The organism is Vibrio sp. M250220 (genome assembly GCF_036533795.1).
Lineage (GTDB): Bacteria > Pseudomonadota > Gammaproteobacteria > Enterobacterales > Vibrionaceae > Vibrio.
This window is the reverse complement of sequence record NZ_JATABI010000027.1, coordinates 1-51,223: the sequence shown is the minus strand read 5'-3', so window position 1 is coordinate 51,223 and position 51,223 is coordinate 1. Positions and strand designations below refer to the sequence as shown.

The 51,223-nt window shown below is 45.3% G+C and carries 48 protein-coding genes and 5 pseudogenes; 30 read left to right on the top strand and 23 right to left on the bottom strand.

Features of this window, described 5'->3' with window-relative positions:
* Nucleotides 1–134: pseudogene (locus QTN94_RS11040) on the top strand (IS630 family transposase); the annotation flags it as partial.
* A gap of 2 nt (nucleotides 135–136) precedes the next feature.
* On the opposite strand, the gene QTN94_RS11035 reads toward QTN94_RS11040, so the two are convergent.
* Together QTN94_RS11035 and QTN94_RS11030 are read right to left on the bottom strand one after the other, a co-directional pair.
* Nucleotides 137–388, bottom strand: a complete 252-nt coding sequence (locus QTN94_RS11035; RefSeq protein WP_331427669.1) for a hypothetical protein — start codon at nucleotides 386–388, stop codon at nucleotides 137–139.
* A 264-nt stretch (nucleotides 389–652) separates the two neighbouring features.
* Nucleotides 653–1,657 (bottom strand): LacI family DNA-binding transcriptional regulator, encoded by a 1,005-nt coding sequence (locus QTN94_RS11030; RefSeq protein ID WP_331418295.1) that lies wholly within the window; start codon nucleotides 1,655–1,657, stop codon nucleotides 653–655.
* 242 nt (nucleotides 1,658–1,899) lie between these two features.
* Between QTN94_RS11030 and QTN94_RS11025 the strand changes: the two genes are divergently transcribed.
* From QTN94_RS11025 to QTN94_RS10995, 7 genes are all read left to right on the top strand, one after another.
* A complete protein-coding gene (locus QTN94_RS11025; protein WP_331418296.1) occupies nucleotides 1,900–3,660 on the top strand; it encodes a class I mannose-6-phosphate isomerase in 1,761 nt (586 codons plus the stop codon).
* Between the two features lie 2 nt (nucleotides 3,661–3,662).
* Complete coding sequence (locus QTN94_RS11020; protein ID WP_331418297.1) at nucleotides 3,663–4,091, top strand: PTS sugar transporter subunit IIA; 429 nt, start codon at nucleotides 3,663–3,665, stop codon at nucleotides 4,089–4,091.
* Between the two features lie 11 nt (nucleotides 4,092–4,102).
* A complete protein-coding gene (locus QTN94_RS11015; protein ID WP_331427668.1) occupies nucleotides 4,103–4,597 on the top strand; it encodes a PTS system mannose/fructose/N-acetylgalactosamine-transporter subunit IIB in 495 nt (164 codons plus the stop codon).
* Between the two features lie 80 nt (nucleotides 4,598–4,677).
* Nucleotides 4,678–5,481 carry a PTS mannose/fructose/sorbose/N-acetylgalactosamine transporter subunit IIC gene (locus QTN94_RS11010; RefSeq protein WP_331418299.1) on the top strand — a complete coding sequence of 268 codons (804 nt, stop codon included), beginning with the start codon at nucleotides 4,678–4,680 and terminating at the stop codon, nucleotides 5,479–5,481.
* A complete protein-coding gene (locus QTN94_RS11005) occupies nucleotides 5,481–6,329 on the top strand; it encodes a PTS system mannose/fructose/sorbose family transporter subunit IID (RefSeq protein WP_331418300.1) in 849 nt (282 codons plus the stop codon). The genes QTN94_RS11010 and QTN94_RS11005 overlap by 1 nt, the downstream gene beginning before the upstream one ends.
* Nucleotides 6,330–6,379: 50 nt before the next feature.
* The gene (locus tag QTN94_RS11000) at nucleotides 6,380–7,507 is read left to right on the top strand and encodes an AGE family epimerase/isomerase (RefSeq protein WP_331418301.1); all 1,128 of its coding nucleotides are present in this window, start codon (nucleotides 6,380–6,382) and stop codon (nucleotides 7,505–7,507) included.
* A 1-nt stretch (nucleotide 7,508) separates the two neighbouring features.
* Nucleotides 7,509–8,072: a glucose-6-phosphate isomerase family protein gene (locus QTN94_RS10995; RefSeq protein ID WP_331418303.1), complete on the top strand. Its 564-nt coding sequence runs from the start codon at nucleotides 7,509–7,511 to the stop codon at nucleotides 8,070–8,072.
* A gap of 183 nt (nucleotides 8,073–8,255) precedes the next feature.
* Here the strand turns inward: QTN94_RS10995 and ppiC are convergent, their stop codons facing one another.
* Nucleotides 8,256–8,534 carry a peptidylprolyl isomerase PpiC gene (gene ppiC / locus QTN94_RS10990; protein WP_331427667.1) on the bottom strand — a complete coding sequence of 93 codons (279 nt, stop codon included), beginning with the start codon at nucleotides 8,532–8,534 and terminating at the stop codon, nucleotides 8,256–8,258.
* Nucleotides 8,535–8,730: 196 nt separating this feature from the next.
* Here ppiC and QTN94_RS10985 point away from each other — a divergent pair, with 196 nt between their 5' ends.
* Complete coding sequence (locus QTN94_RS10985; protein WP_331427666.1) at nucleotides 8,731–9,666, top strand: chemotaxis protein; 936 nt, start codon at nucleotides 8,731–8,733, stop codon at nucleotides 9,664–9,666.
* 193 nt (nucleotides 9,667–9,859) lie between these two features.
* Nucleotides 9,860–10,876: a GGDEF domain-containing protein gene (locus QTN94_RS10980; protein WP_331427665.1), complete on the top strand. Its 1,017-nt coding sequence runs from the start codon at nucleotides 9,860–9,862 to the stop codon at nucleotides 10,874–10,876.
* 59 nt (nucleotides 10,877–10,935) lie between these two features.
* On the opposite strand, the gene QTN94_RS10975 is transcribed toward QTN94_RS10980, so the two are convergent.
* On the bottom strand, nucleotides 10,936–11,868 hold the full coding sequence (locus QTN94_RS10975; RefSeq protein WP_138972173.1) for an exopolyphosphatase: 933 nt from the start codon (nucleotides 11,866–11,868) through the stop codon (nucleotides 10,936–10,938).
* Nucleotides 11,869–12,063: 195 nt separating this feature from the next.
* Between QTN94_RS10975 and QTN94_RS10970 the strand changes: the two genes are divergently transcribed.
* Complete coding sequence (locus QTN94_RS10970; protein WP_331418307.1) at nucleotides 12,064–12,327, top strand: putative hemolysin; 264 nt, start codon at nucleotides 12,064–12,066, stop codon at nucleotides 12,325–12,327.
* Between the two features lie 192 nt (nucleotides 12,328–12,519).
* On the top strand, nucleotides 12,520–13,203 hold the full coding sequence (locus QTN94_RS10965) for a hypothetical protein (protein WP_331427664.1): 684 nt from the start codon (nucleotides 12,520–12,522) through the stop codon (nucleotides 13,201–13,203).
* Here QTN94_RS10965 and QTN94_RS10960 read toward each other — a convergent pair.
* Nucleotides 13,166–13,999: a YdcF family protein gene (locus QTN94_RS10960; RefSeq protein ID WP_331427663.1), complete on the bottom strand. Its 834-nt coding sequence runs from the start codon at nucleotides 13,997–13,999 to the stop codon at nucleotides 13,166–13,168. The genes QTN94_RS10965 and QTN94_RS10960 overlap by 38 nt on opposite strands.
* Nucleotides 14,000–14,187: 188 nt before the next feature.
* On the opposite strand from QTN94_RS10960, the gene QTN94_RS10955 reads away from it, so the two are divergent.
* Nucleotides 14,188–15,558 carry an L-serine ammonia-lyase gene (locus QTN94_RS10955; protein WP_331418310.1) on the top strand — a complete coding sequence of 457 codons (1,371 nt, stop codon included), beginning with the start codon at nucleotides 14,188–14,190 and terminating at the stop codon, nucleotides 15,556–15,558.
* Between the two features lie 63 nt (nucleotides 15,559–15,621).
* Here the strand turns inward: QTN94_RS10955 and QTN94_RS10950 are convergent, their stop codons facing one another.
* Nucleotides 15,622–16,746, bottom strand: a complete 1,125-nt coding sequence (locus QTN94_RS10950; protein ID WP_331418311.1) for a M14 family metallopeptidase — start codon at nucleotides 16,744–16,746, stop codon at nucleotides 15,622–15,624.
* Between the two features lie 279 nt (nucleotides 16,747–17,025).
* Here QTN94_RS10950 and QTN94_RS10945 point away from each other — a divergent pair, with 279 nt between their 5' ends.
* A complete protein-coding gene (locus QTN94_RS10945) occupies nucleotides 17,026–18,501 on the top strand; it encodes a peptide MFS transporter (RefSeq protein ID WP_331427662.1) in 1,476 nt (491 codons plus the stop codon).
* Between the two features lie 97 nt (nucleotides 18,502–18,598).
* On the opposite strand, the gene QTN94_RS10940 is transcribed toward QTN94_RS10945, so the two are convergent.
* The 3 genes and pseudogenes from QTN94_RS10940 to QTN94_RS10930 all read right to left on the bottom strand — a co-directional run.
* Nucleotides 18,599–19,501, bottom strand: coding sequence for an EamA family transporter (locus tag QTN94_RS10940; protein ID WP_331427661.1), 903 nt, complete (start codon nucleotides 19,499–19,501; stop codon nucleotides 18,599–18,601).
* 66 nt (nucleotides 19,502–19,567) lie between these two features.
* The gene (gene phnR, locus QTN94_RS10935; RefSeq protein WP_331427660.1) at nucleotides 19,568–20,272 is read right to left on the bottom strand and encodes a phosphonate utilization transcriptional regulator PhnR; all 705 of its coding nucleotides are present in this window, start codon (nucleotides 20,270–20,272) and stop codon (nucleotides 19,568–19,570) included.
* A 9-nt stretch (nucleotides 20,273–20,281) separates the two neighbouring features.
* Nucleotides 20,282–21,044 (bottom strand): annotated as a pseudogene (locus QTN94_RS10930) (ABC transporter permease subunit); the annotation flags it as partial.
* On the opposite strand from QTN94_RS10930, the pseudogene QTN94_RS10925 reads away from it, so the two are divergent.
* Nucleotides 21,028–21,249: pseudogene (locus QTN94_RS10925) on the top strand (aspartate aminotransferase family protein); the annotation flags it as partial. The pseudogenes QTN94_RS10930 and QTN94_RS10925 overlap by 17 nt on opposite strands.
* An 80-nt stretch (nucleotides 21,250–21,329) precedes the next feature.
* Nucleotides 21,330–22,145: a phosphonoacetaldehyde hydrolase gene (phnX, locus tag QTN94_RS10920; RefSeq protein WP_331427659.1), complete on the top strand. Its 816-nt coding sequence runs from the start codon at nucleotides 21,330–21,332 to the stop codon at nucleotides 22,143–22,145.
* Nucleotides 22,146–22,171: 26 nt separating this feature from the next.
* Here the strand turns inward: phnX and QTN94_RS10915 are convergent, their stop codons facing one another.
* From QTN94_RS10915 to QTN94_RS10870, 9 genes are all read right to left on the bottom strand, one after another.
* Entirely contained in the window at nucleotides 22,172–22,297 is a 126-nt protein-coding gene (locus QTN94_RS10915) for a hypothetical protein (protein WP_276608341.1), read from the bottom strand.
* A gap of 453 nt (nucleotides 22,298–22,750) precedes the next feature.
* Complete coding sequence (locus tag QTN94_RS10910; protein ID WP_331427658.1) at nucleotides 22,751–23,296, bottom strand: hypothetical protein; 546 nt, start codon at nucleotides 23,294–23,296, stop codon at nucleotides 22,751–22,753.
* A gap of 34 nt (nucleotides 23,297–23,330) precedes the next feature.
* A complete protein-coding gene (locus tag QTN94_RS10905; RefSeq protein WP_132937074.1) occupies nucleotides 23,331–23,873 on the bottom strand; it encodes a hypothetical protein in 543 nt (180 codons plus the stop codon).
* Between the two features lie 438 nt (nucleotides 23,874–24,311).
* On the bottom strand, nucleotides 24,312–24,677 hold the full coding sequence (locus QTN94_RS10900; protein WP_331427657.1) for a hypothetical protein: 366 nt from the start codon (nucleotides 24,675–24,677) through the stop codon (nucleotides 24,312–24,314).
* Nucleotide 24,678: 1 nt separating this feature from the next.
* Nucleotides 24,679–25,314 (bottom strand): hypothetical protein, encoded by a 636-nt coding sequence (locus QTN94_RS10895; RefSeq protein WP_331427656.1) that lies wholly within the window; start codon nucleotides 25,312–25,314, stop codon nucleotides 24,679–24,681.
* A 532-nt stretch (nucleotides 25,315–25,846) separates the two neighbouring features.
* Complete coding sequence (locus QTN94_RS10885) at nucleotides 25,847–26,893, bottom strand: GMP reductase (RefSeq protein ID WP_138971115.1); 1,047 nt, start codon at nucleotides 26,891–26,893, stop codon at nucleotides 25,847–25,849.
* Between the two features lie 426 nt (nucleotides 26,894–27,319).
* Nucleotides 27,320–28,948, bottom strand: a complete 1,629-nt coding sequence (locus QTN94_RS10880; protein ID WP_331427655.1) for a methyl-accepting chemotaxis protein — start codon at nucleotides 28,946–28,948, stop codon at nucleotides 27,320–27,322.
* A gap of 286 nt (nucleotides 28,949–29,234) precedes the next feature.
* Nucleotides 29,235–30,230 (bottom strand): porin, encoded by a 996-nt coding sequence (locus QTN94_RS10875; RefSeq protein ID WP_138971113.1) that lies wholly within the window; start codon nucleotides 30,228–30,230, stop codon nucleotides 29,235–29,237.
* Nucleotides 30,231–30,408: 178 nt separating this feature from the next.
* Complete coding sequence (locus QTN94_RS10870; RefSeq protein ID WP_138971112.1) at nucleotides 30,409–30,849, bottom strand: Lrp/AsnC family transcriptional regulator; 441 nt, start codon at nucleotides 30,847–30,849, stop codon at nucleotides 30,409–30,411.
* Nucleotides 30,850–30,993: 144 nt separating this feature from the next.
* Here QTN94_RS10870 and QTN94_RS10865 point away from each other — a divergent pair, with 144 nt between their 5' ends.
* The gene (locus QTN94_RS10865; protein ID WP_331427654.1) at nucleotides 30,994–31,578 is read left to right on the top strand and encodes a LysE family translocator; all 585 of its coding nucleotides are present in this window, start codon (nucleotides 30,994–30,996) and stop codon (nucleotides 31,576–31,578) included.
* 6 nt (nucleotides 31,579–31,584) lie between these two features.
* Here QTN94_RS10865 and QTN94_RS10860 read toward each other — a convergent pair.
* Nucleotides 31,585–32,238: pseudogene (locus tag QTN94_RS10860) on the bottom strand (LysR family transcriptional regulator); the annotation flags it as partial.
* Here QTN94_RS10860 and QTN94_RS10855 point away from each other — a divergent pair.
* From QTN94_RS10855 to QTN94_RS10825, 7 genes are all read left to right on the top strand, one after another.
* Entirely contained in the window at nucleotides 32,221–32,559 is a 339-nt protein-coding gene (locus QTN94_RS10855) for a hypothetical protein (protein ID WP_331427653.1), read from the top strand. The pseudogene QTN94_RS10860 and the gene QTN94_RS10855 sit on opposite strands and share 18 nt — an antisense overlap.
* 76 nt (nucleotides 32,560–32,635) lie before the next feature.
* A complete protein-coding gene (locus tag QTN94_RS10850) occupies nucleotides 32,636–34,315 on the top strand; it encodes an RluA family pseudouridine synthase (protein ID WP_331427652.1) in 1,680 nt (559 codons plus the stop codon).
* 141 nt (nucleotides 34,316–34,456) lie between these two features.
* Nucleotides 34,457–34,924 (top strand): OsmC family protein, encoded by a 468-nt coding sequence (locus QTN94_RS10845; RefSeq protein WP_331417805.1) that lies wholly within the window; start codon nucleotides 34,457–34,459, stop codon nucleotides 34,922–34,924.
* 109 nt (nucleotides 34,925–35,033) lie between these two features.
* Nucleotides 35,034–36,230 (top strand): DEAD/DEAH box helicase, encoded by a 1,197-nt coding sequence (locus QTN94_RS10840; protein ID WP_331427651.1) that lies wholly within the window; start codon nucleotides 35,034–35,036, stop codon nucleotides 36,228–36,230.
* The gene (yqfB, locus tag QTN94_RS10835) at nucleotides 36,227–36,544 is read left to right on the top strand and encodes a N(4)-acetylcytidine aminohydrolase (protein ID WP_138971104.1); all 318 of its coding nucleotides are present in this window, start codon (nucleotides 36,227–36,229) and stop codon (nucleotides 36,542–36,544) included. The genes QTN94_RS10840 and yqfB overlap by 4 nt, the downstream gene beginning before the upstream one ends.
* A gap of 155 nt (nucleotides 36,545–36,699) precedes the next feature.
* Entirely contained in the window at nucleotides 36,700–37,284 is a 585-nt protein-coding gene (locus tag QTN94_RS10830; protein ID WP_331427650.1) for a TetR/AcrR family transcriptional regulator, read from the top strand.
* A gap of 76 nt (nucleotides 37,285–37,360) precedes the next feature.
* Nucleotides 37,361–38,392 (top strand): NADP-dependent oxidoreductase, encoded by a 1,032-nt coding sequence (locus QTN94_RS10825; RefSeq protein ID WP_331427649.1) that lies wholly within the window; start codon nucleotides 37,361–37,363, stop codon nucleotides 38,390–38,392.
* Between the two features lie 302 nt (nucleotides 38,393–38,694).
* On the opposite strand, the gene QTN94_RS10820 is transcribed toward QTN94_RS10825, so the two are convergent.
* Nucleotides 38,695–39,570 carry an NAD(P)-dependent oxidoreductase gene (locus QTN94_RS10820; protein ID WP_331427648.1) on the bottom strand — a complete coding sequence of 292 codons (876 nt, stop codon included), beginning with the start codon at nucleotides 39,568–39,570 and terminating at the stop codon, nucleotides 38,695–38,697.
* Nucleotides 39,571–39,855: 285 nt separating this feature from the next.
* Between QTN94_RS10820 and QTN94_RS10815 the strand changes: the two genes are divergently transcribed.
* Together QTN94_RS10815 and yghU are read left to right on the top strand one after the other, a co-directional pair.
* Nucleotides 39,856–40,503 (top strand): HAD family hydrolase, encoded by a 648-nt coding sequence (locus QTN94_RS10815; protein ID WP_331427647.1) that lies wholly within the window; start codon nucleotides 39,856–39,858, stop codon nucleotides 40,501–40,503.
* A gap of 203 nt (nucleotides 40,504–40,706) precedes the next feature.
* Nucleotides 40,707–41,567 carry a glutathione-dependent disulfide-bond oxidoreductase gene (gene yghU / locus QTN94_RS10810; RefSeq protein WP_331427646.1) on the top strand — a complete coding sequence of 287 codons (861 nt, stop codon included), beginning with the start codon at nucleotides 40,707–40,709 and terminating at the stop codon, nucleotides 41,565–41,567.
* 74 nt (nucleotides 41,568–41,641) lie between these two features.
* On the opposite strand, the gene QTN94_RS10805 is transcribed toward yghU, so the two are convergent.
* Together QTN94_RS10805 and QTN94_RS10800 are read right to left on the bottom strand one after the other, a co-directional pair.
* Nucleotides 41,642–41,788, bottom strand: coding sequence for a hypothetical protein (locus tag QTN94_RS10805; protein ID WP_331417811.1), 147 nt, complete (start codon nucleotides 41,786–41,788; stop codon nucleotides 41,642–41,644).
* Nucleotides 41,789–41,892: 104 nt separating this feature from the next.
* Entirely contained in the window at nucleotides 41,893–42,828 is a 936-nt protein-coding gene (locus QTN94_RS10800) for an endonuclease/exonuclease/phosphatase family protein (RefSeq protein WP_138971123.1), read from the bottom strand.
* Between the two features lie 292 nt (nucleotides 42,829–43,120).
* On the opposite strand from QTN94_RS10800, the gene QTN94_RS10795 reads away from it, so the two are divergent.
* The 4 genes from QTN94_RS10795 to QTN94_RS10780 all read left to right on the top strand — a co-directional run bounded on the left by QTN94_RS10795 (nucleotide 43,121) and on the right by QTN94_RS10780 (nucleotide 51,061).
* The gene (locus QTN94_RS10795; protein WP_331427645.1) at nucleotides 43,121–45,631 is read left to right on the top strand and encodes a bifunctional diguanylate cyclase/phosphodiesterase; all 2,511 of its coding nucleotides are present in this window, start codon (nucleotides 43,121–43,123) and stop codon (nucleotides 45,629–45,631) included.
* Between the two features lie 359 nt (nucleotides 45,632–45,990).
* The gene (locus QTN94_RS10790; RefSeq protein ID WP_331417813.1) at nucleotides 45,991–46,641 is read left to right on the top strand and encodes a TetR/AcrR family transcriptional regulator; all 651 of its coding nucleotides are present in this window, start codon (nucleotides 45,991–45,993) and stop codon (nucleotides 46,639–46,641) included.
* A 5-nt stretch (nucleotides 46,642–46,646) separates the two neighbouring features.
* Entirely contained in the window at nucleotides 46,647–47,963 is a 1,317-nt protein-coding gene (locus QTN94_RS10785) for an efflux RND transporter periplasmic adaptor subunit (protein WP_331427644.1), read from the top strand.
* Nucleotides 47,960–51,061: an efflux RND transporter permease subunit gene (locus QTN94_RS10780; protein ID WP_331427643.1), complete on the top strand. Its 3,102-nt coding sequence runs from the start codon at nucleotides 47,960–47,962 to the stop codon at nucleotides 51,059–51,061. Before QTN94_RS10785 ends, QTN94_RS10780 begins: the two co-directional genes overlap by 4 nt.
* Nucleotides 51,062–51,138: 77 nt before the next feature.
* On the opposite strand, the pseudogene QTN94_RS10775 reads toward QTN94_RS10780, so the two are convergent.
* A pseudogene (locus QTN94_RS10775) lies at nucleotides 51,139–51,223 on the bottom strand (IS200/IS605 family transposase); the annotation flags it as partial.

Here is a 51,223-nt window from a genome sequence, read left to right as displayed (position 1 = left end):
TACATGAAACAGTAACTCGGAATCATCAATGCAAAGCAATGTGGCAACTATTAAAACGGGTTCGAAACTTTATGGATAACATTTCATCGTTTCCCAGCGGTGGTCATGGAGTACAAAAAGTGAAGCATAATTAGGATCAGCTATTTAGATTGTGCCAAAAATGGGAATACTGTTGCGATAACGCAATTTCTTCTAAACAAAAGAGAGAATGGTGCTTACCTATAATTTCTTGCCTTTGGTATCCAACACAGGATAAAAACAAATCACTAGCATTTAAAATCTCCCCTTCAGGGGTAAACTCAATAACGGCCAGAGATCCATATAAAGACTCAATAAAATCTTGATTAAGGTCGGGGGTTTTGACCATTTTTTTCTTTTTAAAAAACATATATTCCGATTCAAATTACGTTTATATTTTTGTAATAACAGTGCTAACACAAAATAAGTATCAAAATTAACAGAACCAGAATAGAATAAACAAGGGACGAATTATGTAGTCAATTTCCTATTCGGGGTTAAAAGTGACTTGTCCCCCCCCTTAAATCACCTCAAACGCTTTTAGCGACAATCGGCGCATTCATTTTAAAAATTGAAAGGACACACACCATAAATACCACTAGCTAAGTGGTATGGCTCAATCGTAAATTTCAACTCAACCACCACATGAGCTTCTCACCGCCAGTTTGGGTGGGAACACCACGCTTTTGCATGGCTGTTTGTCGCCTTCCATGCGTGACAGAATAATCTCTCCCGCCGCTCGGCCTATTTCTCTTGCGGAGACAGAAATTGAAGTCAACGAGGGGTTGGTATCGGCAGATTCCGCAACATCATCAAAACCCACAACTGCGATATCTTTCCCCACGGTTTTACCGAGATCTTTAATTGCCCGCATGACTCCAAAAGCAACAATATCTTGGTAGCCAATAATGGCGGTTATCTCAGGGTGTTGATCCAATAGCTCTCTTGTTACCTTCGCTCCCTCGGAGCGGCTCGCTGAACAGCTTCGAATGTATCGTTCATTGAAAGGAATCCCATGTTCAATCAACTTTGACATATAGCCCCCAAGACGATGGGAACGCGTCTTCGAAATATCCAATCCACCAACGAACGCAATATGTTTGTGGCCTTTTTTGATAAGGTGCTCCGTTGCCAACTGTAAGCCCATAAAGTTATTGGTTCCGACGAAATCAAATTGATCTTCTCCAATAGGTCGAACAGCCAACACTATCGGAAAGCCACGACTTTGTACTGTCTCCAGAAAGTCCAGATCGGTTTCCATCGCAGGGCACATAACTACACCACCGGCATTCTGACTCAACAACGAATCGATGAACTTGCTTTGACGCTCAACGCTCTCTTCAGCGTTTGCGAGAAAGAGTAACGAATCTTGCTCTTCAAGATAGTGACTAAGTCCTGCAATCATTTCAGCGAAAAATGGGTTGGTGATATCCGGTATGACGAGCCCAACTAGGTTACTGCGCTTGTGTCGCAAGTTGGCAGCGGCCTGATTGTAAACATAACCAAGCTCTTTAACCGCTTCTAATACCCGCTCACGCGTGGTGGCAGAGATTCGCCCTTTGTTCGTCAATACCATGGACACGGTTGCGGTAGAAACGCTGCAATACTTAGCCACATCTGCGATGGTTGCTTTCGTCATGTTGAACTCCAGTAAATGAAATTAGCGCCAGTTATAACGGCTTTCCTACCTGATTAAAACTAGATTAATCGATTAACCCAAATCACGGACTTTTATCGCTATGATTATGTGATTAACTACAAAGTTAGCCTTCAAATCAAGGGTTAACGAACGCTAAATGAGTAGTTAACCGCGTTAACCTATTTGTTGATTGATTAACTGAGTGATTAGACTGTAGTCAAATGATTAACTTAAGGTGATGTATGAAATACCTATCTGGTCAATCCAATTATGACAAGTTTCCAAATGTAGAAGTGAAGGGCTTTGACCACTCAGCCGTTCGCGGTTGGGGCAGTATCGTTGACACAATTGAACAACGCCTTCAGGACCAAGATAAACATATTTTGGTGATCGATACCTATCATGGTGTCAATCACAATGAAATCCTCGACCAGCTTGTTGCTCCGCTCTCCCCCGCTTTAGTGGTGTCAATGGACGACGCAAAATATTCCGAAGAACATATCTTCGCTATGTTAGAACGCAACATTACCGATGACCGAGTCTTTGGTGTCATTGCACCACACAAGCTGGACGAGTTCTTTGACTGTGAAAAGCTACAACAACTAAAGCAAGCCGTTACAGACACTGATTCTGGTTTAATCGTTGTTTTAGGCCATGGCGCAAGATTGGTCGCTGAAGGGGAAACCTTTATTTATGCTGACCTCGCTCGTTGGGAAGTCCAACAACGCTTCCGCCGTGGTGAGCTCGGGAACTGGGGCGCAGAAAACTACGATGAGGATGTATTACGTAGATACAAACGCTCATTCTTTATCGAGTGGCGAGTATTCGACCGTTATAAGACCAAACTGCTGTCTGACGTCGATTTTCTATTAGACACTAACACCGCTTTTGACCCTAAAATGGTCTCTGGCACAGCGTTCAACGCCGGCTTACAACAAGCGACAACTCAACCATTTAGACTGGTGCCTTTCTTTGACCCAGGGGTCTGGGGCGGTCAATGGATGAAAGAAGTCTGCGACCTCGAGCAAGACAAGCCAAACTATGCATGGTGTTTTGACTGCGTACCTGAAGAAAACAGCTTACTGCTTAAATACGGTGACGTTGTTGTCGAAATACCATCGCAAGACTTGGTATTAACACAACCGCGCGCACTCTTAGGCGACAGTGTCCATGCACGTTTTGGCGCAGAGTTCCCAATTCGATTCGACTTCCTCGATACCATGCAAGGTCAGCATCTAAGCCTGCAAGTACACCCTCTAACAGAGTACATTCAGAACGAATTTGGGATGCACTATACCCAAGACGAAAGCTATTACATGTTAGACGCTGGAGAAAAAGCCAGTGTATATCTTGGCACTAAGTCTGGCATCAACCCAGATGAAATGATGGATGATTTATATGCAGCGCAACGCGGCGAAAAGTCATTCGATGATGAGCGCTTTATCAATCAATTTCCAGCGAAAAAGCACGACCATTTCTTAATCCCTGCCGGCACTATTCACTGCTCGGGCTCCGACTCAATGGTGCTTGAAATCAGTGCAACCCCATATATCTTCACTTTCAAACTGTGGGATTGGGATCGTCTAGGGCTTGATAACCTGCCACGACCAGTACATTTGGACCATGGCAAAGAAGTGATTCAATGGGAGCGCAACACGGAATGGTGTCAGGAGCATTTAGTTAACGCTATTACACCAATCGCAGAAGGCGAAGGCTGGAGAGAAGAGAAAACGGGCCTGCATGAGCGTGAGTTTATCGAGACCCGACGCCACTGGTTCAGCAAACCCGTTCTTCATAAAACTGAGGGAACCGTCAATGTTCTGAACTTAGTCGAAGGTAGGGAGGCAATTATCTTGAGTCCAGACAATAAATTTGAGCCATTTGTTGTTCATTATGCCGAAACCTTCGTTATCCCAGCTCACATAGACGCTTATGTCATCCAACCATATGGCGAAAGCGAAGGAAAAGAAATTGCCACTATTAAAGCGTTCGTAAGAGGTTAATCATGCTCCATTTTATCGTAGCCAGTCACGGCCCATTAGCCACTGCACTTATCAGTAGCGCCAACATGGTATTTGGCGAACTCAATAACACGACTGCGATCTGTCTGACCGAAGAGGGAGGCATAGAGCAATTCAAACACGATTTTCACCATGAAATCAATGCGATAGCGCCCAATGTCGACGGCATTATTGTGTTATGCGATTTGGAATGCGGCACACCCTACAACGTAGCTTGCACTTACGCATTCAACCCAGATTTAAATCCCAAGGTGGAAGTCGTAACCGGGGTTAACTTCCCAACACTTTTAATGACGGCAGACTTTGTTGAAGAGACGGACGCTTCATCGGTTGCAGCGACCTTGCAGCAAGAAGCGCTAAAAACGGTTGTGGTTGCCAAGCCAGTAGAGCTGTCACAAGAAGACTATTTTTAAGGAGAAACACTATGGCTATTTCATTTGTGCGTATCGACGACCGCGTTATTCATGGACAGTTAATGACTCGTTGGGCAAAAGAACTTCCTTGTGATGGCATCGTGGCCATTGACGATGCTGTAGCAGCTGACCCATTGCTATCACAAGTCATGAAAGGCGCCGTAACCGACGTTAAAGTTTGGCTATTTGACACGGCTACCGCCGTCAGCAAGCTACCGAAGGTGATCGCCAGCGACAAGAAGTATTTCGTCATCGCGAAATCTCCAGTCACGCTGTGCCGTATTCGCGAAGCGGGTATTAGCCTTGAAAATCTCAATAACAAAATCAACGTTGGCCCAATGAGCGCTAGAGAAGGCACAACGACAATTGGCGGCAACCAATGCGTCAACCAAGAAGAAATATCTGCATTTAACTACCTCTCAGAAGACGGTCACCACATCGACTTCAGATTGGTTCCTGATGCCAGTTCCTACACCTGGCAAGATGCACTGCAAAAACTGAAATAACAACAAAACAACCTCCACTTTTGGCGCGGCTTTTAGCTTCAAAAGTGGAGAGACTAATACGTGAGCTAAAGGATGACATTATGTTTTTAGAAGCAGTATTTATCGGGATACTCTGCTATCTCGGTGCCCTCTCCACCCCTTGGTTACTTGGACTAACCGGTGGTTGGTACACTATCACTCGACCACTCGTGTCCGGTATGTTGGTGGGTATCATCTTAGGTGATATTCAAACTGGCATCATGGTTGGTGTAGCGGTACAAGCCGTTTACATCGCTATGGTAACACCTGGCGGCTCCATGCCAGCCGACCTTAACTTTGTCGCCTATCCTGCTGTCGCGCTCGGTATCATGTCTGGACAGGGCGTGGAAGTAGCCGTTGCTATTGCCGCAACCATCGGTATCGCAGGCACCATCATCTTCAACTTTATGATGGTCATTAACTCCTATTGGAACCATAAGGCGGATTTAGCCATAGAAGCTGGTGATGAGAAAAGCATGTACATGAACTCCGCCATTTACCCGCAGGTCACCAACTTCTTGATGCGCTTTATTCCGACCTTTATTGCGGTTTACTTCGGTAACCAATACATCGAAGGGTTTATGGCTAGCCTCCCCGATTTGGTGATTAACACTATGACGGTTCTAGGTGGCATCTTACCTGCTGTGGGTATCGCAATTCTGTTAAAGCAGATTATCAAGGAGTCTACGATGCTGATTTATTTCTTAGTCGGTTTCGTTGGCATCGTATTCCTAAACCTCAACATGGTGGGTTTGGTAATGATTGGCGCACTATTCGCTCTACTTCATTACAACTACAAACCAGAACCACAAACAGCTAACGCTGCGCCAGTTCAACAGGCTGATGATGACGAGGATGAATTCTAATGACTGTACAACACAACAAATTTGGTAGTGAGATCGAACCAAAGGTCGCACTCGACAAAAAAGACCTAAAGAAATGCTGGCGTGCATGGATGATGTATAACCTATCATCGATGAGTTTTGAACGCTTGGAGTCGTTTGGCTTCTGTCTTGGTATGATGCCTGCTTTGAAAAAGCTCTACCCGAATCAAGAAGACCGAAAAGAAGCGATGAAACGCCATGCCTCCTTCTACAACACCGAACCGCAGTTGGGCGCTATCATCAATGGTATGGCTGTGGGTATGGAAGAGAAGAAAGCCAACGGCGAGCCGATTGACGGCGAGACCATTAATACACTCAAAGTCGGTTTGATGGGACCAGTTGCTGGTATTGGCGATTCCATGATTCCGGGTATGTTAGTACCTATCTTACTCAGTATTGGTATGGCACTAGCCGCTGGCGGTAGCATGTTAGGCCCGATCTTCTATATCGTGGCATTTAACGCTATCGCTATTATCGGCTCTTACCATCTGTTTATGAAAGGCTACAAGATGGGCGCAGGCTCCGTTGAGATGCTTGTCAGCCACCGTTCAACTAAGATTCGTGAAGCACTGTCGTTATTAGGTGTCTTTGTCATGGGCGGTGTTGCGGCTAGTTATGTCAACCTAGGCACTGGACTTGAGTTTGCAACCAAAGACGGCGTCGACATCAACGTGCAAATGATGCTCGACGGAATTTTCCCTAAACTGCTGCCATTAATTGTCGTGTTAGGCACTTGGTTTGCGATGGCGAAAAAAGGTCTTAGCCCTGTAAAAGCAATGCTTTCGCTTGTGGTTATCTCTTTCATCGGTGTCGCTATCGGTCTCTTCTAATTCTCAATACCTAGGGCACTCATTGAGTGCCCTATTCTTTGGAGTAAACCATGGACTCCCTAACATCTCAAATCGCTCGTTGCCAACACTGGCTTTCTCAACATGCCCTACCTCGATGGCAAAAAGCACAATCCAATCAAAGCGGGATTTTTGCCGAAGGCTTACTCTCCGACGGACAAGAGTTTAATGACGATTTACACAGATTTCGCGTGCAGCCACGTCAAGTTTACGTCTTCGCCCATGCTACAAAACTCAACCTAATTGACGGTCGTAATCAAGTTTTGGCTGCCATTGAACAAGGATTTACATACTTTGGCTCACCATCATCCGGTTATCGTTTTGCGCTGTGCAAAAACAATGACAGTAGTAGTGAGGCAATTAACTTATACGAGCAAGCTTTCGCACTTCTTGGGTTTGCCTGGTATTACAGACTAGCGGCTAATGATATTACTCTAGCCGCAATGGAAACCATTTACCAACACATCTCAACATATCTTAGGGATACGGAACAAGGTGGCTTTTTCCTGACTGAAGGCAACACTGTCAACAAAGGGCAAAATCCTCACATGCATTTGTTCGAAGCGTTAATGGTCAGCTACGAACATACCGACAACCCTATTTGGCTGGAGCGAGCAACACAAATCTATCATTTGTTCCAAGCTCATTTCATGCAAAGTGACCATTTAGCTGAGTTCTTTCAGGCCGATTTCTCACTTGACTTTGAAACAGGCTCCCACATCGATCCAGGCCATCATTATGAGTGGATCTGGTTACTCAACCATTACCATAAACTCACTGGCGCTTGTGTCGACAATGAAATTGATGTGTTGTACCGCTTTGCACAGCAATATGGGCATAACGACAATGGTCTGGTTAGGGACGAGATATACGCCAATGGAAAGCCCTTGCGTCCAACATCGCGCCTTTGGTGTCAAACCGAATACTTAAAAGCGTGTATTGCACTTTGGGAGCGAGCCCCAAGCGACAGTCGCCGAATCGCCATCACTCAAGCGGTGGAAAACATCTTTGTCCATTATTTAGATCCAGCATTACCCGGATTATGGGTCGATCAAGTAAATAGCACGGGAGAGCCGTTAAATAGCCACTCTCCTGCGAGCAGTTTTTACCATCTATTTCTCGCATTTTCTGAACTACTCAGAATAGCGGATAAGGACTAACATGCATTTATCTATTCCTCCAAGCATCAATTACTTAACAGGTCATATTGATGCAAAAAACGTTGTCTGCAAAGAAACCACGCTTGGCGCACTTGAAGGCGTATTTGCCGACGAAACCCTACGTGCCGCAAGTGCACAGGACCAAATCATCTACCAAGTAGAAATGCTACCTGCGCAGCAAGCAGAAGGAGAGCTAAACTTTGGTGTTTCGCATATCGAACCCGGTTGTGTAGGCGACGAGTTCCACATGACCCGAGGGCACATTCACCAACGCAAAGAGCAAGCAGAGTTCTATTTGGGCTCGCAGGGTGAAGGGTTATTACTCATGCAAACAGAGCAAGGAGAAGTGTCCATTGAGAAAGTCTTCCCAGGCAGCGTGCATCATATTCCAGGCTTTATTGCCCACCGATTGATCAATACGGGTACCACTCGACTATCTGCAATTGCAGTTTGGCCTGCAATCGCAGGGCATAACTATGATTTTTTAAATGAGGTAGGGTTTAAAGTTCGTGTATTCAAATCGTCAACCGCATATAAAGTAGTTTATATGGATATGACTGACTAATAAACCACCGCTTTTAATCATAGATTGTCGCCATTACTGTACAGAGTCTTTGATTAAGTGAGCAAAAATAAACGAAGATGGCAGATCAGTTTGCATCTGCCATCTATTGCTGTTTTGATTGGCTATAAGAGGCGGTACAGATTAGGTTTGAGACTCTGACAAGCTCTGTACAGCATTCAAACCTTATGTTCTGTAAAGCACTTTCACAACGTGCCAACCAAACTTAGTTTTCACTAGGTGCGGAACAAGCGTTTCGCCAGAGAAACAGACTTTGTCAAACTGAGGCACCATTTGCCCACATCTGAACTCACCAAGGTCACCACCACGCTTACCCGACGGGCAGGTCGAATACTTCTTTGCTAATGTCTGAAATTTAGCGCCCTTTTTAAGCTGTTTAATGATGTCTTCTGCCTGTTCTTTATGTTTAACAAGAATATGCAGAGCAGCTGCTGTATTGGCCATGTTAATGCCTCGTGATTGGTAACTAATATGGGGCCGATTGTACCCGATCAAAATGAGATCTTCATCTAAGCGATGAGTTAATAATATTGAAAATATCTGACTCGCAGTCAAACGATAACAAAATTGATATAGGTTCATTGACCCTAAATGGTTTTACATTACCATGTAAGGTAACAAGTACTCGGATGAAGATGGAATGGCCAAGACACATAGTAAAGCAAATCAATCGCAAGGTATGCTGATGTTTACTCTCACCAGTAACAAACAGCTATTTGCTATTGGTACACTTAAAGTACGCGAAATCGTCCCATACCAACCAACAACACAGATCCCTTATTCACACCATCATGTCATTGGAACGGTCACTATTCGTAATAAGACCATTCCAGTGATAAATATGCCCGCTGCGATCGGTTTTCGTCCCATTCAGCCAGAAGAGTATGATTCATGCTATTTGATTGTGACTGACTGTCTACGAACAATAGTCGCCTTTATGGTTCGCTCCATCGAAAAGATTATTGAATGTGACTGGAAGTCGATAGAATCCGCACCAAAAACGGCTGGCAATAATGTGTTCGTTACGGGTATTACCCGATACAAGGATCAGATTGTACAAATGCTCGATGTCGAGCTGCTGTTGTCAAAAATCTATCCTCAGTATGAGTCCACCAATATTCCTATGCTCACTGATATTGAGCGAGAGCGCTTAAAAGCCCTCAGAATTCTGTTGGTTGATGACTCATCTATCGCTCGTAAGCAACTGTCTGATGCCCTTGATAGTATCAATATCCCCTATCAAATCTGTAACAACGGGCTGGATGCCTTGGCGTTAATGCGTGCATGCGCAGCCAAAGGCGAGGCTATCGATATGTTAGTGAGTGATATTGAAATGCCTGGGCTTGATGGTTATGAACTGGCATTCGAGACCCAAAATGAACGAGAGTTGAGTAACAGTTATGTCATTTTACATACCTCACTCTCTAGCGAGATTTGTGTAGAACGTGCTCAGCAAGTGGGAGCACATGAAGCACTAGAAAAATTCAACGCTGGCGATTTGATTCAGGCTATGTTACGTGGTGCTAGCAGACTGGAAGAAGGCAACGTAAGAAGCGAAGTTATTGTCGGCGAATAAGCGCCAACAGTCAGGATGTTAAATTCGTCACGCTTCATTTGCTCAATCTCTATACAGCTTCTAGTATTTAGATGTGCTAAAGTTCATTTAATCAATCAATAAGTCAGAACAAAGTATTAGTAAATCAAGCATCTATGCGTTTTATCCGCTAATCTTAACGAACAGGTGCCTAGAGTAAGAATGCTCATAAAACATGACAGACGACGACTTTAAAAAATCGACGGCAAATTTAAAAAAAGCCGTCCCGCTAATGATGAAAAATCACGTAGCTGCTACCCCAGCAAACTATGCACTTTGGTACACCTATGTAGACAACGCGATCCCTCAGCTAAACAGAGAACTAGACAGCGTTTTAGAAAACTATGGCATCTGCCCACCCGCGGCAGGCGAACAACTCTATAACAACTATGTTGCCACTCGTTCTGAAACCGACATGAGGAATCTTCGGGCTAATATTGAGATTCTGGTGAACGAAGTAGCCAGTTCAATGACTGACACCCTCTCTGACACCTCTGAATTTTCACAACTGATTGATAAGAGCTTTGACAGCCTTGAAAGAGTGGAAGATGAATCGGTTTCTCTCGAAGAAGTGATGACCGTGATAAGACAACTGGTGGCAGAATCAAGAGAGATTCGTAATTCGACTCGATTCCTCAACAGCCAGCTTGCAAACGCGGCGAAAGAGATCAATCAGCTTAAAAGTCAATTAGCCGAAGTGCAGCAAGACGCACTTTTTGATGCACTAACCAGCCTTTACAACCGTCGCGCATTCGATAGTGACATTAAAACACTGTGTCGAGCAGAGCAGAAAATGTGTTTAATCCTTGCTGACATCGATCACTTCAAGAACTTCAACGACTCGTACGGACACCTGTTCGGAGATACGGTTATTAAAGGAATTGCTCGTAGGATGCAATTGAGTTGCCGAGAAGGGATTCATGCGTACCGCTTCGGTGGTGAAGAGTTTGCGCTGATTATTCCAAATAAGTCTCTTCGCATCGCTAGACAATTTGCTGAAAGTCTGAGACGAACCATTGAAAAGCTTACCGTTAAAGACAGACGTACCGCTAAGTCGGTCGGCAATATCACTATTTCATTAGGTGTTGCCGAGCTAGAGCCAGGAGAGTCGCCAGATTCACTGATTGAGAGAGCCGACAAACTACTTTATGAGGCCAAACAGCTAGGCCGTAACCGTGTTATGCCGATTTAGGGCTTAGCATACAAGCAAACATTGCAGCCCCAGCCAATCGCGCTGGGGCTTTTTTGTGCTTAACCGTCTGAGGTGATGGCTTTGATCAGTTCTTGCTCAACTTCATCTGCTCGTTGGTTGTCAATCTGACAGGTGCCAGCAGCTTTGTGTCCACCACCACCATATTTGAGCATCAGTTCCCCCACATTGGTCTTAGAGCTGCGATCAAATATCGATTTTCCGGTTGCAAATACTGTGTTCTGCTTTTGGAAGCCCCACATTTTGTGGATTGAGATATTACATTGTGGGTAGAGCGCGTAAATGATGAAGCGATTACCAGCATAGATGACCTCTTCTTCGGTCAAATCCAGCACCACTAGATTGTTGTAAACCTTTGCACAACGCTGGATCTGCTGTTTAAACAAGTTTTCATGTTCACGATAGAGGTCGATTCTCTCTCTCACATCAGGCAATCGTAATATTTCATCAATGGTATGGTTTTTACAATACTCAATCAGATCCATCATCAAGCTGTAGTTCGAAATTCGAAAATCTCGAAAACGCCCTAGCCCTGTGCGGGCGTCCATCAAGAAGTTGAGTAGGTTCCAGCCTGTAGAGTCGAGCACTTCATCGCGACTAAACTGAGCGGAGTCCCCTTTGTCCACAGCAGCCATCATATCAAGCCAGCGACTGGGGAAAGTTTGCTCACCACCATAATGCTCCCAAACAACACGCGCGGCTGAGGGAGCGTTTGGGTCGATAATGTGGTTCTTTCTTTCACCCTGATTGCGTATCACTTCAGACAAGTGATGGTCAAAGACAAGGTGGGCTTGTTCAACGTATGGCAGATTGGTCACGATATCGTTCCCCGTAATTTCCACAACGCCGTCTTGCATATCTTTAGGGTGAACAAATTTAATATCATCAATCAGTTCTAACTGCCTAAGTAGTACGGCACAAACCAATCCATCAAAATCACTACGAGTTACAAGTCGATGTTTTCTATCCGACATCTGACACTTCCTATGCTTCGAATTATTTTAGGGACACAACATACTTAGCAATAATCTTTGTGCTTATTTATAAGTGTGTTGAATTGTTACTTTTAATTTTAGACATCGACTACTTTTTAACAAACTCAAGACAGAAATTTTAGTTCAATCCTCTATACTCGATATGCTACCAATTGATTCAATTGAGGAAACTCTATGAGAAATACCTATTTAGCTCTGGCAGTGTCCAGTGCTGTATTACTCGCAGGCTGCGCGAGCGAGCCAGACGAATACGAAGTGAAAGAGTACACATCTCTTGCTAACCCAGCTGCGGTTTATTGTGTCCAGCAAGGTGGAGCGCTTGAAACGGTGACTGAAGATGCTAAACGAGTCACCTACTGCGTATTCCAAGACGATCAACGCGTTGAGCAGTGGGAGTACTACCGAAACAATCATAAGCAACAGAGCGACAATAGCTAATTGCTTGAGCTGAATCGGGTTGGCACGAGAAACCGATTCGTTTGGCGAGATGAAAGAGAGAGCACTGTCTCTCTCTTTTTGATCTTAAGTGTACACTGTTCAGTTATGACATTTCTCTGACAAAGGAACCGAGGCGAAAATAAAATGTGACGAAAATCACTAAAAAATTTCTACACAAAGGCGATAGATGCCATGAAATGCCAAACCTCAACCGATCACCCAGCCGATCACTGCGCCGTAGTCACTGTTAGCTCAAAAGCGACCTTCCAACGAGTTGCCCTTAATGTCTTGGTTCTAGCCGCACTCAGTATCTTTGTGAATCTCTGCTTGCGCGTCGATTTTAATCTACTTCATCATGGTTTAAGTGAAAGCTCTATGACAGAGTTGGCTCAATCACTCATGCTTGCGGTCACATGCTTGGCGTTCTTTCTATTAGCCCAACGCAATCGCTCTATTCGTCACGCATCGATACTGTTTGGCGGCTTCTTTACTGTGCTGTTTATACGCGAATCCGATGTGTGGTTTGATTTGATATTTCATGGTGCGTGGGTTATCCCAGCCCTTTTGGTCACATTTTCTGCGTGCTTTTATGCTTACCGTGGAGGAAGTGATTCAATTCAACAGCTTGCCAAGATCTTAAACAGTCGATATATGCCGATATTGATTACCGCTGTGGTGTTGCTGCTGGTATTTTCTCGTTTGTACGGGATGGGCTCGTTCTGGCACTCCGTGATGGAAGAGCACTATCTGCGAGAGGTAAAAAACCTATCTGAAGAAGCGATCGAGCTGCTTTGCTACAGCCTGATTTCACTGAGTGCAGTTAAGACTTATTACCTTCTCACAAAATCTGACGCTCAGGATCGTACTGGCGATTAAGCTTCGTCAGCGTCACATCAAGCCGCTTGAGCTGTTGTAACGTTTCTTCGCGACTCAATTGCGGGGTGGTCATTTCGACTGCCCTTTTTATCGCATCAAGATCAGCAAGCGTCTCTTCATCCCCTATACATTTTTCAAGCTCAATAAGTGCATTACGAGCAATTTGATACGGTTGCTCTCTCACATCAGCCAATGGCCGTTTAAAGACATTTGACACGTATCCTTGAAGATAAACTCGATATGTAGTCAGTTCATCGAGTAGCAAAAACACTCGACTAAACTCATTGTCGTGCGGATAAGGCACTGAATAGTGAGCACCAACCGCCCTATCAATCTTGATGGGTAGTCCCGTCTCAGCACATCGCTTTTCCAATACACGCAATAAGCCCTGCTCATCCATCAACGCCTGTATTTCAAATATCCGTTTGAGGTGGTAGTCGTTCGAGACGAGTTGGACATTGATCCCCTCTCCCTTCGCACAGAGACCACTCTCAATCAATTTGTTGGCAGCATTACTAATATTCTCAATGGTGTTGGTGGATTGGTCTTCAAGCAGCAAATATGGTGGATTGAGATTGGCACCAGCAACGCAGCGTTTGAAGTAATCATACATAGCTTGCGCCTCAGTCACAGTCTGTCCTTCAGTGACTCCACCACAAAATAGCACCACCGTTTGACGCAAGTCTTTTGTTGCTAAAAGCGCTATCAAGGCTTCCACTCTTGAGCGACCTTCAGCCGTAATCGTGTTATCGACCAGTCGTTTTCCGAGAACTAGCACAACATTGATAATGTCCATTATTTACTCATGTCTCAATTATTCCTACTAACGATACGAGAAACTGTACAAGTATTGACCTTATCGCTAAGTTAGCTTGGATTAATATGTTGATGATCACACTGGCAAACGTGCAATTGCTCGGCACATGCCATACTTGTTATTAAAAGAGTCCGAAGTACCGGCCATTCAAACAGGAAGTTAAGTTTATGCTGTCAATATTTGATATTTTTAAAGTTGGGGTCGGGCCTTCCAGTTCCCATACTAACGGTCCGATGCTCGCGGGTTATCATTTTACCCGCCTTCTCGCCTCCTCGATAGCCAGTGTCAGTCGCATTCAAGTGGATCTTTATGGTTCACTCTCCTTAACGGGTAAAGGTCACCACACTGATCGCGCGGTCATCCTTGGCTTACTTGGCAACAGACCGGACACCATCAAAATCTCCAGCGCGAAACAAGCATTAAGCTCAACAATCGAAGAGGGAAAACTTTGCCTTGCCGGAGCGCATACGATCAACTTCAGCTACGATAGCGATATTCTTTTTCACAAAGATAACCTACCTCTGCATGAAAATGGAATGACTATCACCGGCTATGATTCATTAGGCACCCAAATCGCGTTCGAGACTTATTATTCTGTGGGTGGTGGCTTTATCGCAACAGAAAAAGAGCTCAAAGAAGGCGGTGGTCAAAACGAAGTTGACGTTCCTTTCCCGTTTACCAGCGCAGATCAAATGCTAGAAATGGCAGAAGCAAATGGTTTAAGCCTTGGCGGCATGATCTTGCAAAATGAACTCCAGTTTTTCAGTGAAGAGGAAATCGTTCGTAAAGCAGACCAGATTTGGAAAGTGATGACGCTTTGTATGCAACGAGGTTTTGAGACTGAAGGCATTCTAGAGGGCGGCCTCAACGTAACCCGACGCGCACCTAACCTTCTGAAGAAGCTTGAGGCAAATGCGGCAATAGAAAATGATCCGATGGAAATTATGGACTGGATCAACCTGTTTGCTTTTGCCGTCAGTGAGGAGAATGCCGCTGGCGGCCAGGTCGTAACGTCTCCAACTAACGGTGCAGCGGGCGTGATTCCTGCGGTTCTCATGTATTACCACCGTTTTATTAAAGAATTAGATACCAAACAACTCAAAGACTTTCTGGCCGTTGCTGGGGCGATTGGTATTCTTTACAAAACCAATGCGTCCATTTCTGGGGCAGAAGTAGGCTGTCAGGGCGAAGTTGGTGTGTCGTCATCTATGGCTGCTGCGGGCCTCACAGCGTTGCGCGGAGGCAGCAATGAACAAATCTGTATCGCGGCAGAAATTGCGATGGAACACTCGCTAGGCATGACCTGTGATCCTATTGGCGGACTGGTTCAAGTGCCTTGTATCGAGCGAAATGCGATGGGGGCAATGAAAGCGATTAACGCCTCACGTATGGCGCTAAAACGCACCAGTAAGTGTCTTATCTCTCTAGACAAGGTGATTGCGACTATGTACCAGACAGGTAAAGACATGAATAAAAAATACCGCGAAACATCATTAGGCGGATTGGCCGTGATCCATATGGCTCCGCCATGTGAATAACACTCCTAATAAAACCCCTGAGATTCGTCTCAAGGGTTGAGTGTTTTGCTCATTATAGCGCGATTAGATCTTATCGCTGACAGCGAACACTGCGCTCAGCATATCGTGTCCGAATTTAACGCTACGTTCCGGAGACCAGCCGTAAAGTGGATCGGGATAATCGTTATTGTCTTTAAACGGCATCTCTACTGTGTATGACAAACATCTGAACTGTTCACCCACCCAGTTAGAACCAACCGTCAGGTTCGCCTTGCCTGCTTCGTCTTTATCGTAACCAAACTCATCCTGAAACTCTGGCGTGACCGTTTTTAGGACATCTTTGAACGCTTGCTCTAACTTAGCATGGCGCTCATCATACGATGGTATTCCCTCAGAGCCCGCTACAAAGTTATACGGTATCGCTTCATCACCATGAATGTCCAAGAACATATCAACCCCCGTTGCAAGCATACGCTCTCGCACTAGGTAGACTTCAGGGCTACGTTCCATTGAAGGCGTTTGCCATTCACGGTTTAGGTTGACCCCAATTGCGTTGCAACGTAGGTGGCCTCGAATACCGCCATCTGGATTCATGTTAGGCACAACGTATAGGACGGCTTTCTCGAGCAAGGCACGCGCCGTTGTGTCATCGTCATCCAGTAGTCGCTGTATGAACCCCTCCATAAACCATTCAGCCATGGTTTCACCTGGATGTTGGCGTGCAATCAACCAGATTTTCTTTTTGCCCTCTTCTGGCTCACCAAAAGTGAGTAGGCTCATATCATTGCCATCAAGTGTATGACCCAAGGTTTCAAGCTGACAATGGTGCGCACTTTGCGCCATATGCAGGAGATCAAGGTGACGGTCGTAGGTATAAGGCGCGAAGTAAGCGAAATAGATAGAGCGACGCTCAGGAATCACAGTAAATGTCAGTGTGTCGCCATCAAAGTCTGCCGGAATTCGAAACCACTCTTCACGGTCATAAGAAGCAACCACGTCATAACCGTTCCAACCTTCTGGATACGCTGAGTTTTTCAGATCCAGTATTTTGAACGTGTGAGGCTGTTCAGCTTCAGACTCTAGACGAAAATGGAACCACTGATAAAACTCAGACTGATTGTCATTAGGGATTCTAAGCTGAATATCATCCATATTGGTGGTATTAACGACTTCTATACTACCGCTATCGAAGTTACTGAAAATTTTCATAACGTTACGTTCCTTTTACAAATTCAAGCTTGCAGCGCAGACTAACACAAAGATTTCTAACTAAGAATAGATTTGAACTTGAATGACTAACTATCGCTGCTCAACAAATATCCAAGGCAAACGATTTAGATCAATAACATTACATTAATTTATGCGAATCTGATAAAACTTAGTGCATCAAGCATTATTTCTGCGATAATTGTTTCAATTTATAACATACCACAGATTCATTAATATTAAGTTGTTAATTCTGTGTTACAGGATCTAAAAGAGACTATTATGTGGAATAAACTCAATAAATCAATGATGTTCTGCCAAGCCATGTTTGGATTATCATTCTATGGTGTAATGGTGATTCTAACCCGCTTCTTTTTAGAAGATTTAGGCTATAGCGAAGCGGATACTATGATGGTCGTGGGCGCATTTTCTTCTATCGGACCGCTGTTTGCGATCGCGGGCGGTTTTATAGCGGATAAGTTCCTTGGTGCCTACCGCTCTCTAACTATCGCATACGGCACTTTTGCTACAGGTTACACGCTACTTGTATTGGGTGCTTCAGCAACCAATATCCCGATGAGCTTGGTGGGTATTGCTCTAGCAAGCTATGCGCGCGGTTTGATGTCTCCTTCTTACCCTAGCCTTTACAAACGCACTTTTGCTTCAGAAGAAGATTTTGAAAACGGCTACCCTGTCAACTATTCGGTAAACAACGTCGGAGCACTATTAGGTCAGTACCTATTCCCGATGTTTGTGCTTGTTATTGGTTTCCACGGCAGCTTCTCACTCTCAGCTGTTATGGCGGCTTTCGCGTTTGCGGTACTGGTCCTATTCAACAAACAACTGGTTAGCGTAGGTGCAGACATCGACCAGAAACCAGTTAGCGCAAAAAACTGGATCGCTTTCCTTACCCTATCTGCGGCGATGGTAGGCTTAGTATTCTTCATGTTCTCTAACATGGATATTGGTCAAAATATCGTTTATGCGATTGGCGCTGCCGCGATTCTTTACTTCATCTCGCTGATGTTTAAATCAGGTAGATCTGACGCACTGAAAATGGGTACTATCCTAATCATGACAGTGCTAACGACCTGTTTCTTTGTTTACTACGGTCAGATGATGACATCTATGACAATGGTCACCATCAACACAATGCGTGGTGATCTGTTCAACTTGATCCCAATCGCACCAGAAGCCTCAATGGCGATGAACCCACTATGGTGTATTGTTGCAGGTCCAGTGATTTCAATGACTTTCTCTTCTTTGGAAAAGAAAGGCATCAATTTCTCAACAGCCACTAAGATTGGTTTTGCTTTCATCTTTACTGCGATCGCGTTTGGTATCCTGACGATGGCGGTCATGAATGTCGGCGAAGATGTCATTATTCGTCCTGAAGTGTTCCTTGCCATCCACTTCTTCCAAGCATTCGCTGAAGTTATCGTTGGTAGCTTGGTGGTGGCGTTTATTCTGTCGGTTGCACCTAAGCACATCGAAGGCTTCTCAGTCTCGCTATTTTCCGTCGCTATGGCCCTAAGCGGGATCGTTGGTGCGGTATTCTCCACATCTATCGCATTAGAGAAAGGCCAGCAAATCACCCAAGAGATCGTACAAACGGTTTACGGTGAGTACTTCCAGCTACTGACAATTCTTGCAGTCGTAATGGTCGCAATTGCGCTGCTCTCTTCAATGATCATCCGCAAAATGCTTGCAGCAGCACGAGCAGATGAGCAACCGCAAATGGTTGAAGCGGAAAGCTAATTTACTGCCAGTAAGAAATAGAAAAACCCAAGCTATTGCTTGGGTTTTTCTTGTTTGTTGTCCTGGTCAAATCCAGCCGGACACTTTCTCTATTGAATCATGTCAGAGCATGAATCAAACCTGTGATCATCAGGGTGATTCCTACAGAACGAGTTAGACACCACTTCTCTCCCAAGAAATAGATCCCCATAAACAATCCAAATACAATACTGATTTGCCTTAGTGCCACAACTAAGCTGACGTTGTCGGTCATGGTCATCGCGAATAGCACCAAGCCGTAGGTTGATGCCATCATTACTCCTGCCATACTGGCTGTTTTGCGGATCTGCCACGCTGTCTTAATCTCACCTGACTTACCCGTGACTAAGCACCACACAAGGGCAGGAATACCTATCGCCCAAAACTGCACGCCTAAGTAAAAGATCGCACTGTAGTGATCACTCAAGATCTCTGATGCTTGTTCAGTGAGTAAACTGAGTGCTTCTTTGTCGACCACCGAGTAACCCGTTGTGCCTATTGCGGCAATCAATGCCCAGAACACACCGACGTTAAAGTAAGATCCCGATGTCATTTGACGAAAATTCGTCAGTGGAACCAGCATACAACCAAGGGTTATCAGCAAGAATCCAAGCCACTGCTGACTGGATAATTGATGCCCTAGAGCCACACTGATTGCGCCGACCATCATCACAGGCAGTGCCCGAGCAATCGGATAAACCACACCCACATCAGCGTGCTTATAAGCGACAATCAAACCGACCAGATAGACCATTTGTGAAATGCCGCTAATGAACAGCAATCCCCAAAATTCACTTGGCAATGATGTCCAGCCAATGGTTGCCAAATACCAAATCAAATAAGGGGTAAGAATGGCACAGGCAGAAAAGCTAGCCGCCATGGTAAACGCGAGCCCAGACCCTGAGTTGCTTTTACCAAGGATGTTCCAGCCTGCATGGAGAACAGCAGAAAAAACGACAAGACTAATCGCCAACAAATCCATTTCAATGTTCCTATTTGAATAAAATAAAGGCTCCGAGATGGAGCCTTAGATAATGAGAAAATCCACTTAACGATTGAGTTCTGCCAGAGATTCAATACTGATGGCATCGTGTCGCCAATACTCGATATCGCAATCAATCAACTCGTCGTGTTGGTTGTAGTTGATACGCTCTACCACCATCGCTGGCGTGCCTGCTGTTGCGCGAAGTGCCTGAGCCATTTCACCCAACAAGGTGCTGGTTGAAATGCGGTAGCGAATCTTTTGATACGTCACGCCATAATGATCGCGATAAATGTCGGTCAGTGAATTTGATAAATCGTAGTCCAGCAGGTTCGGAAACAGCTCTGGGCGAATGTAGTTTGTTACAAATACCACAGGTCTATCTTCAAGGTATCGCACACGGTCGACTCGATATACGTCCGAGAAAGGCTGCAAGTCCAGCAAGCGCGCGGCTTGTTTGTTTGCTAACGTTCCTTTTGCTGCGATCAACTCCGTTTTTGGCACACGATTTTGCGCTTTCGCCATGTTCGGGAAGTTTAGCGTTTGGGTTGGGTCGTAACGCAAAGGCTCAGGTGAGATAAACCAACCTCGGCGATCTTCGCGATAGATTCGACCTTCCGCTTCTAGCAGTGATAACGCTTCACGCAGAGTGACGCGTGTAGTATCGAACGACTCTGCCAACTTACGCTCTGCTGGCAGTTTTTGACGCGGCGATAGCATGCCCGCTTCAATCTGTTCAACAATCGAATCTTTAATTTTTAAGTATTGCACGAAGTGTCCTTATCTTTTGCGCCAAGCTTGTGTGCGATTCTCTAACAATTTACCCAACGTCATCTGAACAATCTTCGCAATTGCGGCAGCAATCATGATCATCACAGCCATTGCCGCTGCTGCGCCAGTTTGACCTGCATCATCCATATTCAGAATCGAGACCGAAGCTGGAATCGTATCGGTTGAGTAAAGGAATACTACCGCAGAAGTGGTGGTCAATGCATTAACAAACAAGTAAGTCGCAATGTCCAAAATCGCAGGTAAACACACCGGTAATGTCACTTTAAAGAACAACTTGTATTGAGGAAGCTTCACCGATGCTGCTGTGGCTTCAATCTCCGATGGCAGCTGCTTTAACTCTGTCAGTGCAGTCATGTGACCTACTGTGTAGTAATGCACTACCGTGTTAATCACCAAGAATGCCATGGTGCCATAAAGCACGTTGAGAGGATTGTTCGCATCGTTAAAGTAAAAGATGTAACCCAAGCCAAGTACCATACCCGGAACCGCCATTGGTACCACGCTGAGCATTTGCATCACTTGACGAATTGGACCAAACGCACGCCCTTTCTCAATGCAGTAAGCACCGACAAAGATGATGGCAGTACCAATAACTGCCGTCCAACCTGCCAGCGTTAGCGAGTTAAAGAATGGGCTCCAACCGTAAAGGCACTGAACGTGTGTCGAATAAGCTCTTTTGCTTTTTCTGTACCCAACGGTCTGCACCAAATGCCATTACCGCAGGAAATAGCAGCATAATGCTGGTCACCGACCACGAAAGCCAAGCGCGCGCGTATGACGAAGCGGAAGCTGTGCTGTACCAATGCCTCAACAATGGCGTCAGCTTTAAGGTATCGCAAGGCAATGTGATTCAACTCAGCCCCCCGCTGATCATAACGCGCGAGCAACTGACAGAAGCGTTGGTAATCTTCGAAGAAGCCATCGCCAAAGTGTGTAAAGACTTTAACTACTTCTAACTTCAACAAACACCAATTTATCCAGAGCGTAGTTCCAACGTGTAGGTAAGCGCTCTGGCAAACAAGAAAAAGGATTAAACATGAACAAGTCACCAATTCAAGCTGTGATCTTTGACTGGGCAGGCACTATCGTCAACTTCGGCTCTTTTGCGCCAACCAGCATCTTTGTGGAAGCATTCAAGCAAGGCTTTGATTTCGATATCGACCTTGAAGAAGCGCGTGAGCCGATGGGACTTGGCAAATGGGATCACATCCAAGCTGTGGGTCGCATCCCAGCGGTTGATAAGCGCTGGAATGAGAAGTTTGGTCGCTCAATGACCAGCGAAGACATCGACGCGATCTATGCCGCATTTATGCCTCTGCAAAAAGCGAAAGTCGCTGACCACGCCGAGCCCATTCTCAATGCAATTGAAGTCGTGAACAGTCTGAAAAACAAAGGCATCAAGATAGGTTCTTGTTCTGGTTACCCTCGCGAAGTGATGGATGTACTGATTCCAGTAGCAGCGGATTACGGCTACAAACCTGATTGCGTGGTAGCCACGGATGATTTGCCTCAAGGAGGCCGCCCTGCACCATTTATGGCATTGAAGAACGTGATTGAACTGAACGTAACCGATGTTAACGCGTGTATCAAAGTGGATGACGCAGCACCGGGCATTGATGAAGGTCATAACGCAGGTATGTGGACCGTTGGGCTGCTGCTTTCTGGTAACGAAGCGGGTCTGACATTTGAAGAGTACCAAGCGGCCGACCAAGCCACACTAGATACTGCTCGTGAAAAGGCACGTGCAAAATTGATCAAGAGCTCGCCACACTACCTAATCGACACCATTGCTGACTTCCCTGAAGTGGTGGCAGATATCGAACGTCGCCTAGCGGCAGGTGAGCGTCCATAGGATTTATGTAAAAGCCTCTAATTCAACTAAATTATCAACTGAGTTAGAGGTACGCTTCCACGGTATGACAATAGTACGGTTTTTCCTTCCGCTGCGCGGTACTTAGCGACGCCTGACACAGCGAGAGACGCTGTGATAATAAGGTTTGGCATCAATACATATCTGTTGTTTTCTCGCAGTTGTCATTTAATGTTCTGTATATGGCTCATGACCATAACACTAGCTAGGTAATTTGCGAGGTCGGGCGACAACGAGCAGAGAGCTTCAATCCTTTAACGGAACAGTAGTCTTTTAAATAGTGATGAACTCCAAACTAACAAATGTGGGAGCAGCCTAAACCAATAAAAGGCCACCTTTCAGAAACTATCGAAATGAACCCACTTGCTGCTCTTGAACTTGAATAACTAGTGCGGTTTTGGGCAAACCTGAAAAGTAGCGCGAAGCAAAAATGCCTCAGGTGTAATCACTCCTGTTTTCAGACAAAAAAGAGCCGCACTCTAAACGACACCAGCGCTAGGAAGGTTTTGGACAAAAACAATTTAGATGTACAGATCTAATTCGTTGATGTCATATTAGCAAAACTAGCTTGGAGTCTTAAAAGTTCGTTATAGCGCAAGCTTGTTACGGAGCACTGAATAGACACAAGGCATAGATCCTGGATCACTCAGACTAGAGTGGCGTGCATCTCCTAGGTTTTTCGTACTTTCGAACAATCTGTGAAACTGTGAATACTTGTCGACAATCACTTTGTTTAACGCATAGTCTCCACGACTGTTGTACTGGTCTCCTGTTATATCAATAGTATAACCTTCAAACTCTAACCATCCGTGAGAAAGAAGCACATCATCAGAGGCCAAGATATAATCGCAAACAACCCCAAATTTATCATACAACAGAGTAGCTAAAACACGAGAAGTTTCACCACAACAACCAGATGGAAAGTCACTAAGACCCAACGGTGAATTCCACGGAAATTCAGATTTTGGTGTTTGTTCGATACATTCTCTTACTTCGCTACAAAACTGAAATAACTCATCAAAATCCATCATAGCTCCTATAACCCGCATAAGGTGATGAGCAACGCTACCACCAAACCTAAACCTTTGCGCTTTAAACGCGAAACCCAAAGCGAAGCTGAAAATGCCGAGCATTGGGAATCTGCCTTAAACGCCTTGTATGGGAAATTTACTCATCGATCCGGCAATAAGTAATATCGGATTTTTTGTGCGGTTGATACGAATAGTGGTACTCAATTAATTCTCTAGCTAACGGTGGAAATTCAATTGGCTCGCCACTGCTTTCAATCCCCATAAAGTCGATGGTTGCAGCACGCTCTAGAGTCTCTAGTTGGCTTTGAATAAACTCGTCGGGTGCCACCTTAAGGTCGCATTCATCCGCGTCAGCCCAATAACCCATCGGACTCATTCGTTTTACATAAATATCCAATCCGCCTTCAATACCAAGGTTTTCTCTTACTTTTAGTAAGCAGACCCCCTCGATGATGACTGGCTTACTTGATTGATTAATAGTGTCGCGTAATTGGTCAAATTTCACACTCGAAACATAGAAGCCTTGTTGACGAACAAGGAAATCATCAACACTAAGAACCGGAATTTCTAGCTGTTCACCAAGTTGTGTAGCTAAGTAGCTTTTTCCAGAACCATCTTTACCATCAATCCAGATCGTATCGGGATGATTATTTTTAATTTGCTCTAGTATTTCAACCATAGTTAAAGTTCTCGATTAATTGCCTAACGCTTATTAGTCGACAAACTGTCGTCTTTTTCTTCTATATCATGCACTCTTAATTATATTGGTTCAAATAAAAATCAATAAGTTAAAGTTAGACAAGGGATGCTAAGCTGCAAAATGTCGCCTAAAAACGGGAACGCTAAGTTCTCAACTCAAGTGGATAAGTTTGAGTAGGTCAAAATCAGATTAACAAGATATGAATGAGTAAAAGATCTAAAATTAAATGGGGCAGAAGTAAGTTGAGTTTTAGTGAGCAGAGGCATTTCATTGAGGTGATTAGAAACAGCCTTCAACGCAGCTACGAGAAAAGTAAAAGGCCTGATTAAGTGGCATTGCTCTTTGGCCTTTCTGTATATAGAAGCGCCTCGCTGGCTTGATTTTAGAAATACCAAGCCACCAAGGTATGATTCTGTATTATTCGTTCTGAGTAACTTTGACCATCGTTTCACCATTTATGAGGTCAATGTTCTCACCAAAGTAAGAAGCAATGTCATCAGGCTTGATTTTATCAAGCTTGCTTCCTGAATATTTGAAGGTGCCTTCATCACATACGTTATCTGGAGTACCACACAGTATCTTCACCTTGTAATCAGGATGATTTGACTCAAGTATTCTGAAACCAACTCCTCCATCAGGTGCTGAAATCCATAACATTTCACCAAGCATTTGGTGTTGCGTTGGTGCTGTTTCCTCGAACTTGAAGAAGGTGAAGAAAAGAACTAGAAGTGCTAATACAGTTGCTGCTCCTAAGATTAACAACCACTTTAATATTATTCTCATATTACTCCGATACGACTAACGTATTCGTTGAGAAGTCGTAGTTTAAATCGACTTCAGAAAGTTGAAATTGTTCAATGTAAGCGCTTGGAATTACGACAGGTGGACGCCAGCTTGGATCCAACTCTAGGTGCTCGGCGAGATCTATTACAAATGTCATACAGTTATGACTATCTAGATCATAAGGGAGTTTGTTAGGACTGTTATTACTGCTCATTTTATTTTTAAGCCAGCTATCTCCCTTTGCAAAAAAGCTTCCCCTTAAGACCACACCAGAAATTCTGCCGCTTTGTCCTGAGCTTTTTGAGATTGATTTCAATGTTTCTTTCAGAGAGCTTTCGGTAATCAATCCGTTGATCAGTTTCACATTTGGAATTGATACCTTTCTGACATTTCCTGGAATATCGGAAGCTCTGTTCGGGTAACGACCATATTCATAATACCTCGTCACTCCGGTCTCTCCGTTAATTAATATAACCCCAGCATGCCCGAGGTACGGTGCTTTCACTTTAGGGGTCGTAATATCAAACCCAAATAAATCAAATGTCTGTTCGCTTGCAACAAGAATTTCGTAATCAGGAAATACTATGGGTATCAGGAAATCTTCTGTGCCATCACTGAATACACAAATTAACTCCATTTCGGAACATACTGAGCCCGAGGATTCCTTAACCAAAAGATTGATATCGTATAGTTCTTCAGCAGCCGCAATAAGTTTTTTTGCTGAAGCAGTTGAAGGGGCGTCCCCAATATTGACTATCGTGTGGCTCTAAAGGATCTCCAACTCTAGCTGCTGGAGAACCATCAAAATTGACTGTAGGAGATCCTGCGATTACACGTGTTGGAGGAAAGCCATCATGCTCAGTTCCTTGATCCCCCACTTTAACTGCTTTAGCCATTTCACAAGTCCACCACGATATTTATAGTAGATAAGACGTTAATTTCATATTTCTTATTATGCAATGAGGTGTTTTAAGAATATGAATAAAGATCAATAGATATCATGTGAGTCAGAAATATGATTCAAGTATAATCGTAAGATTCTGATTTAGTTCATTCGATTTCTGCAACAAAGCCAAGTGTCGCCACTTTGTCGCCATTTCACGATTTACAGACAAAAAAAGAGCCGCAATTAGCGGCTCTCGATTATTCGTCTTTTTCGAAGTATTGGCTTACTTCTCTTTACCGAATACGTTGTTCTCTTGCTCTTGTACGCGGATGAACGTGGTACGCTTGGTTAGCTCTTTAAGCTTTGCTGCGCCTACGTAGGTACACGTTGAACGTACACCGCCAAGGATGTCTGAGATAGTGCCGTGAACGCTACCACGGTATGGCAATAGTACGGTTTTTCCTTCAGCTGCGCGGTACTTAGCCACACCACCTGAGTGCTTGTCCATGGCTGACTGAGAGGACATGCCGTAGAATTTCATGAAGGTTTCGCCATCTTTCTCGATGATTTCGCCGCCTGACTCTTCATGACCTGCAAGCATACCGCCTAACATAACGAAGTCTGCGCCGCCGCCGAATGCTTTCGCCACATCACCCGCACATGAACAGCCACCGTCACCGATGATCATACCGCCAAGGCCGTGCGCCGCATCACCACACTCAATGATTGCTGAAAGTTGTGGGTAGCCAACACCCGTTTTCACGCGTGTTGTACATACTGAACCAGGGCCGATACCCACTTTCACAATGTCCGCGCCAGCAAGAATCAACTCTTCACACATATCACCTGTCACAACGTTACCAGCAGAGATCACTTTGTTTGGGAATGCCGCACGTACTCTTTCTACGTACTCAACTAAATGCTCTGAGTAACCATTTGCGATGTCGATACAGATGAAGATAAGTTCTTCTGAAAGTGCCATGATCTCTTTGGTTTTTTCGAAATCAGCATCAGAAGTACCAGTAGAAACAAACACATTGTTTAATGTTTTTTGGTCCGCAGATTCTACAAACTCAGCCCACTGTTCTACTGAGTAGTGTTTATGAACAGCTGTCATAACACCGTGTTCAGCGAGCGCCTTTGCCATTTCGAAGCTACCTACCGAGTCCATATTGGCAGCAATGACTGGAGTACCAGACCATTGACGACCACTATGCTTGAATGTAAACTCGCGGGTTAACTCAACTTGAGAACGACTTTTAAGAGTAGAACGCTTCGGGCGGAATAGTACATCTTTAAAGCCTAACTTAAGTTCTTGTTCGATACGCATGATAAATTTTCCTGTAAGCAAATTTACGTGTCGTGCGTTTTCGGTAAACGTTGGCAGACGTTTTACTGAGTTTCGGACACAAAAAAACCGGAGCGTTGGCAGACGCTCCGGTTTTCAGCATTATAGGTCGCGATTTATTTCTCGCAAGACTGATATTTTCAAATTTTTTATGCTACAGTCCGGTTAAGTTGCATACCTAGCCGACTGCAACTCACGCCTAAAACACCAATTATCTTTTCAAAACAAACACTTAACAACAGCCACACAAACGTTTACGCAATCCTTTACGTAGGCAATTAAACCAACCTTTAAACTAAATGTTCGACTCGATGTCTCGTTTTGGTTAAAAACAGTGGTGTAGAGCTCAACGATTTTTCGCCTCTTGAGTAAAAAAATACGTGATTATTTACTTAGAAAGCCCAAAAACTACAGCTTGAAGAACGACAAATGTTGTTTTTGTTTCTCTGCGAGATCAGAAAGCGCTTCACTTGCGGTGGCGCTTTGAGAAATCCCTAACACGTTTTGATTCACCAACTGGGACATATTCGCCATGTTGCCGTTGATTTCTTGGGTAACGTGAGACTGTTGTTCCGCCGCTGTTGCCACCTGCGCATTGACGGCATTAATACTGGTGATGGTTTGCGTAATACCATGCAATGCACCGTTAGCCTGATTAGTAAGTTGGCTACTTTTGTCTAGCATATCCAAGCTTTTTTGCATGCTTTCATTGGCAAGATTCGACTGTTTCTGTAGTTCTTCAATGATGGTTTGAATCTCTACCGTGGAGTCTTGTGTTGTCGCCGCCAATTTTCGTACTTCATCTGCGACAACAGCAAAACCACGCCCAGTTTCTCCTGCTCGCGCCGCTTCTATCGCTGCATTCAACGCCAGTAAGTTGGTCTGCTCGGAGACACCGCGAATCACTTCAATCACGTCATTGACGCGCTCAGATTGAGACTTCAGAGTCATGATAACGTTCGCTGCGTCATTGAGTACTTTGCCCATTTTCACACCTTCCGCATGACTCAGCTCAAATACTTGTTGCCCAGACTTTGCCAACGTATCGGCTTCTTGGGCCGTTAGACCAGCCTGCTGAGCATTAGCACTGACATTGTCGGCAGCACTTGATAGCTCTTTGACAGCAGAAACAATTTGTTCGATTTCTGCCAGTTCTTGCTCTGCATTGGATTCTGATTGGGTCATAACCTTAGCCAATACTGTCGAGGCACTGGCAACTTCGTCACTAATGTTCGTTAAGGTACCGACGATCGAATGGAATTGCTTCGCCGTTAGATTAACGTCATTGATTAGCTTTGAGATTTCGTTTTTACCCTTTGCGTCAGCTCGAACTGTTAAGTCACCTTGTGCTAACTGGCGCATGACATTTTGCAGGTTGAGTATTGGGCGAACGATCATGCCAGACAGAACCCATGCGACATAAAGCGATAAGCCGAATACCGAAGGCACCAAAATAAACGTCAGTCGTTTTACTTTTACATTCTGCGCCGCTCTCATCTCGACAAACTCATTTGCGAAGATCGCAATTTGTTGGGAAAGCTGATCAGCCACAATCACCATCTCATCACCTGCTTGACGATAATTGCGAAGAAAGTCGTTATACTCCTCTCTACTCACCTGCCCTAACTCTTTCGCGTTAGTAAATTCCACCACTCGCTCAGACTGCGCAATATAGTTTTTCAGCGCATCGCGAACCAGTTTCACCTGATCGATAAATGTTCCCCGTTGATCAATCAGGGTTAGTTTTGCCTCAATAGCGGACCTTCCATGATCCAATTTGATAGGGAAATCGCTGCGATCTTCACTACCATAGATAGCGTTTAACACACTGAGTCTGAGTGTGTATACCTCTTCGTCAAGCTCGTCCAACGTTTCGGTATAAAACATCAGTGATTCGATGATTTCATTGACCACGGCTTCTTCCGCTAGAATGCTTCTCTTGGTGACAAATAACGCAATAATCAGTGCTAGGGCGGTAAAAAGAACAGGTAACAAAACCTGAGTTCGGATCGAAAAATTATTTAATGATGGCTGCATAATTCACTCTTTGTCAGTCTAAGCTCGCCCCTGTTTGTTATAAGCTCGCGTTGGCTAAAAAGGGACTTAAAGCATTTCAAGTAATAGTGTCTGACTGGAGTGAGGTGCTTTTTCGGCAGCAGTATGTCCTGACCAATACTCTAGGTTCAGACGCCACTATATGCAAACCGACTATAGAGCATATGCATTCAGATGACTTTAAAAGTTGTATTAAACTAGGATACTTAGCCAAAAAAGGCCAAGCTGAGCTTGGCCATTACCACAGAATCTTCAGGCAATTCTGCGATTAAAAATCGTAGCGAACACCAAGGCGTAAGGTATCTTCACCCGTATCCTTGAATCCGTCGGCGTTCGTATCCGTCGACGTTACGCCATTAGAGTAGTAAGAAACATAGGTACGGAAATTACTGTTGAATTTGTAATAACCGACCAGCTCTACACCATCAGTATCATCATATTTACTGCCATTTGCTTGCTTGTTCTCCTGATTGGTATAAAGCAACGCAGCGGAAAGCTGCTTGGTAAACTTGTATTGAGCCACCACTTCTAAGGCGGTGAACTCTTTGTCGTCCGTCCCTGTCGCTTTATCATCAAGATCACCAATAGAGTAAGTGGCACCAAGATAAAGATTGTCGAGCGTATAACCGAGACCACCAAGTACTTGTGATTGGCTGCCTAGCCCTTTACCTAGATCTGCGGCCGAAAATGCCAAACCAATATCCAACCCAAACGGCGCAGAATAGATCCCGGAAATACCATAGCCATCAGTGTCTTCTTCACTATTGGCTTGGTAGGTCGCCTGTAGTTTGAAAGATTCAAATGCTCCGCGATACGCAACCACACTGTCCTGCTTGTCGCTTGATGAATTATTGACTTGCTGGATCCCAGAGAATTCCGTGATGTCCGTTAGATCAGAGACAATGACAGACGCCATATCTTGACGACCGAACGATAAGGCATGACCATCAAAATCGACTCCTGCGTACATATAGCGGTTTTCAAATTCGTCTTTACCTGTGTCTTGCTCTGCTTCGTACACGCCAAATGCTGTCATGCCTTGGGCTATTTCAGACTTCCCTTTTAAATTCAGACGAGCACGGGTACTGTCATCCATCGTGCCCTGAATTTCAGCCCCCTTTGAGGTACCGATAAAGTCACCTCTAAACTCAACACGGCCACCGACTTGAAATTCGGTACCCTCTGCCTTGTACACGGTCGCTGCCAATGAAGATCCTGATACCAATGCTGCACATACTGCAGACGCTGCCACTGCTAATTTCATCTTACGTTACCTTTTAGTTTTCAATGAGCTTGATGCTCGAATGGGTTAATGCGAGATAAATTAATGTGCCAGCGTGACGCTTTGATGGCTGAACCATGACGGTTAAGTGGCGAAATAATGGAAGTAATGTGACAGGGCATGCCAAAGAAGACCTGCCCTATCGAGATGAAACTGATTGCTAACGTTTGTCTTTAGGCGAGTCCATCACTACCATGGTGGTAATCGACTGAACGTGCCTACACTCACCTAATACATCGGCGTGAAACTTTTTATAACTTGGTAAATCCTTGGTTTCTACACGGAGTAAATACTCGTTTGCCCCCGTAATGTTGTGGCATTCCACCACTTCATCGACAAAACGCACATGCTGTTCAAACTCTTGCTGAGCCTGTTTTCTGTGGCTGGCTAAGCCGATTGAAACATAAGCAATAAATCCGATACCAAGGCGGCTGTTATCCAGAATCACACGGTAACCTTTGATGACTCGCTGCTTCTCCAACTCCTGGACCCGTCGCAGCGTCGCTGATGGCGATAAACCAATACGCTCAGCGAGTTCAACATTGGAGATTCTTCCGTCTAACTTGAGCTCGTGCAATATCCTTTCGTCAAAACGATCCATTTCATCTCTTTATTGTGAAAATAACCAATTAGATTCGAATAAAAACACAAAATTGCTCACTTTTCCACCTAATATAGCCATTGACCGGTCAAGAGAAGCTCATCACGCAACTTTGTTGCGATCACTTTGCAATTAGGAACTCTCATGGAATTTGAACAACTTAGTGCTCTCATTTTATTTGCTTTTGTCTCGACCTTTACTCCAGGCCCCAATAACATCATGTTGATGACTTCTGGAGCCAATGTGGGTTATATGCGCACGCTTCCGCACATGTGTGGGATAGCAGTTGGCTTTGCGTTTATGGTATTGCTTGTTGGCCTAGGCTTGACCAAGGTATTTGAAGCTTATCCAACAGCGCATGTCGTACTAAAATACGTCAGCTTGGCCTATCTGGCTTATTTGGCGCTTAAGATTGCGTTAAGTGGTAGAGCCTCAACAGTTGATGACTTTAGACCAATGAGCTTTCTTGCCGCAGCAAGCTTTCAGTGGGTCAACCCCAAAGGCTGGTCAATGGCTCTCAGTTCCGTCACCTTGTATAGCAATGGTGGAAGTTGGTTTGAGCTAATGATCATATCAAGTACCTTTTTAATCGTGAACTTTCCCTCTGGTACTTTTTGGATACTGGCGGGACGTGAGCTACAACGTTGGCTAACCAGTACACTTCGTATTCGAAGTTTTAATATCGCGATGGCTACACTGCTCGTCGCCTCAACCCTGCCGATGATCTAGCTGGGCTGAATTGCAGTGAATTCGGCCTGTAACGCGTATTGATTTTTCGCTCTTTGCATCCCTAAAGCGCCAGTAGTCGACTGACCCCACAAGGCACTGATGGCGAGCTAACTCAGATAATGTATAAGGCTCTCCATACCTGTCTAGGTAGCTCGGGCTAGCACAAACGTATAACTGCCGACTTGAGAGACGTTTTGCGATCAAACTCGAATCTTGTAAACGACCAAGGCGAATCGCCACATCAAAGCCCATCTCAATAAGATCCAGCTTCTGGTTGGTCAACATAAGCTCCAGATCGACCTGTGGGTACTGTTCCAGAAACTGATGCAACAAAGGCGCTAAATTTTGCTCACCGAAGGTGACTGGGGCGGTCACTTTTAATAATCCCTTCGGCGTTGACTGCATCTGAGTGACCGCCAGTTCAGCCAATTCTAACCCCTCAACAAAATGCTTGCATTGCTGGAAGTAAACATGTCCAGCTTCGGTGAGGGTGACTTTGCGAGTCGTCCTGTTAAATAGCTTAACGGCCAAACGTTCCTCTAGAGTAGAAATGCGACGGCTGACCTGCGCAACTGAAGTCGCCAGTTTGTTTGCCGCCGCCGTAAATGAGTGTGTCTCCGCCACCGCGACAAACTCACTGGGGTGTTCATTCCTACCCATGTTCGTCTCGGCAACGAAATCCTTAATCAATCAATTGGTGGTGGCTACAAATTGGTCGGTCACAAAGCGATATCAACCGATCCTCAAGCAGGTAAGTTGAACCACTTCTTCCTCATCGATCAATCAGCCATCATCTCAGACTCAGAACCTTTTTTGATCACATCTGACCCATTTATTACTGTGACTAAGGTTGATGACAACAAATTATCGCTCTCGATCAATGGTCGAGTTAAGTTCCTTGATAATGACGTTTGGATCGAAAGACCCGACGGTACAGTGCAACATTGGTACGTCAGTGCGAATATCAATTACATCCGCTAGCCTCTCACTGCGCTAGCATTCCAGACACAAACAGGTAAAATCACGCCAGTTGTTTTTACCTGTAGTGAATACCCTAATGCACCACCCTCAAGATCTATTTACCCGTTTCTCCACTGATATCGCACATTATTCACTACCAGAGAAATTTACCTTTCCGTTTTATTATCAACCGCACCCATTGTGCGTGTTAGCGGCTGAGCAACTGCAACAACACTTGACGACCCAGAAGCAATGGCAACACAACTTTAGCATCGACGGTGATGCAGCAGGAACAGGTAAAATGTTTGGCGTTCTACTGGTTAAGTCTCCTCAAGGTGAAATTGGTTATCTCTCTGCTTTTTCTGGCAAGATCGCAGACCAAAACCTACTACCAGGCTTTGTACCACCGGTGTTTGATATGCTGGCAGAGGAAAGTTTCTTTCGTTCAGATCTGGCTAATATAACTGAGATCAATAGTGTGGTTACCCAGCAGCAATCCAACCCCCGCCTTACAGAGCTTAAACAGACGTTAAGTCAATTGCAGCAAGACTATCAGAGCGAAGAACATCAGCAGCGTCAAGCCATTATTGCTGGCCGAGCAGCACGTAAAATGCAACGCGAACGCGGCGAACAAACATTAAGTAAAGCGGAGCTCGATGCGCTGTTAGTAGAGTTAGGCAAAGAGAGTGTCGCTGAAAAAAACAAACTCAAATACCTCAAGTTAGAGTGGGAAGAAAGAATCGCGGCGATCACAGCAGAGCTTGATGTCTTGCAGACGTCACTAGAACAGCTCAAGCAACAGAGAAAACAGTTGTCCAATACCCTGCAAAATAAACTGTTCAATCAATACCGTTTTCTTAATGCACATGGACAACAACAGTCTCTATCTGCGATCTTTGCACCGACGACGAGCCCGACTCCTCCCGCAGGAGCAGGCGAATGTGCGGCACCAAAGTTGTTACATTACGCCTTTAAGCACAACTTTAAACCATTAGCGCTGGCGGAATTCTGGTGGGGAGTCTCTCCAAAATCGGAAATTCGACAGCACGCAAAGTTCTATCCATCATGCAATAGCAAGTGCCAGCCAATATTAGGCCACATGTTGCAAGGCTTGCTGGTTGACGACAACCCACTGGAAGAGAGCTGGGCACAAGACAAAGAGTTGGAAATCTTATACGAAGACGAAGCATTAGTCGTCGTAAACAAACCTTCGGGCCTACTATCAGTGCCAGGCAAGACCATCTCAGACTCTGCCTATACACGCTTACAAATGCGTTATCCCGACGCAGAAGGACCATTTGTCATCCATCGATTGGATATGGCCACATCGGGATTGCTGGTTTTTGCACTCACTAAACGCGCCAACAAAAGCCTCCAGAAACAGTTTATCTCCCGCAGCGTACACAAGCGCTATGTCGCTTTGCTCGAGGGTAGTGTTGACCAAGAGAGCGGCCAGATTACTCTACCAATGCGAGGAGATCCCGTTGACCGCCCTCGCCAATTGGTCTGTTTTGAGCATGGCAAACCCGCTGAAACTTACTGGGAAAAAATGAACACCACTGACGGACGAAGCAAGCTCTACCTCTATCCGAAAACTGGACGCACGCACCAACTTAGGGTTCACTGTGCACACCATCTCGGACTAAACCTGCCTATGGTCGGTGATGGATTGTATGGTGAGAAAGCAGATCGCTTACATCTACACGCAGAGCGGTTGGTGTTTGACCACCCTTATAGCAAAGAGAGACTAACCTTTTCAGCACCGGCCGAGTTTTAGCTCGCAGACAGGACTCACTGCGCGGACTAGAAACCGTCAATGCTGTGAGTCTAGTCAGGCTTTTGTTATCTAAGGGTTCAGACCTCAACCTAATCAGTGTAAGACAATGTCTTAAAGCCAGCCTACAAGGAATGTTCAAATATGTCTGATTACACTGCTACGGTTAAATGGCAACGTGGCGAGCAAGAGCCCTTTAACGACAATCAATACAGCCGTGGCCACACTTGGGAGTTTGATGGCGGAGTCGTTGTTCCCGCCTCGTCTTCACCACATGTTGTCCCCCTACCCTTTTCAGTGGCGGAAAATGTTGATCCTGAAGAGGCGTATATCGCTGCGATCTCCAGCTGTCACATGCTAACTTTCCTTGGCATAGCCGCCAAACAGCGCTACGTGATCGATCAGTACATCGATCACGCTGTTGGTTATATGGAAGAAGACTCTCAAGGAAGAAGCTCCGTGACACAAGTGATTCTGCGGCCCAACATCATTTTCGTTGGAGACAAGCAACCAACGTTTGAGCAGTTGCAAAAACTCCATCACCTTGCTCATCAACACTGCTTCATCGCGAATTCAGTCAAAACAGAGATAACCACTGAAATCCTTGCTTAGAAGCGGTAAAGCGAGAGAAACAAAGCTAATCAAAATAACTCACTTCATGCTACACTCAGCGTCAATTATGGGGTAAACGCCCACTACGATAAAAAACCTGAGTGTAACCATGCCATTCTCCAAACTTGGCCTGAGCCAACCGATCACCGACGTGATTTCTCAACTTGGCTACAGCAAGCCAACTACAATTCAACAACAAGCGATTCCAGTGATCTTACGTGGTGATGACCTTATCGCTGCGGCACAGACGGGAACCGGTAAAACCGCCAGCTTTGTTCTGCCAATTTTACAAAAGCTCAGTCAAGGGCAAACCCAGCGTAAGAAACGCATTCGCGCTCTCATCCTTGCTCCTACCCGTGAGCTTGCAATGCAAGTTGAGCAAAAGGTACAAGATTATAGTAAGAATCTGTCTCTCACCTCTCTCGCTATGTACGGTGGCGTCGATGAGAGTAGCCAGAAACAAGCATTAATCGATGGTGTCGATATTCTGGTTGCAACACCAGGCCGCCTAATTGATATGTATGGCAAACGCGCAGTGCATTTCGATGAAGTCGAAGTGCTGGTACTCGATGAAGCAGACCGAATGCTCGACATGGGCTTCATTGAAGACCTCAACAAGATTCTCGATCGTTTGCCTACCGATATTCAGCATCTTCTGTTTTCGGCGACCCTGTCAAACAAGGTGCGCGATCTGGCTAAAACCGCGGTTCATGACCCGTATGAAATCTCTATTGCGGCCAACCAAGCATCAAAGAAAAACATTGAGCAATGGCTGATAACGGTAGACAAAGACAGAAAATCAGCGCTGCTGAGTCATCTGATCAATGAGAATGACTGGGATCAGGCGCTGATTTTTATCGAAACTAAACATGGCGCAGCCAAGCTGGCGTCGCAGCTTGAAAAGCGCGGCATCATTGCTGAAGCGTTTCACAGTGGCCGAAGTCAGGCGGTGCGTTCACAACTACTCGCTGACTTCAAAGCAGGCAAAATTAAATACATGATTGCGACAGGCGTCGGCGCTCGCGGTATTGATATTGAAGGGCTATCGAGAGTCATTAACTATGACCTGCCATTCCCAGCAGACGAGTATGTTCATCGCATTGGTCGTACAGGTCGTGCGGATGCGCAAGGCGAAGCGATTTCATTTGTCTCGAAAGATAACTTCAAGAACCTTTGCATGATCGAATCTCGTTTAGGTCACTTGATTGAGCGCCGTGAAATTGAAGGTTTTGAGCCTCGTAAGCCAGTGCCGATTTCTATCTTAAACTATGTGCCAAAACACAAACGCCAACAAAAGGATAATTGATGAACGCACCAACTAAAATTACCTTTTTTGAGTTTCTGACTCCGTTGATCACGGCGGGAAAAAAGACCATTACCATCCGTGATGAGTCTGAGTCCCATTATGTTCCAGGAACGGAAGTGGAGGTGTACACCTTAGAAACTGACCAAAAAGTCTGCAACATTAAGATACTGTCGGTTAACCCCCTCCACTTTGATGATATCAACGAGTTCCATGCCGAGCAGGAGTCGATTGAACTACCAAAACTCAAAGCACTGATTAGGGAGATTTACCCTAATACAGACACCCTTTTCGAAATCAGTTACGAGCTCGTTTAAGTGGCTTAACGCAGGCTACCAACGGTAGCCTGTGTCTTCTCATTAAGTTAATCTAGGTTCCGCCTGTTCGTTCGATCATTCTCTTAGCGAGTCCATGGTCATGTCGCGAAAAACAAAAACTAGACGACTGGTCTAATTTAAATTATAGTAGCGCCATGAACGCTAAAACCCAAGACACTCGTCAACACATACTCGAAGTCGGCTACCAATTGGTCGTGGCTAAAGGCTTTACTGCGGTTGGCCTATCTGAATTGCTTAAAAGTGCAGATGTACCTAAAGGTTCTTTCTATCACTACTTCAAATCAAAAGAACAGTTTGGAGAAGCGCTTATTGAAGAGTATTTCAAAACTTATCTGACACGAGTCGGTGACTTATTGTCGAATGACAAGACAACAGGCCGCGAACGCCTGCTAGATTATTTTTCGCGCTGGTTAGATATCGACAACGGGATGTGTAACGCCAATAAGTGTTTGGTGGTAAAGCTAAGTGCTGAAGTAGCGGATTTATCAGAGCCTATGAGGTCGAAATTGGCGTCCGGTGCAGAAAAGATAGTTCAGTTGCTGGCCAAATGCATTCAATCTGGTATTGAAGATGGCTCAATTCACTGTCGTGATGCGGATCAAATGGCACGTCAGCTCTATCAGCAATGGCTTGGGGCAAGTTTATTGAACAAATTGCATCAAGACGGCCGCAATCTGGAATCTTGCTACATTGCGACTCAACAACTTTTAAACAACTAATAATACCCGCCACTTTACACGACGGGATTTTTTGAAACACCAACTAGACGACTGGTCTAATAATAAGGAACTACCCATGACTAATTCAACGAATCGCCGCATTGTCCTCGCTTCAAGACCGGTAGGTGCTCCGGTCGACAGTAACTTCCGTCTTGAGAATGTCGATAAACCAACACCCGCCCAAGGAGAAATGCTACTTCGCAGTGTTTACCTTTCTCTTGATCCCTACATGCGTGGACGTATGAGCGATGCTAAATCTTACGCCGATCCTGTCGCTTTGGGTGAAGTGATGGTTGGCGGTAGCGTTTGTCAGGTAGAGCAATCCAACCACCCTGACTTTGAAGTCGGTGAATGGGTTCTCGCCTTTACCGGTTGGCAGGACTACGGCATTTCAAATGGAGAAGGTCTCATTAAGATGGGTAAAGCACCTTCTCATCCATCTTATGCGTTAGGCGTTATGGGCATGCCAGGCTTCACCGCTTACATGGGGCTGCTAGACATTGGTCAGCCTAAAGCGGGAGAAACTCTAGTCGTTGCGGCTGCGACTGGCGCAGTGGGCTCTATGGTTGGCCAGATTGGTAAGTTAAAGGGCTGTCGAGTTATCGGTGTCGCTGGTGGTGAAGAAAAATGCCGTTACGCAAAAGAACAGTTAGGCTTTGATGAATGTATTGATCATAAGGCCGACGATTTCGCCGAGCAGCTAGCAAAGGTGTGTGATAAGGGTATTGATATCTATTTCGAGAACGTTGGCGGCACAGTTTTTGATGCAGTAATGCCTCTACTAAATACCAGCGCTCGTGTTCCTCTATGTGGATTAATTTCTCAGTACAACGCGACTGAATTGCCTGCTGGGCCGGACCGCATGTCAATGCTAATGGCTCAACTGCTGATCAAACGCATTAAAATGCAAGGCTTTATCATTTTTGACGACTACGCTCACCGCTATGGCGAATTTGCAGCAGACATGGGGCAATGGCTAGCTGAAGGCAAAATTCACTACCGAGAGCATCTGGTTGAAGGTCTAGAAAACGCACCACAAGCCTTTATCGGCCTGCTGGAAGGAAAAAACTTCGGTAAACTCGTTGTTCAAACCAACGCTGCCCTTTGATCTAAACGTAGTGATCGAACACTAAAACATCATGCCAAAGAGGGCTCACTGTGGTGAGCCCTCTTTGCTGTTTCGAATCCAAACCAACCGTCCTCAACTGTCTTTTCCAATCCGCGCTATTTCCTGAAGATAAAATTTGGCAATCCTGCAAAACCTACACTAAATTTATTGATGAAACCAAATAGGAAAAGAGGTGCATATAGCACCTCTTTATTGGCTTAGCTCTGTAGGAACAATGAGGGGTGAACCATGAAAAGCTTCGATTTTTTTAGACTGTTTGACACCAAAGAGCTGTTTATTTTTTACTGATTTTTGCCTAGCGCTTTAATCAATACAGAGGTATCCATACGGCCATAGCCATCTTTTTGCAGTTGAGCGTATCGTTGGTCAATATCTTTAGTCAGAGGCAACTCGATACCAACTCGTTTTGCTTCTTTAAGACAGAATCCAAGATCTTTACGCATCCAATCGATGGCGAAGCCGAAATCAAACTGATCGTTAGCCATAGTGACCGCGCGATTCTCCATTTGCCATGATCCTGCGGCACCATGCTTTAAAGTATCAACGACTTTTTCAACATCAAGACCCGTTTTCTGCGCAAGCAAAATGGCTTCGCTGAGGCCTTGCAATACCGCACCCACACAAATCTGGTTAACCATCTTACAGCGTTGACCCTGCCCGTTTTCACCAAACAAGCTGACTTGTTTCGCATAGGCATCCATCACGGGAGATACGGCATCGAATACACTCTGATCACCACCGCACATGATGGTCAACACGCCATTTTCTGCGCCTGCTTGTCCACCAGAAACAGGGGCGTCAATAAAGGCATTTCCATTCTCATTCGCCGCATCTGCCAACTCAATCGCCAACTCTGCCGACGTCGTCGTATGGTCAACCAATACTGCTCCTGGTTTTAGTCCTGCCAAGACACCATCTTCACCGTAAACAACGCTGCGCACGTCATCATCGTTACCAACACAGACAAAAACCACATCGCAATCTTGCGCGGCTTCTCTCGGTGTTGCACACGCTGTTCCTTGATACTCTTGAGCCCAACGCTCTGCCTTAGCCGGTGTGCGGTTATACACCTTAGTCTCGTTTCCCGCTTTGCTAAGATAACCCGCCATTGGATAGCCCATCACTCCTAATCCGATGAAGGCGACTTTATTGCTCATGACTCTATCTCTCTGTTATAGATTGTTGTGTTGCCAGTGTACTAAATAATGGCGGACAAATTAACTTCTCAAACGAACTGTTGTTCACATTCGAAAAGTACGCAAACTTAGCATTGTTTGTCACCGATAAGGGCAGATTAACCAACCACCTCTAGCCATTTACAAAACAAATCGCCCCAGCGAAGACGATTAAAATTGTCGAGATATCATTGATATGCTCTTTTACTCACTTGGCTAATTGTGCCAGAATCAACGCAGTTACTTCCATGTTTAATAAGTTGTCACATGAATTATCAAGCCGCTATCTTCGATATGGATGGCCTTCTACTCGACACTGAACGTGTCTGTATGCGCGTCTTCAAACAGGCCTGCGCCACAACGCATCAACCTTTCCATGAAGAGGTTTACCGATCGATTATTGGTTGTAACTCTGCAACGATTGAGAAGATCTTTCGTCACGCTTATGGGGAGCACTACCAAACCGTACACGATGAGTGGCGAGTCAACTACAACGCTATCGTCAAGCATCAGGCAATACCTGTCAAAGATGGCGTTATAGAGCTACTGGAGTGGCTAAAAAGCCACAAGATTCCAACGGCTGTCGCCACTTCAACACATAAGGATGTCGCCACTTTTAAGCTTAAACTGGCAGGTCTCGATAAGTATTTTGATAGCCTGACTTGTGGTTGTGAAGTGTCACATGGCAAACCTGATCCAGAGATTTACCTACTCGCCGCAACCCGTTTGGGAGTAGACCCGACTAAGTGTCTCGCGTTTGAAGACTCAAACAATGGTGTACGTAGTGCAGTGGCAGCGCGAATGAATACCTATCAAATCCCAGATCTGCTTGAACCTAGTGAGGATGTGATCGCCCTTGGCCACCAGATCCTGCCATCATTGCATGATGCCCTAGCCAATTTAAAACAGCAGTAATCTCGACAGCGAGTAAGCATTTTTCATCATTGGTTTACTCGCTACTTCTTCGCCGACCATCTTGTCGAACACGGCACCTCGCCCTTATACCCTTTACCAATTTTCAATAACTAAGCGTTCTATAGGCAGTTTGTTACTTAGGGTTTTTATCGCCCAAAGTGACCCAATAATAGTATTGAACGCAATCCGAATAAGGAACGACAATGACAACTCAATACGTACCACCTAAAGTTTGGAAGAACGAACCTAGCTCAGGCAACCAATGGGCAAATATTAATCGCCCAGAAGCAGGGGCTCGATTTGAAAGGGATCTACCTGTTGGCGAACATCCCCTTCAGCTCTACTCTTTAGGCACTCCGAATGGCCAAAAAGTCACCATTTTATTGGAAGAGTTACTCGCCCTTGGTATTAAGGAGGCGGAGTATGATGCGCACCTAATTAAAATTGGGGATTCCGATCAGTTCTCTTCAGGATTCGTTGCCGTAAACCCGAACTCTAAGATACCTGCGTTGGTCGACAATTCAGGCGAAACACCTGAGAACGTGTTTGAATCGGCGTCAATTTTGGTTCACTTAGCAGAAAAATTTGGTAAGTTCTTACCACAAAGTGGGCCTGCCCGTACCCAAACCTTCAACTGGTTGTTCTGGGCTCAAGGTTCCGCACCATTCTTGGGTGGAGGCTTTGGCCACTTCTACGCGTATGCCGATGAGAAGCAAGAATACCCGATTAACCGCTTTGCGATGGAAGCCAAACGTCAGTTAGACGTACTGGACAAGCAGTTGGCAAACAACACCTTTGTCGCTGGTGAAGAGTACACGATTGCGGATATGGCGATCTGGCCATGGTATGGAAACCTAGTACTAGGCAAATTGTATAACGCAGCTGAGTTCTTACAGGTAAAGAGCTACACCCATGTGGTCCGTTGGGCAAAACAGATTGAGTCTCGTCAAGCCGTACAGCGAGGACGTATTGTGAACCGACCATTTGGTGAAGAGTGGGAACAGGTGCTCGAACGCCATAGCGCAGAGGATATCGATAAAGTCATGGCGTTAAAGCCAGAGTAAGGATGACAGGTGCAGAAAGAGGATGATGTCAGGAAGGCTAGAAAGCACACATCCTTGTGTCGTATTGCTCTGAGTTAAATCCAAACCAGAGACAACAGCAAAAATGGTAAGGCAATTGCCGACGCCATTTTTGCTAACGCCAAAAATTCTCGCATCATCACTTCACGCATAGGTGAAACAATCGCTTTAGAATATGACGCCGCAACTTGTGCACTGTTCATAAACCCTCAAACGGATAGAGTGTTAAGGAGCGGCGATTCTACAGACTGCCTACTGCAAGTTCAACCATAGTAACAGTTGAATCTGTTTCGTCCGGCTAGCGCCATTAAAGAAACCCAATCTTAGTGATCACCATTTTATGGTCAGAGCCGTTTGGATGATTGATACTTCGTCGTTCACATATCCGCCTTCCTTCCAAGGATGACTTTAACCATAAGTGATCAATCGCAATCATTGAAAAATCGGGGGTCGCAACCTCTTGAGCCCAATTAGGCCAACTCGCCACTGGCACCGTTTGAAAACTTGGCAAAATCTGACCAAACCTCAGACTGACCGCGGATAGGTTGAAATCTCCAACCACCAGCATTTCATCGCTCGGATAAAGTTCAATGATAGACTCTATCGTCCTTATCAAGGCATTACGTCGATACCAGAGCTCTTTAGTCCTTGGTGAAGGAGGATGTGCAGCAATAAAGGTCACCGCACTATGCTTATTTGGCATCCACACACCGTGGATGATGGCTTGCTGATCTGGCGTCATGTACACGGAGACGTCTCGCAGTGGCGCTCGACTTAAAATCATCTGGCTAGAAGGGTAACCAATTCCCTCTTGTCCGCCGTAGTAATAGGGATACACATCATCGAGTGTCTTGAGTTTTTCACCTATCTCAGGCGCAACCTCTTGCAGCACGACTAAATCAGTGGGATTCGATAACAGGCGGTTTATAAATTGATTGATGTTTCTGTTGCCGTAGTAAAGATTAAACTGACTCACAGTGATCGGATTAACGCAGTTGGTGACTAAAGTGTGCTGAGAGTTTGGGGCGAGGAGCAAGAACACACCCGATAACAAAACAGACACGACACCCTGCGCCCAACACTTCTTCAATATCAAGGCCAACGCGAGTCCCCAGTAGATCAATAGAAAGACCGCCGGAAACGCGACAATGTTTTCAATCCACCAAGTCGATTCATAAAATGAGAATCCGACCCATGTCAATGTTGGACTGAAGATCAATAACCAGACTAAGCTGCGCTTTATCAATCGGCTCTCCTTATGCACGATATCAACCAAGTATGCGTCAAGCTGTCACATTACTCCGCTACACTATGAAATATAGCTCAACTCAAGTGACTAACAGTCAGCTACCTCTCCGCACAAATGCATAATTATGCAATTTTAATCTTAACATCCTAATTCGTAATGCAATTCAATACATACAGTGAGATCTCAAATTGTTAAGATTTAGAACAATTAACACTGATATCTTTAACATTTCATTAAACGATTGCTATAATCTAAGTTCTTATTTTTAGGCAACTTACGGTATTACATGACCAAGCTTACGGATAAAAAACTGCTGAACTTAATTACTTATGCTCCAGCTTCCATCGTTGCTGTCTTCACTCTATTCTGGATAATCCTTACCGCAAGAGACGTCATTCTAAACTCAGAAGAGCAATTACGCGCATTACGCCAAGAACATCAACAACAGCAACTGGCAACCCTAACCAGCCGAGTCGAATATGTTGAGCAGCAAATCCGCTACGCACGCACTCAAACAGAAGCCGAATTAGAAAGCACGATAAAAGAGCAGATATATCAAGCTCACAACATCGCGACACGCCTATACGAAAGCAACAAATCTTTGCCCGAGGCTGAAGTCACCAAACTCATTACCGATGCCCTCCGCGATATACGTTTCAATAACGGTCGTGGTTACTTCTTTATCTACAAAACCGATGGTTTGAGCATCATGCATCCCCTACTTCCTCGTGTCGAAGGCACCTCTTTGTGGGATTTTAAAGATGTTCGCGGCAGCTACATCGTCCGCGAGATGGGAGAAGAGGTGAAAAAGCATGGCGAAGCATTCTATCGCTGGTGGTTTGTTAAGCCAGATAACAAAAATAAAGAGTTTGAAAAAGTTGGCTTTGGTAAGTACTTCGAACCCTATGACTGGTTTATCGGTACGGGCGACTATGTCGTCGATGTAGAAAATGATATCAAGAAAAGGGTTCTTCACTGGTTGATAAATCTTAGATTTGATCAATTTGGCTATGTGTTCGTCATCGAAAATGACGGGACGATTCTTTCGCACATTGAGTCTGACTTGATTGGCAAGAATGCGTATAACCTCGACAGTTCCGAATCTTTACAAGGCGCTTCAGCCCTCATGGACGCCAATAGAGAATTTGTACACTACAAAGCCACCTTTGGACCTGAAGATATCTCAGATTACTCTAAAACCAGTTACGTCGTTCAAGATGAAAGCTGGCAATGGACAATCGGCGCCGGTGTGTATGATGAAATCAATATGCGCTATCTGGCCTCTGTCGAGCAGCAAGCTAAACTTGAACAACGCAGCACCTTACAGCAGCTGTTAGTCATTGGGCTAAGCACAACCGCCATCGTGGCTCTTTTCTCCATTGCTTTAAGCCGTCTCATCGCCAAACGCTTTAAGCGATTTGAAAAACGAATCAACAACGACTTCGAGCATTTGCAGTCCACCAAGGATCAATTGGAGTACATTGCTTCCCATGATGAACTCACTGGCCTACCCAACCGTTCCCAATTACATCAACGTATTAGAGAAGGCATCAAGCAATCGGAGCAAGCATGTTGTCAGTTAGCGGTGATGTTTGTAGACCTTGATGACTTTAAGAAAGTGAACGATTTATATGGCCACTCAGCAGGAGACCGTCTGCTCAGTGAAATCGGTAAGAAGTTTGAGGCATTTCTTGGGCCCAACGATTTTGTAGCGCGTTTCGGTGGCGATGAGTTTATCTTCTGTTTCTCCGGCTTAACTAATCTCGCTGAAACCGAAGCAAAAGTTGATAGTATTAAGCAAGTCTTTAAGCAGCAATTTGTCATCGATGGCAAGGTGCTATTTACCAGTTGCTCTATCGGTGTCTCTATGTACCCTTCCGATGGTGATGAACCCGAAGAACTCATTTCCAAAGCTGATATCGTGCTCTACAAGTCGAAGGCTCGCCAAAAAGGTGATGTACTGTTTTTCGATAGCAGTATTAACAAACAAGTTCAGTATGACTTCCTACTCGAACGCGAATTACGCGGTGCGGTTGAGCGCGGTGAGCTTTCCGTGGTTTATCAGCCACAGATTTGTGCAGACAGCGGTAAACTGTACGGAGTTGAAAGCTTGCTACGCTGGAGCAATACTCAACTTGGCCATGTCTCTCCACTGGAGTTTATTTCTCTGGCAGAAGAGATTGGTCTGATACATCAGTTAGGCGACTTTGTAATTAATAAGGCGTGCGAGGAGTTTAGCCAACTGTTCCCTTCTCCTCAATTTGATTTGGTTCTTTCAATCAACATCTCACCGATGCAGTTGATGAACGAACAGCTTATTCCCAACTTGCTGGCGGCAACCGATAGGCACCAGTTGCCTAATCATCGAGTGACATTAGAAATCACCGAAAATGTGCTTATTAGCGATCTCCCTAAAGTCGCACCTGTCATTAGCAAACTGAAGGAACTTGGGTTCACTATATCACTAGATGATTTTGGTACAGGCTATTCATCGTTAAGTTATCTGAGCAACCTACCACTCGACGAGCTCAAAATTGATCGAGTCTTCGTCGACAAGATGCTGAGTTCGGAGCAGAGTGACTCGCTCGTTAAAGCGATCCTTGCGATTGCCAAGTCTGCGGAAATGCGTGTCGTTGCTGAAGGGGTCGAAACGGAAGCCCAGAGAAAGATTTTGATCGAATACGGATGTGATGTGCTGCAAGGCTATTTAATTGAACGCCCTATCAGTGTCGATCAATTAGCAGAAAGGTACGCGTCGACCATACAAGAAAACTCGACGTCGGGGACAAATCTGTAGCCCGAAGATTTCATATTTGGAATTTATCTTTGCGTTTTTACTGTTTAACCAATCGTGACAAAAGTGTTACTTTAAACGTCATTGGTTACACTGATATAAAGAAATTCCAAAGACCGAACACTCTTTATAACAGTTTAAATAAGGATATGGACCAACAATCTCCAAACAAACAATATGAATTGTTGCCCTTTTTAGCCCGTGCAGTTGCCCACTGTACGGGCATTTTCTTTTCTAGCATATCCACTTACGCGATACGTCACAAATTAATCACTTGTTTAAATATTGATTAATTTTTGTCGTGTCGAACAAATCATAGCCACACTATAATTAATCGTCTGTTTAATATAAGAGATTTTGGTGTGACGACTAAGCCACGTAAAGCAGGACGTCCCAGTGACAGTATCGATGCTCGACAACAGCTGATCCATCAAGCCAGAGAGCTGTTTACTGTCATGGCTTACGATAAGGTATCGACTCGACTTATCGCCAATCGCGCAGGCGTCAATGTTGCCATGATCCGCTATTACTTCGGTAACAAAGAAGGATTATTTGAAACCATGTTGCGTGAAACCTTGGAGCCAATGCGACGACAAATGCAGGTGCTATTAAAAGAGAGTTCTCAGAAGAACTTTCTCGATCTCATGCGGACTTACTATCGTGAGATGGTCAAGGTGCCGCAATTCCCGCGCTTAGTCGCTCAAGTCATGCACATGGACGCAAGTGAAACACAACGCAAATTATTGGAGAAGGTTTTTCTCGATATCAGCCAACCAATGCAACAGGTTATGTTTACGAAACTCGTTGAGGGCAAAATCCTCAGGCCAGATGCTGACCCGAAACTGTGTAAAGTCTCCTACATCAGTCTGATGGTCTTTCCATTTATTGCACCGCCTGCTTTGCTCGCGATTCATGGCATTGAACTGAATGAAGCCTTCTTAGACCGACTGCTCGAACACAACATCAAACTCATGACTCACGGATTTCTGCAATCCAACCACCAGCAGGATTAACATCAATGAAAATTAACAAGAAACTACTGTTCTTCCCCGCACTCGCTGTTGGCGTGATCACCCTGATTATCGCGGTAAAAATGAAACCTGATCTGCCCGTTAAACCCGCTGGCGATCGCGCCCGTTTAGTCGAAACCGCAACGTTAGAACTCAAGTCAATGGCTCCGCAGGCTATCGGGTTTGGTAAAATTGCCCCTAAATTAGAGTGGAAAGCGATCGCCGAGGTCACAGGTAAAATCGTCTTCCGCCATCCGAGACTTGAAAAAGGGCAGGTTCTTCAAGCCGGAACAGAAATCCTGCGTATCGACCCACTCGATTATGAACTAAAACTGGTTCAAGCTCAGGCTGATCTCAAATCTGCTCAAACCTCTTTAGCTAAGCTGAATCAAGAAGAAGATAACCTTAAACAAACCTTAAAGATCGAACGTAACCGACTTGAGATTGCGAACAAAGAGTTACAACGGAAACAGAATCTGCGCACTAAAGGGCTGACGTCTCAGTCAGATGTCGATCAACAAGAGCAAAGTGCGTTATCACAACGCAAACTGGTTCTGGACATCGAAAACCAAATTGGACTGATGCCAGATGAAAAACGTGTCGCGCAAGCCTTAGTTAAAGTCAATGCATCGAAAGTTGATGAAGCACAGCGTTCCCTTGAGAAAACCATTATTACTCTTCCGTATGATCTGCGAATTGCCTCAGTCGATGTCGAGCAAAATCAAGTTGTGAACCTCCAGCAAACGATGGTCACCGCACATGGTATGGGCGTGATGGAAGTTGAAGCGCAGTTATCGATTCACGACATGCAGACCCTTGCATCTAGTCTTGGAGAGTTTGGCCGTGATGCGAATGGAATTCCTCAGCCTGACATGACCTTCATTGATGCCTATATCGAACTAAGTAGCGGAAGCTTGAAGGCAACATGGCCTGCCAAAGTTGCCCGTATCAGTGAAACGGTTGACCCAAATCAGGCAACAGCGGGCGTGATTCTAGAAATCGAGCAAGACTACCGCAACCTCAACCCGACGTCCGCACCGCCACTGGTCAACGGTATGTTTGTCCGAGCGGTCATTGAAGGTCAGGCCAATCCAAGTTGGGTCATCCCTGAACGCGCTTTGCACGGTGACAAAATCTATCTGATGAATCAGGAAAACCAGTTGGAAATCCATGCTGTCGAAGTACTGTATCGCCGAGACAACCAAGTAGTCATCGATGGTAATTTTAGCCAAGGGGATCAACTGATTGTTAATGATCTTCTTCCTGCCATTGAAGGGATGCTGCTTAAAACAGCGAACAATAGCGATCAGGAGTCAACGCAATGATCCGATTCTTTGCCAAGCATCCGACAGCCGCCAACCTGATGATGCTCGCCCTATTAGTACTCGGCCTTACCTCATTACCCAACATCAAAAGGGAGACTTTCCCCGAGTTTGATCCACCCTATATTATGGCCGGCGTCGTCTACCCGGGTGCATCTCCTCAAGAAGTCGAGGAGAGCATCTGTGTAAGAATGGAAGATGCCGTCGATGGATTAGCCAATATTGAAGAGACCCAATGTGAAGCCGTTGAAGGTTCAGCGCGCCTGATCCTCAAGCTCAATGAGAAAGCCGATATTGGTCGGATGCTGGTTGATGTTCAGACTCAAATTAACTCTATCAATGACTTCCCTCAACAGATTGAGTCCCCTGTCGTTCAAGAACTAGACTGGAACGAGCCTGTCGTTGATGTCGCGATTACTGCCGATACCACTTGGCCTGAGCTAAAAGCGTATGCCGAACAGCTTAAACGAACGTTAAAGCTCGATTATGATGTTTCGTTGGTCGATGTAGCAGGCTTTTCGGATCACCAGTTTAGAGTCGAGCTTGATGGGCAAGCGATGCGTCAATTGGGTCTCAGTGTTGGCGATATCGCTGATCAGATTGGTCGTCAGAATATCAAGCTACCAAGCGGAAACGTTGAAACTCCCGACAAAAACTTCCTGATCCGTTTTGATGAGCGACGCATCACTCCACAAGAAATGGAAAGCATTGTTGTCGGCTCAGGCCCCAATGGATCGCTCATACGTCTTAGAGACATCGCAACCATCACTGATCGCTTCGAACTGGACGAGCAAAAAGTGCTATTCGATGGCCATCCTTCTGCACTGCTTAAAGTCAGTAAAAACAAAGAAGATGATGCGCTGCGTATCAAAGAGCGTGTCACCCAGTTTGTGGAAGAACAACAGGCGATTGCGCCCATGGGTGTCAAACTTGAGCTGACCAATGATCTCTCATCCGTACTCTGGGATCGCTTAACTATGATGGTACGCAACGGCTGGCAAGGTATTGTCTTGGTGTTTGCTACCATGTGGTTGTTCTTCACTCTTCGTTACTCATTTTGGGTTGCCGCCGGTTTGCCAGTCGCGTTTCTTGGCGGTCTGTTCTTAATGGCACAACTCGGACTGTCAATCAACATCATGTCGCTGGTGGGTCTTCTGATGGCAATAGGCATCATGATGGATGATGCAATCGTGATCGCCGAGTCTATCGCATCACACCTAGATCGTGGTGAAGAGGTGGATGACGCAGTGATAAAAGGGGTGAAAAAGGTTCTGCCCGGCGTTATCTCTTCGTTCCTAACCACTGTGTGTATCTTTGGCAGTCTGTTGTTTCTCGAAGGAGAGATGGGGGCGGTTCTGAAAGCCGTTCCGCAAGTGCTCATTTTGGTTCTAACGTTAAGCTTGGTGGAAGCATTTTTAATCCTGCCTAACCACTTATCCCATTCGTTACACCGAGAAAAAAACGATCAACCACCTGCTAAGTTCAAACAAACGCTCCTCGATAAGTTTGAGAACTTCCGTAACACCACCCTAGTCTATGGTGTCGAAAAAGTGGTCGAATACCGCTACGCCTTCCTCGGTAGTATCGTCGCGTTACTTCTGATTTCAATAGCCACCATTGCTGGTGGACTACTTAAATTCCAACCATTTCCAGAATTAGATGGCGATATCGCTGAAGCTCGTATCATTTTACCTCCCGGCTCGTCTCTCTCCCAGACCGAAGCTGTGGTCGATAAAATCGTCGCTTCCGCTCGTAAGCTTGATAAAGAGTGGAGTGAAACTGTCGAAAATGGCACACCGCTGATCGAGCATATTACCAGTCAGTTTAACGCCAACGCGGACGCCAACGAGTCTGGCCCTCATATCGCGACCGTCAGGCTTGACTTGCTCGGGGCAGAAAGCCGCAACACAGTCATCGATGAGTTTATTGCCGCATGGAGAAAAGATATTGGAGAGCTCGCCGATCCTATCTCTCTGGTATTTAAACAACCCACTATGGGACCAGGAGGACGAGCCATTGAAATCCGCGCCAAACATGATGATCTTAACGCCTTAAAAGCGGCCTCGATTGATATTCAGCAGTACTTAAAAGAGTTTGATGGCGTTCACGGCGTACTCGATGACATGCGCATGGGCAAGGAAGAGGTGCTCGTCAAACTAAGACCGGGCGCTGAAACCTACGGAGTCAATGGTCAGCTTATCGCCAACCAACTGAGAGCCGCTTTCTTTGGTCAAACGGCCGATGAGATTCAGGTTGGCGTCGAAAACATCTCCGTTGAGGTGCGATTAAATAAGGTTCAAGCGGGCGATCTGCAACAGTTAGCTAACTTCCCGATCATTGTCGCTGACGGTAGCCAAATTCCCTTGGCAACCATCGCGACGCTCGATTTCCAGAGAAACTATGTACGCATACAGCGCATTGACGGATTAAGAACCATCAGTGTTTTTGGTGACACAGACAATACCAAAGTCAACTCAACCGCTATCATCAATCAGTTCCAGAAAGATGAAGCGCCTAAGTTAATGGCTAAGTATCCGGGGCTACGCTTTGATTTTGAAGGGGAAGCAAAAGACACCGCAGAAACCAGTTCTTCGATGGCGAAAGGCTTCTTGCTCGGACTGTTCGGTGTATTCACCATCTTGAGCTATCAGTTCCGCAGCTACTTAGAACCGTTTGTGGTTATGCTCGCCATTCCACTCGCTTTTATCGGTGTAGTATGGGGACATATTCTGCTTGGTCACTCACTCAGCATGCCAAGTATGATGGGATTTGTTTCTTTGGCGGGGATAGTGGTCAATGACTCTATCCTGCTGGTGCAGTATATCCGTCACCATGTGGATGAAGGAGACAATGTCCATAACTCGGTTGTAAAAGCGAGCAGAGAGAGGTTCCGCGCGGTTTTCTTAACGTCGATGACTACGGCTGCGGGTTTGCTACCACTGCTCACTGAAACCAGCTTGCAGGCGCAAGTGATTCAACCACTAGTGATCTCTATCGTCTTTGGTATTTTTGCCTCCACACTTCTAGTGTTGTTTATGATCCCCGCCGCCTACGCCGTATTGGCTGACTTCGGTTTGGTTCATAAACATCAAGAAATCTGATGGTCGAAACATTAAAGTAAATTACCACCTTCTAAAGAAGGTGGCTTTGTGTGAGCCCCCTAAAAGGGGGCCTTTGTTTAATCCAACGCCAACTGGTGCTGCTCTACTCGCTCTTGCTTCTCTTGATGTCTTACATATCGGCGTATGATTTCTTCATTGATT

Excerpts from the sequence above, each read along its gene's own strand:
- QTN94_RS11035 (WP_331427669.1), bottom strand. The coding sequence starts at position 388 with ATGTTTTTTAAAAAGAAAAAAATGGTCAAAACCCCCGACCTTAATCAA.
- QTN94_RS11030 (WP_331418295.1), bottom strand. The coding sequence starts at position 1,657 with ATGACGAAAGCAACCATCGCAGATGTGGCTAAGTATTGCAGCGTTTCT.
- QTN94_RS11025 (WP_331418296.1), top strand. The coding sequence starts at position 1,900 with ATGAAATACCTATCTGGTCAATCCAATTATGACAAGTTTCCAAATGTA.
- QTN94_RS11020 (WP_331418297.1), top strand. The coding sequence starts at position 3,663 with ATGCTCCATTTTATCGTAGCCAGTCACGGCCCATTAGCCACTGCACTT.
- QTN94_RS11015 (WP_331427668.1), top strand. The coding sequence starts at position 4,103 with ATGGCTATTTCATTTGTGCGTATCGACGACCGCGTTATTCATGGACAG.
- QTN94_RS11010 (WP_331418299.1), top strand. The coding sequence starts at position 4,678 with ATGTTTTTAGAAGCAGTATTTATCGGGATACTCTGCTATCTCGGTGCC.
- QTN94_RS11005 (WP_331418300.1), top strand. The coding sequence starts at position 5,481 with ATGACTGTACAACACAACAAATTTGGTAGTGAGATCGAACCAAAGGTC.
- QTN94_RS11000 (WP_331418301.1), top strand. The coding sequence starts at position 6,380 with ATGGACTCCCTAACATCTCAAATCGCTCGTTGCCAACACTGGCTTTCT.
- QTN94_RS10995 (WP_331418303.1), top strand. The coding sequence starts at position 7,509 with ATGCATTTATCTATTCCTCCAAGCATCAATTACTTAACAGGTCATATT.
- ppiC (WP_331427667.1), bottom strand. The coding sequence starts at position 8,534 with ATGGCCAATACAGCAGCTGCTCTGCATATTCTTGTTAAACATAAAGAA.
- QTN94_RS10985 (WP_331427666.1), top strand. The coding sequence starts at position 8,731 with ATGGCCAAGACACATAGTAAAGCAAATCAATCGCAAGGTATGCTGATG.
- QTN94_RS10980 (WP_331427665.1), top strand. The coding sequence starts at position 9,860 with ATGACAGACGACGACTTTAAAAAATCGACGGCAAATTTAAAAAAAGCC.
- QTN94_RS10975 (WP_138972173.1), bottom strand. The coding sequence starts at position 11,868 with ATGTCGGATAGAAAACATCGACTTGTAACTCGTAGTGATTTTGATGGA.
- QTN94_RS10970 (WP_331418307.1), top strand. The coding sequence starts at position 12,064 with ATGAGAAATACCTATTTAGCTCTGGCAGTGTCCAGTGCTGTATTACTC.
- QTN94_RS10965 (WP_331427664.1), top strand. The coding sequence starts at position 12,520 with ATGAAATGCCAAACCTCAACCGATCACCCAGCCGATCACTGCGCCGTA.
- QTN94_RS10960 (WP_331427663.1), bottom strand. The coding sequence starts at position 13,999 with ATGGACATTATCAATGTTGTGCTAGTTCTCGGAAAACGACTGGTCGAT.
- QTN94_RS10955 (WP_331418310.1), top strand. The coding sequence starts at position 14,188 with ATGCTGTCAATATTTGATATTTTTAAAGTTGGGGTCGGGCCTTCCAGT.
- QTN94_RS10950 (WP_331418311.1), bottom strand. The coding sequence starts at position 16,746 with ATGAAAATTTTCAGTAACTTCGATAGCGGTAGTATAGAAGTCGTTAAT.
- QTN94_RS10945 (WP_331427662.1), top strand. The coding sequence starts at position 17,026 with ATGTGGAATAAACTCAATAAATCAATGATGTTCTGCCAAGCCATGTTT.
- QTN94_RS10940 (WP_331427661.1), bottom strand. The coding sequence starts at position 19,501 with ATGGATTTGTTGGCGATTAGTCTTGTCGTTTTTTCTGCTGTTCTCCAT.
- phnX (WP_331427659.1), top strand. The coding sequence starts at position 21,330 with ATGAACAAGTCACCAATTCAAGCTGTGATCTTTGACTGGGCAGGCACT.
- QTN94_RS10915 (WP_276608341.1), bottom strand. The coding sequence starts at position 22,297 with ATGCCAAACCTTATTATCACAGCGTCTCTCGCTGTGTCAGGCGTCGCT.
- QTN94_RS10910 (WP_331427658.1), bottom strand. The coding sequence starts at position 23,296 with ATGCTCGGCATTTTCAGCTTCGCTTTGGGTTTCGCGTTTAAAGCGCAA.
- QTN94_RS10905 (WP_132937074.1), bottom strand. The coding sequence starts at position 23,873 with ATGGTTGAAATACTAGAGCAAATTAAAAATAATCATCCCGATACGATC.
- QTN94_RS10900 (WP_331427657.1), bottom strand. The coding sequence starts at position 24,677 with ATGAGAATAATATTAAAGTGGTTGTTAATCTTAGGAGCAGCAACTGTA.
- QTN94_RS10895 (WP_331427656.1), bottom strand. The coding sequence starts at position 25,314 with ATGGAGTTAATTTGTGTATTCAGTGATGGCACAGAAGATTTCCTGATA.
- QTN94_RS10885 (WP_138971115.1), bottom strand. The coding sequence starts at position 26,893 with ATGCGTATCGAACAAGAACTTAAGTTAGGCTTTAAAGATGTACTATTC.
- QTN94_RS10880 (WP_331427655.1), bottom strand. The coding sequence starts at position 28,948 with ATGCAGCCATCATTAAATAATTTTTCGATCCGAACTCAGGTTTTGTTA.
- QTN94_RS10875 (WP_138971113.1), bottom strand. The coding sequence starts at position 30,230 with ATGAAATTAGCAGTGGCAGCGTCTGCAGTATGTGCAGCATTGGTATCA.
- QTN94_RS10870 (WP_138971112.1), bottom strand. The coding sequence starts at position 30,849 with ATGGATCGTTTTGACGAAAGGATATTGCACGAGCTCAAGTTAGACGGA.
- QTN94_RS10865 (WP_331427654.1), top strand. The coding sequence starts at position 30,994 with ATGGAATTTGAACAACTTAGTGCTCTCATTTTATTTGCTTTTGTCTCG.
- QTN94_RS10850 (WP_331427652.1), top strand. The coding sequence starts at position 32,636 with ATGCACCACCCTCAAGATCTATTTACCCGTTTCTCCACTGATATCGCA.
- QTN94_RS10845 (WP_331417805.1), top strand. The coding sequence starts at position 34,457 with ATGTCTGATTACACTGCTACGGTTAAATGGCAACGTGGCGAGCAAGAG.
- QTN94_RS10840 (WP_331427651.1), top strand. The coding sequence starts at position 35,034 with ATGCCATTCTCCAAACTTGGCCTGAGCCAACCGATCACCGACGTGATT.
- QTN94_RS10830 (WP_331427650.1), top strand. The coding sequence starts at position 36,700 with ATGAACGCTAAAACCCAAGACACTCGTCAACACATACTCGAAGTCGGC.
- QTN94_RS10825 (WP_331427649.1), top strand. The coding sequence starts at position 37,361 with ATGACTAATTCAACGAATCGCCGCATTGTCCTCGCTTCAAGACCGGTA.
- QTN94_RS10820 (WP_331427648.1), bottom strand. The coding sequence starts at position 39,570 with ATGAGCAATAAAGTCGCCTTCATCGGATTAGGAGTGATGGGCTATCCA.
- QTN94_RS10815 (WP_331427647.1), top strand. The coding sequence starts at position 39,856 with ATGAATTATCAAGCCGCTATCTTCGATATGGATGGCCTTCTACTCGAC.
- yghU (WP_331427646.1), top strand. The coding sequence starts at position 40,707 with ATGACAACTCAATACGTACCACCTAAAGTTTGGAAGAACGAACCTAGC.
- QTN94_RS10805 (WP_331417811.1), bottom strand. The coding sequence starts at position 41,788 with ATGAACAGTGCACAAGTTGCGGCGTCATATTCTAAAGCGATTGTTTCA.
- QTN94_RS10795 (WP_331427645.1), top strand. The coding sequence starts at position 43,121 with ATGACCAAGCTTACGGATAAAAAACTGCTGAACTTAATTACTTATGCT.
- QTN94_RS10785 (WP_331427644.1), top strand. The coding sequence starts at position 46,647 with ATGAAAATTAACAAGAAACTACTGTTCTTCCCCGCACTCGCTGTTGGC.
- QTN94_RS10780 (WP_331427643.1), top strand. The coding sequence starts at position 47,960 with ATGATCCGATTCTTTGCCAAGCATCCGACAGCCGCCAACCTGATGATG.